Origin of the sequence: Variovorax sp. Root318D1 (assembly GCF_001424835.1) — a bacterium.
GTDB lineage: Bacteria > Pseudomonadota > Gammaproteobacteria > Burkholderiales > Burkholderiaceae_C > Variovorax.
Genome location: NZ_LMCQ01000006.1, coordinates 111838 through 166752, shown reverse-complemented (window position 1 = coordinate 166752; position 54915 = coordinate 111838). Strand labels below are relative to the sequence as shown.

The window sequence follows — 54915 nt, the reverse complement described above, 5'->3', positions numbered from 1 at the left end:
TCGACGAGGAAGTGCAGTTTTTGCAGCAGCTGGTGCGCGTGCCCACCGACACGCCACCCGGCAACAACGCGCCGCATGCCGAGCGCACGGCCGAGCTGCTGAAGGACTTCGGCCTCGACGCCGAGAAGCACGCGGTGCCCGCGCAAGAGGTGAACGAGTACGGCCTCGAATCGATCACCAACCTGATCGTGCGCCGCCAATACGGCAGCGGAGGCCGCACCGTGGCGCTCAATGCCCACGGCGACGTGGTGCCCCCGGGCGAAGGCTGGACGCACGACCCCTATGGCGGCGAGATTGAAGGGGGGAGCCTCTACGGCCGCGCCGCCGCCGTGAGCAAGAGCGACTTCGCAAGCTTCACCTTCGCGCTGCGCGCGCTCGAGGCCGCGGCCAAGCCCACCAAAGGCAGCGTCGAGCTGCACTTCACCTACGACGAGGAATTTGGCGGCATCCTCGGCCCGGGCTGGCTGCTCAAGCAGGGCCTCACCAAGCCCGACCTGATGATCGCGGCCGGTTTCAGCTACGAGGTGGTCACGGCCCACAACGGCTGCCTGCAGATGGAAGTCACGGTGCACGGCAAGATGGCGCACGCGGCCATTCCCACCACGGGCGTCGATGCCTTGCAGGGGGCCGTGAAGATTCTCAATGCGCTCTATGCGCAGAACACGCTCTACCAGCAGGTGACGTCGAAGGTCGAGGGCATCACGCACCCGTACCTCAACGTGGGCCGCATCGAAGGCGGCACCAACACCAATGTGGTGCCCGGCAAGGTCGTGTTCAAGCTTGACCGCCGCATGATCCCCGAAGAGAACCCGTCCGAGGTCGAGGCGACGATCCGCAAGGTGATCGCCGATGCGGCTGCCGAAAGCGCCGGCATCACGGTGGAGATCAAACGCCTGCTGCTCGCCAATTCGATGAAGCCGCTGGCCGGCAACAAGCCGCTGGTCGATGCCATCCAGATGCATGGCCAGGCGGTGTTCGGCGAACCGATCAAGGCCATGGGCACACCGCTCTACACCGACGTGCGCCTGTACGGCGAGGCCGGCATTCCCGGCGTGATCTACGGCGCTGGCCCGCGCACCGTGCTCGAGTCGCATGCCAAGCGCAGCGACGAGCGCGTGGTGCTCGAGGACCTGCGCCGCGCCACCAAGGTGATCGCGCGCACGCTGAGCGACCTGCTGGCTTGAGCTGATGAGCGGATGTCCCCGTTGGGGGCGTCCGACTCGGCAAGTCAATCGGCACCTACAGCAGCGCGGCGACTTGGGCATGCAGCATGGCTGCATGACCGAACGCACATTTTTCACACCCTCCACGTCCCCACACGCCGCCTCCCCGCTGACCGCCGACTCCCGCGCGGTCAAGCACCGCTTCACCGATGTCGACGGAATGCGGATCTTCTACCGCGAAGCTGGCCCTGTTGACGCGCCGGTGCTGCTGCTGCCGCACGGATACCCATGCTCGTCGTTCCAGTACCGCCGGCTCATGCCGGCACTGGCGGACCGATGGCGCCTCATGGCGCCGGACTATCCCGGCTTTGGTCTGAGCGACACACCGCCCGCTGATACTTTCGGCTTCGACTTCGATGCCTATGCAGGCTTTCTGGAAGCCTTCTGCGACCAACTTGGACTTGATCGGTACGCGCTCTATCTGCACGACTACGGATCGCAGATCGGCTTGCGACTGGCGATCCGCCGCCCTGAGCGCGTGACCGCGGTGATCATCCAGAACGGCGACATCTACGAGGACACGCTCGGCCCCAAGTACCGGGTCATTCAGGAATACTGGCGCGATCCATCGGCCAAGCACCGCGCGGTGCTCGAAGAGGCGGTGAGCGAAGACGGCTTTCGCGCCGAGTTCGTCGGCGAGGTTTCCGCCACACAGGCCACCCAGATTCCGCCCGACCTGTGGAAGATGCACTGGCCCATGATGGACACACCGCCGCGCCGCGAGCTCTCGCTCAAGCTGATGGAGGGGCTGAAGCAGAACCTCGAATGGTTTCCGCGCTACCAGGCCTATTTGCGCGAGCACCAGCCGCCGGCGCTCATCGTCTGGGGACCGAACGACGGCTACATGCCCGAGGCCTCCGCGCGGGCTTACCTGCGCGACCTTCCGAAGGCCGAACTGGTGCTGACGGACGGCGGCCACTGGCTGCTCGAGACGCATCTCGAGCAGGTGGTTCCTGTCATCGGGCGGTTCCTGTCCGAAACCCATTCGCGCTGACGGCAATCTCTTGCGTCACGTGGAGAAATTTCTCCACGTCGGCGATCGAGTGGCAGTGCAGCGGTGACACGCGCACCGTGCCTTCGAGCCCGAACGAGTCGAGCATGCGCTTCGAGTAGATGCTGCTGGCCACGCGCTCGTACACCGTCACGCCGCGCTGGCCATACTCGACCACCGCCTGCGTGCAGTCGAGCTGCTCGAAGCCGATGCCGATGATCAGATCGCGCTTCGTCAGGTCCGGATGATCGAGGAAGACCTTCACGCCTTTGATATTGCGCAGGCCCGTGGCCTTGCCGCTCCCGTCCAGCAGCGCCGCGAGCAGGGCCCGTTCGTGCAGCTCGATGTGCGCAATGCCCGCCACGAACAGCGCGCGGCGCTCGGTGGCGTCCGAAAAATGTCCGCCGAGCCAGCACACGTAGTCCACGATCTCGGTGAACACGGCAAACTGCCAGGGCGCGGAGCTGCCCAGGTCCCAGAAGTCGGGCTTCTTGCCCGCGAGCTTGTGGTGCGGCAGCAGCGCCGCGCGGTCCGAAACCCAGGAGAGCCCCGAGCCACGGCAGCCAAAGAACTTGTAAGGCGCCATGTTGATGCCGTCCACGGGCGTCTTCTCAAGGTCGATCAGGCCGTGCGGCGCGTGCTGCACGGCATCGACCACGATGTAGAGATCGGGTTTGATCGCGCGCGCGCGCCGGACGATCTGTTCCATGTCGAGCTTGGCACCCGAGATGTTCGATGCATAGATCACGTTGAGCAGGCAGGTGTTTTCGTCCACCAGCCCCACGATCTCGTCGACATCGACGCCACCCGTCTCTTGGTTGCTTTTTGCGACCCGCAGCTCGCGGCCGGTCTTGCCTGCATAAAGGCTCATGGCGTCGAACGACGAGGGATGCTCGAGCACGGTGGTGACCATGTTCGTGCCCGGCACGTTTTCAGCCACCGCGCGCACCATGTCGAACATCGCGCCCGATGCGGTCAGCGATGCATAGACGCTGCCGCCCCGCGCGTTGAGGATGGTGCGCACGTCGGCCGCGGCCCTGGCCTGGATCTGCTGCAGCTCGACGGCAGTGGCGTGAATGCGCTCCGCGTTGTCGGGGATGGCATCGACCTGCATGAAGCGCTCGGCCGCCGCCTTCAGCCGGAACGAGCCGCCCGCGTTGTCGAAGTAGAGGCGTTCGCGACCGTGGTGATCGTGGTCGACATGGAGAAAGCGCTGTTTCACCTCGCGCATCAGCGCGTCGGAAAACGCCAGCCCGTTGGCGTGGTTTGTGTTTGCCGGCATCTTCACACGCCCTTGTTGTTCGGGTTCTTGTAGGCCTCGCGCACGGCGTCGGACATCGGGAAGTTGAGGTTCACGTTGCGCGGAGGAATGGGTGTCATGAACCACTTGGCATAGAGCTTGTCGATGGCGCCCGACTTCATCATCTCGGTCACGGCCTGGTCGACGATGGCCTTGAACTGGGGGTCGTCCTTGCGCATCATGATGCCGTAAGGCTCCTGGCGCAGCACGTCTTTCAGCAGCTTGTAGTCGGAGGCATTCGGCTGGTTGGCAATGAGGCCGGCCAGCTGCACGTCGTCGAGCACATAGGCCACGGCGCGGTCGCTCGCGAGTAGCAGGAAGGCGTCGGCCGTGTCCTTGCCCGCGATTTCCTGCACCTCGATGTTCTCGGTCTTGCGGAAGCCGCGCAGCAGCTGCATCGAAGTGCTGCCGGCCACCGTGGCCACGGTCTTGCCCTGCAGGTCGGCGATCGAGTTGATGCCCGAGTTCTTCTTTACCGCGGCCGTGATGTTGGTGACGAAATGGCTCGGCGCAAAGTCGACCTGCTGCTGGCGCTGCACCGTGTTGGTGGTGGTGGCGCAGTCGAGATCGACCGTGCCGTTCTGAACCAGCGGGATGCGGTTGGTCGAATTGAGCAGCGTGTAGCGCACCTCGATCTTCTGAAGGCCGAGCTTGCCCTTGATGGCATCGACCACCTTCAAGCAGATCTCGTTGGTGAAGCCGATGGGCGCGCTCTCGGCGCCGGTCTTGTAAGAGAACGGAATCTGCGTGTCGCGGCTGCCGATCTGCACCGTGCCTGTTTCCTTGATCTTTCGCAGCGTGGGGCTCTCTTGCGCGGCGGCGGCGCCGCAGAGCAGCGCAATGCAGGCGCCGAGCGCGAGGGACTGTTTGAGGTTCATGGAATGTTCCTTTGAAGATGAGGCAGGAAGTACACGGGGCAGGACCGGAGCGAATCTTCTGCGCACCCTCAAATTTCTAAAAGCGATTTTTTGTGATCGAATAACATGAATAAAAGGATTCAATACAAGGGTAACGCACCGTGATGACCTTCAAGCAGCTCGAAGCCCTCTACTGGATTGCCAAGCTCGGCGGCTTCGCGCAGGCGGCCAACCAGCTTCACACCTCGCAGTCGGCCGTGTCCAAGCGCGTGCACGAACTCGAGCTGCTGTTCGACACCGCGCTTTTCGACCGCAGCCAGCGCACCGCGCGCCTGACCGAAAAAGGCGAGGAGATGTTCGTGCTCGCGGCCAGGCTGCTCGAGCAGCGCGACGCCGCGGTCGAGCAGTTCAGCAAGCCGGGCGTGGTGGAGCGCCGGCTGCGCATCGGCGTGACCGAGCTCACGGCGATGACATGGCTGCCGCGGCTCGTTGGCCTGATCCAGCGGCACTACCCGAAGGTCATTCTCGAACCCGATGTCGACGACAGCCTGCAGCTGCGCGACAAACTCTTGGCCGACGAACTCGACCTCGTCATCGTGCCCGACACCTTTGCCGATGCGCGCATGCAGAGCAAGGCCATCGGCGACGTGAAGAGCGCATGGATGTGCAAGCCCGGCGTGGTCCAGGCCACCGGCAGCGTGCGGCTGCATGAACTCGCGCGGCACCGCATGCTGGTGCAGGGCAAGAGCTCCGGCACCGGCCGTGCCTACGACGCCTGGATGAAGGACCAGGGCGTGCAGCCTTCCGACACCATTGTGGTGAGCAACCTCGTGGCCCTGACCGGGCTCACCGTGTCGGGCCTGGGCGTGAGCTACCTTCCGCGCCAGTGCCTGGAGCCGCTGGTCTCGGCCGGCATGCTGGCGGTGATCGACGTGACGCCCGCCCTGCCGGTGGTGCGCTACGTGGCCATGCACAAGGGCGAGCACCGCAGCGCACTCACCTCGTCCATCGTCATGCTGGCGCAGGAATGCTGCGATTTCACGCGCATGTTCCAGGCCCAGTCCGACGAAGAATCCGACGGGTGAGAGCACAGCTGGTGCACACTTGCACACTCTCCCGTCTCTCAACTCCCCGGCTCTTTCGCACATGAAACCCCGCAAGCAAACCTCGTCCACACCCCACATCCGGGTCGCGCCCAGCGGGGTGCACGGGCTCGGTGCGTTTGCAACGCGCGACCTGCCGGCGGAGGCGTTCCTCGGCCTCTACGAAGGCCGGCGCTACACGCCGCAGGAGATCGCCGCCAAGTCGTGGGACGACCAGCTCACCTACCTGTTCACGCTCTCCAACCACGAGACGATCGACGGCGCCAAGGGCGGCAACGGCACGCGCCACCTGAACCACGCCTGCGACCCCAACTGCGAGGCGGTCGAGGAATACGACGACGCGGGCGAGCTGATGCTGAAGTTCCAGACCCTGGTGCCGGTCGATGCGGGCGACGAGTTGTTCATCGACTACTCGCTGACTGCGGACGACGGTTCGCCGGCTGAAAACTACCCTTGCCATTGCGGCTCGCCCAATTGCCGCGGGACCATGCTGGCGCCGGCCTAGAGCTGCAGGTTCACCGCCACCCTGGGGTCGTCCGGCGACGTTTGCGCCACCACGAAAAGCAAAAAAGCGGCGCCCCTTTGGGGACGCCGCTTTTTTTCGGGCCGCTCCAGCTGCCCGCTGTTACAGCGGATCGAACCCCGGCGCCTGCGCCATCTCGGAAGCCTTGTAGATCTTGTGCTGCGCCGTGGGGCCGAGCGCGTCGGAGACCACCAGCAGGCGCCAGAGCGGCTCGCGCGCCGAGCACGCCCGTTCTTCGTCGGTGAGCTGGAAGGCCGGCAGGCCCGTGGCGGTCCCCTTCACCACGACCCTGAGAAGTGTCGCGCCCTTCGCGTTCGACACCTCGATGTCATAGCCGAGGCCTTGGCTGCTCACGTCCTCGGCGTTGTAGCCGTAGCCCTTGAAGTGGCGCATCACGTAGGCCGCGGCGGCGGCCTGCACGTCTTCGCGCGAGACTTGCCCGGAGCCCGGCTGTCCCTCGGCCGCGGTGTCGGGAACGCTGCCTCGGGCCCTGGAAGCCTTGATTTCGGCTTCATCGGGAATCCAGCCGCGCGGACCGCGGACCAGCACCGCGAGCTTTTGGGCCGGCTCCCAGATTGCCACATGCCATTCGCTCTCGTCGCGCACCCGCGTCGACACCTTCGCGCCCTTGTTGCTCTCGAGTTCGGCGATGGGCACGCGGTTCGTCTGCACAACGGCGCGGAAGCCCTGGCCTGCATCGAAGGTCCGCTTGAGCAGCGCCAGGCGGTCCTTGGCGCGCTGGATCTGGTAGGGCGTGCGTTCGCTGCCGTCCGGCCGATGGTGCGTGTCCAGCGACTCGAGGCAGAACCAGCGTCCTTGCGCACCCACGCTCACGTATTCCGCCCAGATGGTGGCAATGACGTTGTCGCCGGTGGCCAGCCAGGCTTGGTCGAACGGCTTTTCGCGCGCATCGAACACGCCCATCTTGGCGACGATTTCGACCGGCGTGAGCCTCGGTCCTGACAGGCGCATCTCGTCGATGACGGCGAGTACGGGGGGATCGACTTCCTTGTCCATGCAATGGGGTTTTGGCGAATTGGGGGGTGGGAGTATGCCGTATCGGCCGCCGCACTTTTGAGATGGCCGGCCGTTCGCACACCTGTTACGGCGACCCTACATTGTTTCGCTTGCCGAAAGGGTACTCATCGGCCAAGGCAGAATCCGGCGAAGGCCTCCTGCACATGAATCCCCCGACCCCGCACCCCATCCTCCAACTCGACGACGTGGGCTTTGCCTATCCGGGCCAGCCGGCGCTGGCATCCGGCTGGTGCGCCTCGGTGGGCGAAGGCGTCACGCTGCTGTATGGCGACACAGGGACCGGAAAGTCGACCCTGCTGCGCGTGATCGCGGGCACGCAGCCCGCTTCCGGACGGCTGACACTGGCTGGCGCGCGCCTCGACGCGGAGCCCGAGGCCTACAAGCGCCACGTGTTCTTCTGCGATCCGGCCACGGATGCCTTCGACCAAGTGACCGCGCGTGCCTGCACGGCCGCCCTGGGCGAAGGCGATGCGGGCTTCGATGCGCCGCTGTGGCAGACGCTTGTCGAGGGCTTCTCGTTGCTGCCGCACATCGACAAGCCGATGTACATGCTCTCGACCGGATCGAAGCGCAAGGTGTGGCTCGCGGCCGCACTGGCTTCCGGCCGGCCGCTGGTGCTGCTCGACGAACCCGAGGGCGCGCTCGATGCGCGGTCGATCGGCTGCCTGTGGAAAGCCATCGAATCGCTCGCGGCACGCCCGGGCCATGCGATCGTCATTGCGAGCAGCGCGCGCCTCGAACACGTTCCGCAGATTCAGCTCGTTGGCTGCATCGAGCTGCCGCTTCGTCGTTGAACGCGGCGCCCTCCCCGGCTTACTTGCCCCAGATCCGTTTGTAGGCGTCGCGATAGCCGTTGCCGGGATCGAAGCTGTTGGTCGGCCCGCCATCGTTCGCGATGTTCTCCGCCGTGACCAGGTGCACCGGCGTCGAGTAGCCGCTCGGGGCCTGACTGTTGAGCGCACGGTTGATCTCGTCGACCATCTGCCAGCCATGCAGGCTCAGCGGCTCAGGCACCGTGCCGGCCTGGAAGCGCTTGCTGCGGATGCGCTGGTAGGCCGATTCCGAACCATCGCCGCCCGAGAGGTTCTGCAGGTTCTTCGCCATGCCGCCGGCGGATTGCAAGGTCGGCCCCATGAAGTCGAAGTAGAGATCGTTGATGCCCAGCGAATAGGTCCACTTCCCGCCGTGCCGCTGGATCAGCGAGGTGGTCAGCTGCGGCATGCGGGTCGACGTATCGGCCAGTGGCGTGTCCTCGACGCCCAGCAAGGTGCAGCCGCCGCACTTCTTGATGACCTCGGCCATGGCGTTCGACTTGGCAATGGCCACCGCGTAGGCAGAGTCGGTGAAGACCACCACGCCGGCCTTGCCGTCGGACTTGGCGACCGCGTAGAGCGCCGCGATTTCCGCCACGTCCTGCGCATTGGTCGTCACGTTGAAGAACAGGCCGTCGACGGCGCCGGATTCCTTCGCGGCATGCCAGCCGACCACGGGGATCTTGGCCTCGGCCGCCTTCTTGACGCTGGTGGCCTGCTCCTTGGCGTCGAAGCCACCGAGCAGGATGCCGGCCGGCTTGAGCGCCATCGCCTGGTTGAAGGCCGCCGTGCGGCCTTGCACTGTCCCCTGCCCATCGAGCACCCGCACCTTCCAGCCGATGACCTTGGTGGCCTCTTCCACGCCCTTGGAGACGCCGAGCACGCCGCCGTTGCGCATGTCGGAAGCGACGAACACGATGGTCTTGTCGGCCGCGGCCTTCGGGCCGGTGGTTGGGCCGTCCCACTTGGTCTTCGGCGCGGTCGCGGCAGCGACCTTGGTCTTTGCGAGCTCCAGAAAATCGTCGGCCATGGCGTGGCCGGACAGGGCGGCCAGGCTCGCGGCCAAGGCGGCGGCGAACACCGTGCGGCGTGCACGGTGCAGGGATGCATGGAGGAAGTTTGTTGTCATGTTTGTCTCTCGTTGCTCTGGTTGGTGGTGGGAAAGGAAGACCTCAGGACTCCGCGGGCAGCTTCGCAGCGCCGGTGGGATGGGACGCGATCTGCTGCTCGGCGATGCGGCGCTTGATCGACTGGCCGCGCTTGCGTTGCGCATAGCCCGCGATACCGATGGACACCAGCAGCGTGATGCCGTTGAACAGCGGCTCGACAAAGAACGCGCCGCCGAACTGCTGGATGCCCGAGATGCCCACGGCAAGGATCGCCACGCCGACCAACGTGCCCCACACGTTCACGCGCCCAGGCCGGATGGTGGTGGAGCCGAGGAAGGCGCCGACCAGCGCCGGCAGCAGGAACTCGAGCCCCACGCCGGCCTGGCCGATCTGCAGCCGCGAGGCCAGCACCACCCCCGCAAAGGCCGACAGCGTGCCCGAGGCAACGAAAGCGCCCATCACGCACTTCTGCAGCGGAATGCCGTTGAGCACGGCGGCCTTCGGGTTGGAGCCGATCACGTAAAAGGCGCGGCCAATCGGCGTGTGCTCGCTCACCAGCCACAGCACCACGGCCAGCGCCATCACATAGAAGGCGGTGACCGGCAGGCCGAAGAGATCGGCGCCCGCGATGTTCAAGAAGCCGTCGGGCAGGTTGCCGATCACCTGGCGCCCGCCGCTGTGCCACATCGCGACGGCGTACAGCACGGTGCCGGTGCCCAGCGTGGCGATGAAGGAGTCGATCTGCGCCTGCTCCACCAGCACGCCGTTGAGCACGCCAAAGAGCGCGCCGCACAGCAGCACCACGGCCACCGCTGCCGGCCACGACAGGCCGAACTGCGTCTGCAGGCTGATCGCGAGGATGTGCCACAGCACGATGCCGTAGCCGACCGTGAGATCGATCTTGCCGGTCATCATCGGAATGGTGGCGGCGAGCGCGAGCAATGCGATCACCGACTTGTCGCTGAGGATCGAGCGCAGGTTGAACAGCGTCGGGAAACTCTGCGGCAGCAGAATCGAGAACAACACGATCAGCCCGATGGTCAGCACCGGCAAGCCGTAGACCGGCATCTGCCGCCCGATGCGGCCGAGCAGGCTCAGCGTATGGGCGGTGTCGAAGGACGGATCGGGTTCGAGCGCGGTGGCCCGGATGGAAGTGGTCATGACGCGATTGCCTCTGGTGTTGTAGTGGATGTCTTCTTGGCTTGTGTGGCGGCGTCGTCGCCGCCTGCGGCTGCGACCAGCAGTCGCGCGACGCTGAGCCCGGCGCCGTCGAGCTCGCAGGCCACCGTGCCGCCGCGAAACACCATGGCGCGCGTGCACACGTTGGCCACTTCCTCGAAGTCGGTGGAAATCACCAGCACGCAGACGCCGGCATCGGCCTGCTCGCGCAGGATCTCGTAGATCTGCCGCTTGGCGCCGACGTCGACGCCCGCGGTGGGCTCCTCCAGGATGAGGAGCGGCAGCTTCAGGTTCATCCAGCGCGCCAGCACCACCTTCTGCTGGTTGCCTCCGCTCAAGTTCTGGATCTCGGCATGGGGCGCCGGAGGATTGATGTCGAACTGGCGGATCAGCCGCTGTGCGTCGGCAGACTCCGCGTGCGGCGCGAGCCGCGCCATCAAGGTACCGAGCGCGAGCGCGGGGTTGGGAAACAGGTTCTCCTGCACACTGAGGCTGGCACCGAGGTTTTCGTCGATACGGTCGGCCGCCACCAGCCCGATGCCGAGGCGGATGGCCTCCGCGGGATTGCGCGGCGCAACGGATCGGTCGCCGATCAGGATGCGGCCACGCTCCAGTTCCATGAGGCCGAACAGCATGCGCCCGATCGCCTCGTGTCCGGCGCCGCGCAGGCCGATCAGGCCCAGCACCTCACCGCGGCGGGCCTGCAGGGTCACGGGGCCGGCGTTGGCCGCATACACCGCGTCGAGCGTGAGCAGGGTCTCGCTGCCATCGCCGCGGGCCTTGGGCAGAGATGCATCGAACTTGCTGCCGACGATGAGTTCGACCAGCTCCGCCGCGCTCGCTTCTTGCGTGACGCGGGTGCCGACCAGCTTGCCGTCGCGCATGACCGCCGCGCGATCCGAGATGTCCATGATCTCGTCGAGCCGGTGCGAAACATAGATCATCGCCACGCCGCGCTCACGCAGCTGCCGCAGCAGCGCAAACATGCGCTGCACGTCGGCCATCGGCAGGCTGGCGGTGGGCTCGTCGAGCACCAGCACGCGCGCGTCGGCATCGAGCGCGCGGCCGATCGCGAGCAGCGACTTCTCGGCGCGCGTCAACGTGAAGACGCGGCGCCGCGGATCGATGTCGCAGCCGACGTGGCCGAGCACGCGGCGCGCGTTGCGCTCGACCTGCTTCCAGTCGATGAGCCCGAACCGGCGCGGAAATCCCATGCCGAGCGCCACGTTCTCGGCCACTGTCATCCATTCGACCAGCCCGAGGTCCTGGTGGATGAACGCCATGCCTTGCTGGTCGCGGGGCACCGCGCGCCACTCGGCCTCGGGGCGGTCCTGCAGGAACACGCTGCCGCTGTCCTGGCTGTAGACGCCCGCCAGGATCTTGATAAGGGTCGACTTGCCGGCGCCGTTCTCGCCCAGCAGCGCGAGGATCTCGCCGGCATGCAGGTCGAGCGAGACATCGTCGACAGCCTGCGTGCCGCCAAAGCGCTTGCTCAGCGCCTCGACGCGCAGCACGGGGCGCGCGGTGGCCGGTCCGTTCACAGCATCACCACGCATGACACGTCCGGCTCGCGCTGAGTGGCGATGAAGCGTTCGAAGGCCAGTGTCTCCATGTTGAAGTAGCCGAGCTTGTCGTTGTCCTGGCTGACGAAGGCGAGCGAGCGGGTCGGGTGGAAGCTCAGCGCGATCGGGCGCGCCTCCATCGGGATGCGGGCCAGTTCCTGGAGGCTTGCCGCGTCGACCACCGAGAGGCTGCGCTCGCCATAGTTGGTGACCACCAGCCGCCCATCGCGGTACAGGTACAGGCGCGTCGGGTCCTCGCGCGACGGGGCTTCGCGCACCACCTTCATGCTCGCGGTGTCGATGGCCGCGAGCGTGTTGCTCCAGCGGTTGGTGACGTAGAGCGTCTGCTCGTCGGCCGAGAGAGCGTAGCCCTCGGGCTTCTCGCCGGGCGAGCACGACACCGGCGCCGCCGTGGCGTCGTGCGGCCGCACCTTGGTCACGGTGTGCGAGAGCAGGTTCATTACGTAGGCCGTCTGTCCATCGCGCGTCAGCGCGAACAGGTGGCTCTTGATGCCGCCGGCGGGCACGGCGCGGCGCGGTGCGGTGTCGGTCTCGGGGCGGTCGAGCACCACCAGCTGCGCGCGGTCCTCGCTCAATGCATAGAGCCGGCCCTGTTCGTCCATCTGCATGCCGTGCAGCCGGTTGAAAGGCGCGATGTCGATGGTGCGCGCGAGCTTGCGCGCGGCAAGGTCGATCTGGAAGATGCGCGTGCCGCCGTGGCCCAGGTGGCCCGAAGTCTCGACACCGTAGTGGCCCACGTAGGCGAAACGCTTCGCTGCGTCCACTACGAACTCATGCGGAAACTCTTCGAGCTGGATGCTGTGCAGCCGCTCGCCGCTCGCTACGTCGTAGTAGCTGAAGCAGTGGCTGCACTTTTCCACCAGGAGCAAAATTTCTTGTGTCATGGACGCTGGATTCCTTCCGTACGAAGCGTGATGCGGTAGAGCGAGGTGCTCGCTGCGATGTAGAGCTGGTTGCGCCGGGCGCCGCCGAAGCTGAGGTTGCCCACCTTCTCGGGCACATGGATCTTGCCGAGCAGGCTGCCGTCGGGGTGATAGACCTGCACGCTGTCCAGGCTGCTGGTGTAGAGCCAGCCCTGCGCATCAAGGCGAAAGCCGTCGGGCAGGCCGGGGTTCACCTCGGCAAAGACGCGCGGGTTCGAGAGCCCCTCGGCATTCACGTCGAACACCATCAGGTGGTGGCGTCCGTCGCCGTCGCTGCGCATCGCAGCCGAGGTGTCGCTCACGTAGAGCAGTGATTCGTCGGGCGAGAACGCGAGGCCGTTGGGCTCCTCGACCGCATCGGTCATGGCGTCGAGCCGGCCGCTGGCCGGGTCGAAGCGGAACACGAAGTTGGCGGCCTGTTCGCGCTCGGCGCGGTGGCCCTCGCGGTCGCTCGCAATGCCGTAGGGCGGGTCGGTAAACCAGATCGTGCCGTCGCGCTTGACGACGATGTCGTTGGGAGAATTGAAGCGCTTGCCGAGGTAACGGTCGACCACGATCTCGTCCGGCGTGTCGGCGTGCACCCCATTGGCCGAAGCCCGCGTGCGCACGATGGCGCGCAACCCATGCGAGCAATGCAGAAGATCGCCATTCAGGTCGCGCGTGTGGCCGTTGGTGAACTCGACCCCGCTACGCCAGACCGCCATGCCGCCCTGCGCGCTCCAGCGCAGCATGCGGTTGTTGGGGATGTCGCTCCAGAGCACGGCGTCGTCCTCGTGCATCCAGACCGGGCCTTCGCTCCACTCGGCGCCGGTGCACAGCTGCTCGAGCCGGGCGCCCTCGACGACGGGAGAGAGGCGAGCGTCGAAGATTTCAATAGGGGTGTCCATGCGTTTCATCTTTCGCATCAGCCGTTGGAACGGCCTTCCTTGATCCAGCCACCACTTCGAAGCAACGATTCAAGCGGCGAAACGGTGGAGGCAAGGGCCTCGCGCGCGGTGCGCCTGCCCGTCAATACATCGGGCAGGGCCTGTCCAATGATGCTCTTGCTCATCTCGTCCCATTCAGGGATCAAGGGCCGCCAATCCGGATTGGCTGCACGCAGCACGAAAGGCAAGATGCCTTGTTCGGGATTCCTGATCTTGAAATCGACGTTGGCCAGTGTCGACCATCGGCCCGTGTTGCCGCCGAGCGTCGCGACGCGAAGATCGTTGGCCTTGCTGGTCATCCATTGGATGAATGCGCAGGCCGCTTCGGGGTGGCGCGCGTTCTTCGGAATGGCCAGGCCGAAGCCGCCGGTCTGCCCCGACAGACGCTTCCCGCTGGGATGCATCGCGTAGGCGACCTTGTCCACCACCTTCGATCGCTTCGGATCCTTGGCCGGACCCATCACGGCCAGCGTATCGAGATAGAACGCGCATTCGCCGTTGAGGAACGCGGCCTGCATTTCGTCGAACCCCGCATTGCGGGCCACGGCCGGACCGGTCTCGACCAGGCGGCGAAGCGTCTCGGCGGCCTTGACGCCTGGCTCTTCGTGCAGCACGGGCTTGAAGCCGGAATCGAACACCTGCCCACCGAATGGCGAAAGATGCAGCAGCCAGGCATGCGTGATCTGATGGCCTGCCTGCGAGCGCGAGCTGACGCCGCCGATCTTTTCCTTGTCTCGAATCACCTCGCAGGCGTACAGCAATTCGTCGTAGGTGGACGGCACTTGCAGCTTCTGCCGCTCCAGGATGTCGCGGCGAAAGCCCAGCACGCTGGTTTCCGCGCCGTAGGGCACGCCGTACAGCCGCGCGTCCGGGCCGGACGGATGGGTCTTCGGACCACCCGCCCTGCCGATGGCTTGGACATAGGCGGGAATCAGGTCCTTGAAGTCGTAGTCCGTCATGGCCAGCAATGGATCGGCCAGCATCTCGTCCAGCGGCCGAAGCAGGCCCTCCTTGAGGTACTCCGCCTTCCACACCACAAGATAGGTGATGACGTCGTGGTCGCCCTGGGGCTTGCGCATGCCCGCGAGCTGGCGGCTTTTCATGTCGAGGTAGGGCGTTCGATCGCGCTCGATCTTGATGCCCGTCTCGCGCGTGAAGTCGTCGAAGAGCTTTTCGGCCGCGTCGTAGTGCGGATGCGGGCCGGGATAGCTCACGCGGATGGTTTGTCCGCGCAGCTTGCCCCAGGCCGACTGGCTTGCGCCCTGCGCATGGGCGCCGAGCCCCCAGCAAGTGGCGCCATACGCGCCCGCCGCCTGGATCAACGCGCGCCGGCCGATCGACGAGCGATGCTTCAGCATGCTCGTCATCCCTTGACCGCTCCGGCGGTGAGCCCGGTGATGATCTGGCGCGCAGCAACGAAGGTGAAGATCAGCGGCGGAATCGCGATGAGGCTGCCCATGGCCATCACCTTGCCCCAATCGACGCCCATGTCGGTGATGAACAGCGAGGCCGCCACGGGGAGCGTGCGGGTGTGGCGGTCGGTCAGCACCAGGGCCAGGATGAACTCGTTCCATGCGATGCGAAAGGTAAAGATCGAAGCCGCGGCAAGGCCAGGTGCCATGAGCGGCAGCAGCACTTTCATGAACACCTTGATGGGGCCGCAGCCGTCGATGGCGGCAGCTTCTTCCAGTTCGATCGGAACCTGCAGCACGAAGCCGTAAAGCAGCCAGATGGTGAACGGCAGGTTGACCGCCACGTAGAGAAGCACCAGTCCCCACAGGCTGTTGATCAAGTGCCACTGGCTCCAGATCATGAAGACCGGAATGGCCAGCACGGCCAGCGGCACGGTGCGCAGCAAGAGCGTGGTGTAGGCAATGGTGTTGCGCCCCGCAAAGCGGAAGCGGGCGAGGCCGTAGGCGGCCATGCAGCCCAGCACCAGGGTGACGGCCGTGGAGACGATGCCGACGAACAGGCTGTTCATCAGGTAGCTGCTGAACTTGTCTTCCTGCAGCACGGCGCGGTAGTTCTCCAGCGTGGGCGTGAAGATGAAATTCAGCGGCTCGGCAAAAATCTGCACCTGCTGGCGAAGGCTGGTGGTAAAGATTACGGCAATGGGCGCGATGCACAGCGCCGCGAGCGCAATCAGCATCGCGTAGTGCAGCACCGTGACGAGAGGGGAGCGTTTCATGGATGCCGCCTTACCTGTCGTTCTTGAGCGGATTCGACAGCCGCAACGCGCCCCAGGACAGGGCCACCACCACCAGAAGCAACAGCACCGAGATGGCGGCCGCAGCACCCAGCTGCTGGCCGACGAAGGCCGTCTTGTAGATGTGCAGCGCGAGAATCTCGGTCGAGTCGCCCGGGCCGCCGAAGGTCAGCACATAGATCACCTCGAGCACGCGGAACGCATCGATCAGCCGCATCATCAGCGTGATGGCGATCACGTGCATCACCATCGGCAGCTTGACTAGGAAGGTCATCTGCCACCACTTGGCGCCATCGATGCGCGAGGCCTCGATCACAGCGCCGTCCACGTTGGCCAAGGCTGCCACCATCATGATGAAGACGAAGGGCGTCCACTGCCAGATGTCGGCGACGACGATGGCTGCGAAGGCCAGGGTGGGGTCGGACAGCCAGCCGCGCGCCGCGATGCCGAACAAGCCCAGGACCGCATTGACCAGGCCGAACTGCGCGTCGAACAGGTAGCGCCAGGCCAGGCCCACCGCAATGGGCGCGATCATCATCGGCAGGATGAACAGCGTGCGAAAGAACGCCGTGCCGCGCACCGGGCGCTCCAGCGCGAGCGCCAGGGCAATGCCCAGCACCATCTCCGCGGTGACGCTCACCGCTGCGAACTGCAGGGTGGTCCACAGCGACGACCAGACGCGCGGATTGGAAAAAGCCGAGACAAAGCTGTCGAGCCCGACCCAGCGGGCGTCGCTCCACGGTGTGCCCATGCTCCAGTCGAAGAAGCCGAGCTGAAAGGCCGACACGACGGGATAAAGGCAGGCGGCCGCCATGATGAGAACGGCCGGGCCAAGATAGAAGGCCGGAACCCAGGGGGATGTTCGCATCGCGATCAGACCTTGTAGCTCGCTTCGCGCATGATCTGCGTGACCGGCCCCACCAGATCATTGAGCGCGGCCTCGGCGGTCTTCTTGCCGGTGAGTGCCTCGGAGATACCGACGCCCAGCGCCTGCACGTTGATCTTGTCCCACACCGGAATGATCGGCCGCCAATCGGGGTTGCTGTACTTCAACGCCTCCCTGAAGGTGATGAACTCCGGGTACTGGCGAATCAGTTCGGCATCGACCATGGTCGAGTTGCGCACCGGCGTGCCGCCGGCCCGGGTGCAGGCTTTGTCCTGCGTTTTCGAAGTGAGCCACTGCATCAACAGGAAACCGGCATCGGCGTTCTTCGCGTTCTTCGGAATTGCCAGGCCCAGGCCGCCCGACTGCGATGCGCGCCGGGTGCCCATGGGGTGCAGCGCCCAGCTCACCTTGCCGGCGACCCTCGATTTGGAAGGGTCGTTGACCAGCCCGGCGAGCGAGGTGGAATCGAGATACATGGCGGCCTGTCCTTGCAGGAAAGCGGTATTGCTTTCGCCCTGTCCATAGGCCGGGATGCCGGCCGGCCCGGTGGCCACCACCTCCTGCAGGAACTTGAGCGCCTTGACGCCCGCCTCGTCGTTGAAGCGCACCTTCCAGTTGTTGTCGAAGATGCTGCCGCCGAGCGGGTTCAGGTGCAGCAGCCAGGCATGCACGCACTGGTGGCCGGCCTGTCCGCGAGAGGCCAATGCGCCGATGCCTTCCTTGTCCTTCAGGACGCGCAGCAGCTTGGCAAACTCGTCGTAGTTGCCGGGCGGCTGCAGGTTGTGCTTGGCGAAGATGTCGCGGCGGTAGGCCAGCACCGAGGTCTCGGCGCCATAGGGCAGGCCGTAAAGCTGCGCACCGGGACCTGCCAGGTAGCCCTTGGGACCACCGACCATGCCCAGGTTTTCCAGGTAGATCGGGACGATGTCCTTCAGGTCGTAGTCGGGATCGGCCAGCGCAGGGTTCTTGAAGAATCGCTCCAGGGGATGGATGAGATTCTTGGCGACGTACTCGCCTTTCCACATCACCACGTAGCTCACCAGGTCGTAGTCGCCCTGCGGCTTGGCCATCTCGAGCAGATGCTTTTCCTTCATGCGCCCCATGGCCAGCTTGTCCACGTCGACCTTGATGCCCGTCTCCTTGGTGAATTCGGGCAGGATCTTCAGCATCGCGTCGTAATGCGGATGCGCTGGAATGCCGAAGGTCACGGTCTGGCCCGCGTACTTGGCATAGCGACTCTGCGCAAGTGCCCCACTGAGGGGAAAGCCGGCGCCGAACACGGTGGCGGCACTGCTCATCACGAAATCTCTTCTCTTCATGGCGGTTTCCTTTTTTCGTTGTTGTTGGACGCGGCATCAAGGGCGCAAGGAGCGTCCGCTGTCGCTGTCGAAGATGTGCAGGTCCGCGCTGTCGAACGCCAGGTGGACGTTGCTGTGCAGCTGGCCATGGGCATCGCCCGGCAGCATCGCGGCCACGCGCTGGCCCGAGGGCGTGGCCATGCGGCCAACGATCTGGCTTTCGGTGCCGAGGTACTCCACCACATCCACCTTGACGGTGAGCTGCGCCGCTTGCGGGCTTGCGCGAAGGGCCTGCGGACGCAGGCCCAGCGTCAGCTCTTGCTCGGGGCCGGGTGGATGGGCCGCCAGCCACGCGGGCGGTTGCCAGGCAAAGCCTTCGCCGCGCAGCAGGCGCTGGCCGTCTTCCAGGGCATAGCGGGCCTTGAAGAAGTTCATGGTCGGCGTGCCGATGAAGCCCGCCACGAACAGGCTCGCCGGCCGCGTGAACACTTCCGACGGCGTGCCCACCTGCTGGATGCGGCCCTTATCGAAGATCACGATGCGCGAGGCCAGCGTCATGGCCTCGACCTGGTCGTGCGTCACATAGACCGTGGTCTTGCCCAGGCGCTCGTGCAGCAGCGCCAGTTCGGCGCGCATGTGGCCGCGCAGCTTGGCATCGAGATTGGAGAGCGGTTCATCGAACAGGAAGACCTTGGGCTCGCGCACGATGGCCCGGCCGATCGCCACGCGCTGGCGCTGCCCGCCCGACAGCTCCTTGGGTTTGCGCGCAAGCAGATGCCCGATGTTCAGCACCTTGGCGGCCGCGGCCACTTTGCTGTCGATCTCCGCCTTGGGCCGGCCCGCCAGGCGCAACGCGAAAGACATGTTGGTGCCGACGTCCATGTGCGGATACAGCGCGTAGTTCTGAAACACCATCGCGATGTCTCGCGCCATCGGTGCCACCCGCGTGACGTCGCGCCCGCCGATGGTGATGTGCCCTTCGCTGACCTCTTCGAGCCCCGCGATCATGCGCAGCGTCGTGCTCTTGCCGCAGCCCGATTCGCCCAGCAGCACGACGAATTCGCCATCGCCGATGGCGAGGTCCATCTGCTGCACGACGGTCACGTCGCCGAAGCGCTTGACCACATTGTTCAATTCCAGACCTGACATCTTGTTGCCTTGAAGTTTTCGTTTTTTGGGAAAGGGTCAGGGTGGGCCGAAGCGTGCTCGCCAGGCTGCCGGCGTGTAGCGTCGCACGCCCCAGCCGACCGCGGGCTGACGGTTGCCGGGGTGCGCGCCGCTCGGTCCCCAGATGGCCTGATAGGTGTCGATGCAACGGCCGCGGCGCTGGAACACGGCGAATACCACCGCGAAGGCGCACCACCAAAGGGCCAGCACGACCGCCATCCAGCGTGGTGCGTCGGCGATGGCAAGCCCGAGAACGATGGTCATCACCGACAAGGCGATGGCCAGCCAGCCCAGCGACTTGTGCGCGCGCTCGAAGCCGATGCGCCAGCGGGTCATGTCGTAGTGGTCGCCACGCAGCCGCACATCGGTCGGGCCACCCTTGCCGCCACGCAGCATGCCGCCTGCCACCTGTGCCCACCCTGCGATACACAGGCCCCAGCCGAGCCATGCATGCACCTGCGCCGCGGCGCCGTGCCTGGTGCCAAGGCCCCATGCGAGCCAGAGGCCAAGGGTCATCGCCAGTACCCCGGCGTACTGCATCGCGCGGTGCGCATGCCACCACGCCTTGTTGTCGAGCTGCTCGGGCCAGTTTTGCCCGGGCACGATCTTGAAGAAGCGCGCCGCCAATGCGCCAAGCGGCAACAGGACGCCCCAGCCGAGCACCATCAGCCGCGCGTGCCAGGCCGTCCAGTCTGCAATGTGGTGTTCGATGGCGCCGGAGAGCGGCGCCAGCAGCCAGTTCCACGGCTCTGCCAGCGCTGCATGGGCCGCGGCGGCGGCCATGAGCGATCTTTCCATCTGCTTGTCTCCGACTGTTATTCGGGAATCGTTGGCGGCAATCGTAGGCAGGCGATTGATCCCCGTAAATTGAAAGCTCTTGATCGATCAATAACCGGAGGTGATCAAACAAGAGCATCGCCAGAGGCCATGCGAGCGCGCATGAGAGCCCCCTCCACGCAGTGGAGCCAAAGCAGAGTCGAAGCGGATCGATACCGGCGCACGGACGCACGGACGCACCAGAAGCTGGTGCGCCCGGGCGGCGCCGTGCAAGCTCAGGCCACGAGCACCTGCAGGTTGCTGGCGCCCGGCAGCACGCGCAGCGTGGCGGCCAGCCGCACCGAATAGTCGCGGCTGAACACCGTGCTGATCTCGATGTATTCGCAGCGCGCTTCGCCCGTTGTCAGGGTCAGCACGGCGTAGCCGCGCTTGCTGGTCTCGGCGTAGCGCAGGTCGTCGACCGTGCGCTTGAATGCATCGGCCAGCAAATCGCTGGCGATCAACGGCAGCGCCCGCTCGAAGCCGGGAGACGACACTGACGAGGTGCCGAACTCCACTCCCACCCGCTGGCCGGAGGGATCGGTGAGGTTCCCGGCCCAGGCGTTGTGCGTGTCGCCAGCCAGCGAGATCAGGTTCTTGCCCTGGTTGCGCGCCATGGCGAGCACGGCGTCGCGCGCGGCCGGGTAGCCATCCCACGCATCCAGGTTGTAGGGCACCTTCTGCTGTGCAATCAGGGCGCGCTGGCTTTCGCTGCGCGCGGACTCCGGCAGCGCCAGCGCCGCCAGGTACTCGGTCAGCGCCTCGAGGCTGAAGTTGGTCGCGATGCTCACGGGAATGTGCATGCGCATCATGAGCACCTGCTGCCCGAGTACCTGCCAGGTGCACGGCGATGCGGCCATGCGTCCGGACAGCCAATCGACCTGCGGCTGGCCCAGCAGCTGACGCGTGGGCGCGGAGGCCTCGCCTGCCAGATATTGGCTGAGCGTCACCTGCTTATCGCGGCCGACCAGGCGGGTGTCGAGCATGTGCATCGACGCCAGCGTGCCGAAGTCGAACGAGCGATAGATCCGCAGCGGATTGGCCGGGTCGGGCAGCCGCGTCGGCAGCCACTCGTGGAACGCCTGTACGGCAGCCGCACGCCGCGCGGCAAAGCTGCCTTCGGTCCCCTCGTCGTGGTTCTCTGCCCCGCCCAACCACGCGTTGTCGGCCACGTCGTGGTCGTCCCACACGACGATCATGGGCAGGCGCGCATGCAGGGCACGCAGGTCGTTGTCGGTGCGGTACTGCGCATGGCGCAGGCGGTAGTCCGCGAGCGTCAGGAGCTCGTGGTCGGGGTCCGACACCCGGTCGATGGCAATGGCGAGTTGCGACGCATAGCCTACCCGTCCGAATTCGTAGATGTAGTCGCCCAGGTGCAGCACCAAGTCGATGTCCCCGCGCTTGGCAATCTCGGCATAGACGTTGAAATAGCCGCTCGGGAAGTTGGAGCACGACACCACTGCCAGCTTGGCCTGCGACACGCCGCCCACCGGCAGCGTCTTCGTGCGGCCCACGGGCGAGCGGTCGCTGCCCATGGCAAAGCGATAGAAATACGTGCTGGCAGGTTGCAGGCCGAAGGCGTCCACCTTGACCGTGTAGTCACGCTCGGGCCCCGTGCTCGTGGTGCCGCGCGCGACGATGATGCCGAAACCTTCGTCGCTTGCCACTTCCCACTCGACATTGATGGTGCCCGGCGCGGACGCTGTCACGCGCGTCCAGAGCATCACGCGATCGGACAACGGGTCGCCGCTGGCGATGCCATGCTTGAACACCGAGGCGGAGCCGTCTGGCGGCCTGCCGCCCCCCATGCCGCCACCGAAGCCCCCTCCGTGCCCCCCGCCGCCACCCCCGCCGCAAGCGGTCAGGCCGATGCCGCCGCCCGAGAACATCGCGAACAGCACTGCGCTCTGCAAGAGCGATCGTCGCGTGGTGCCTGTCAGGCCTTGCTGGGGATCATTGCCGCCGTCGTGGGCGATAGGGCTTGCCTGGTCATTCTTCTTGTCGTCAGTGCGCATGGCTGTCTCCTGGTCCGCCGACGGTGAGACGCACCGCACGCCTCAATCCCCTTTCGACGTCGGCGCCATTGAATGTGAAGACTTTTGTTTTTTGCGTAGGCTTGCGCCGACGGCCGCGTCAGCCGCAAGCGCACGGCGCGCTTGCCGCAATTCTTTCGAACGGTGCAGAGGCCGGCGGGCTTTTTCGCACCATCAGCGCACTGCGTTGGGCGCAATGGGAGTGGCAGGCGCGGACTGGCGATCCGCGCGCGCAATGCGTTGCTGCGCCCACTCGGCAACGAACAGCGCCACCGCAATGAAGACCGCTCCGACAAGGCCAAGAAAATGGCTGTCGAACCACGCGAGCGCCGCGCCGCCCGCGAGCCCCGAGATCGATACGCCCACATAGACCGCCGCCGAGTTCAGCCCCAGCAGCAGCGGCGCCGCGCTCGGCGTGATGCTGATCAGCCGATGCTGCTGCGGCACAAGCAGGCCCCAGCCGCACACGCCCCAGACGATCAGCGCAGGCACGGCCGTCGCAAGCGAAGCCGAGCTCCAGGGCAGCAGCGCAAAGTCGAGCGCCAACAGCGCGATGGCCACGTTGATGATGCGGCGGTTGCCGAAGCGGTCGGTCAGTCGGCCGGCGGCCAGGTTGCCCGCCGTTGCCGCCACGCCCCAGAGCAGCAGCAGACCGGCCAGCACGCGCGCGTCGCCGCCCGTTGCGCGCTCGAAGCTCGAACCGATGTAGGTGTAGACCAAAAAGAGGCCCGCATACACCAGCCACGTGGTCAGGAGCGTGAGCAGCACGCGCGCATCGCCCAGCGGTGCCAGGCGCCGCGCGAGGCTGACGGCCGGCGGGTTGGGAATGTTGGGCAGGCGCCAGGCCACGCCGACTGCCGCGATCGTGCCGACGATGGCAACGAACCACATCGTCGCGCGCCAGTCCAGCCAACCTCCAATGAAGGTGCCCAGCGGTGCCCCCAATGCCGTCGCGCTGGACAGCCCCGCAATGACGATGGCGAGCGCGCGTCCGCGCTGCTCGGGCGGCACCAGCGAGGCACCGGTCGCGGTGGCCGTCGGGCTGAACATGGCCGCGCCAAGCCCAGCCAGCAGCCGGCTGGCCAGCACCAGCTCGATGTTCGGCGCCACCGCGGTGATCACATTGCCGACCACGAACACCGCGAGACCCGCGAGCAGCAGCCGCTTGCGCGGCCAGTGCGCCGCCGTCGCTGCAATGACCGGCGACAGCAGCGCATAGCTCAGGGCATAGAGCGTGACCATCTGCCCAGCCAATGCGATGGACACATCAAGCGAGGAAGACACCTGGCCCAGCACGCCGGCCACGACGAAGCTGTCGGTGCCGATCGCAAACATGCCGGAGGCCAGAACGAGTAGGCGTTTGTCCATGAGGAACTCCTGAGGAAGCCTGGCCTGGGACCGGGCGAGACGAAAACGAAAATAGTTGCGTGACGAAACTTGAATGTAGCTGGTTAAGTTGCGTCACGCAACTTATGAAGTTAGAATAGCCCCATGTACCGAAAGACCTTTGACGGCATGAACTGCTCGATTGCGCGCGCGCTCGACGAGGTCGGCGAGTGGTGGAGCCTGCTCATCGTGCGCGAGTGCACACTGGGCACCACGCGTTTCGACGACTTCCAGCGCCGCCTGGGCATTGCGCGCAATGTGCTCACGGCCCGCTTGAACAGCCTCGTCGAACACGGCGTGCTCGAGAAGGTGCTGACTGAAGGCAGCGAGCGGCGCAGCGAATACCGGCTGACCGAAAAGGGCGAGGCGCTCTACCCGGCGCTCGTTGCGTTGATGCAGTGGGGCGACCAGTGGTGTGGGCACGATGCGCCGCTGCAGCTCGTCGAGCACGCAAGCGGCCAGCCGGTCGAGCCGGTGGGCCTGCGCGTGGGAAAGCGCAGCCTCGGGCTCCACGACGTGCGCCTTGAAGCCGGCCCGGGCGCGACCGCAAAGACGAAGGACGTCATCGAGGTGCGCAACCGGGCCATCCTCGGCGTGGATTGAGGCGCAGCCGGCGCACCGATGCCTCTGCGACGCCTACGGCAATCGGCGCCTCGTCAGTCGCATGCTTGAAAGCGCTTGCACTCCGGAGTGACGCGGATCGACGTCAGCGTGTTCTCGCCATCGACGTGCTTCGCGGTGAACCGCACCCATGAGCCCTCGGCGATACCTTCCAGAAGTGTGCGGTCCCTCACCCTGAAAGCCTGGACCGTAAACGGAAGCTTCGCCCGCGGGATCAACTTCAGCCGAACGTAAAGCTTGCCGTCCGGCTCCTCCTTGAAGGAGGTAAGACGCGCGTAGGTGGTCACCGGCTTCGCGGCCTCGACGGCGGAGTCGACAGCCTTCGGTTCAGCCGAGTGAGCAGGCGCCGCCATCGCCGTGGCAAGGCTCGACGCGATCACGAGAACGAAGCGCAGCATAGGGATCGATGAAGTGAAGCTGTCCGATTCTGCCAACTACCCCACTCCGCCGAGATCTGGCCCCTGCAGCGACATCGACTCATCCATAAGGGCCAATACTCTTGACACTCCCGTTCTATGTCGACTGGCCAGCTACACCGAAGAGTTGCTTGAGACTACATTTCCAAAACCAAAAACGGGCCGGCTTTTTTTTGGCAGATTCATTTGCCGGCAATCGGAGGAATGAATGCCGCTCTTGTTCCTGATGAGACTGAAGCACACGCCGCTTCCAGTCCGGGTCGTCCAGCCGGAGGAGATCCGCAATGTCTCCGTGCTCGTGGCCACGGGTTTGATAGAGGCCGAAATCGCAGCCCTCAAGCCGACCGACCCGTACGCTGCGTCCCGCATCGCGACGGTGATCCGCATCACCGAGGAGGGGCTGGCAGAGATCGCAAAGATGGGTGACGTTCCCAAGCTCGTGAAGACCTCGATGCTGTTCGCGCGCGGGCTACGGCTGATGTGAGCTTCGGCGCCCAGCTCTGCATTGCGGGGCAAGCGACTGCTGCAAAACGCGCTTCGTCAACTTCGGCCTGACGAACAGAACGAACAAGTGGCGCGTGCCTGATCTCCTTGGGGAACGCCATCCACGCATAATCTCGCCCTTTTTCCTTGGAGATCCATTGGAATTCGAGATTGCGCAATCCACACCCACCGCAGCCAGCGTGGCCATGCTCGTGCAGGCGCACTACAACCTGGGAGAAGTGGTCGAGAGCGAATTCCTGCGGCGCAGCTTCAACCAGGTTTACAGGCTGGGCTTTGCCAGCGGACAACGGGTGGTCGCGCGCCTCTGTGCCGAGCGTCCGCGCGGCGGCCCCAATGCGTTGTTCGAGGCCGCTGCGCTGGAACATTGGGCACGCCGCGGATGCCGGGTCGCTCGCTGCGTGCCGTCGGCAAACGGTGAGATCGCCATACAGGTCCCGTTGCCCGAAGGCCTTCGGGCGCTGATGCTTTTCGAACATCTGGATGGTGAGGCCACAGGCGATTCGGCCGACGACATCGAGGCCCTGGCACGTGGCCTGGCCACGCTGCACACGGCTGGCGAAAGTTACCAAGGACTGGACAGCATCTATCGCCTGGATCTGGACTACCTGCTGGTGAAGCCGCTGCAGGGCCTGCTGCGCGCCCCCACCATGACCTCCGAGCTGCGTGCGCAGTTCGAGCAACTGGGCCAGCACCTGCATGATGACATCATTGCACTGGGCGAACTCAGCCGCGTGCTGTGCCACGGCGATGCGCACGGCAGCAACAACTTCGTCGTGCCCGGTGCAACGGGACAGCGCGAGGCGGTGTTCTTCGACTTCGACGAGGTGGGCCCCGGCTACCTTGCCTACGAGTTGGCGGTTTACCCCTGGAGCCTGTATCCACGCGCACCCGACGTTCCGGCAAGCGACAAGGTGAAGGCGCAGTGGCGCCACTTCATTTCGGCCTATCGCGAAGCGCGGCCCGTCGCCGACGCCGACCTTGCCGCCATCGCGCGCTTCATGGCGGCGCGGCAGTTCTGGCTGCTGGGAGAGTACGCGGGGCGTGTGCCCGTATGGGGCTCCCAGGCCATTTCGACCGACTACCTGCGGCGGCAGGTCAGCATGCTTCGCGCTTGGGAGACGCTGGAGCTGCCGCTGTAGATCTGCTTCGAGCCACAGTCGCACGCGCCCTTCACGGGTTGAATGAAGGAACGTGAAACGTAGTGTGTGGATTCCTTGCGCCGATACAGAGGCATACGTGATGTGCGTCCAAGGGGCTGCAAGCGCCTGAAGATCCGGACATCGATCCAGCGCATCAAGGAAACACTGTGCCATCCATCTTCAGACCGCTCGGCCTCGCCGCCGCAGGCGCCCTCCTCTGCGCCGCAGGATGGGCGCAGGCTGTCACCGACATCGGCCGTCCGGCGGCCGTGATTCCGGTCGCATCGGAACCGCCGCCGAAACTCGTCGTGTATCCACCGCTGGCCGAACCCTTGGCGCGCGGCGTCGTCATCGTGCAATACCGGACCGAGAACCTGCGCATCATCCCCGTGTTCGGCAAGGCCGCCGTCGATGTGTCGCCGCGTGTCGGCCACCTGCACGTGACCGTTGACGACCGGCCCGGCACCTGGGCCCACACGAGCGGCGATCCGATCATCGTCGTCGGATTGAAGCCTGGCGTGCACAAGATGCTGATCGAGCTTGCCGACCCCGGCCACAAGATCCTGGGCAGCGAGACAGTGTCTGTGAATGTTCCGGAGCCGAAGGCTTCGTCGGAATCCCACGCGCATTGACCAACGATCGGGCGGCCGGCCGCCGGACTACTCGATCGTCACCTTCCCGTCTTTCACGAGCTTGGCGAACTTGGTGGTTTCTTCGCGGATGCGGGCCGCCATGTCGGCCGAGCTGTCGCCAATTGGATCGGCGCCAATCGCGCGCATCCGCTCGCCGAACTCTGGCGACTTGATGATCTTGACCATCTCGGCGTTCAGCTTCGCAACGACTTCCTTCGGCGTGCCCGCAGGCGCCAGCACGCCGAACCACGTTCCGATGTCGAAGCCCTTGAGCCCGGCCTCTTCGAGCGTCGGCACATCGGGCAGCACGGCGGAGCGCTTGGCAGTGGTCACAGCCAGTGCGCGCAGCTTTCCGCCCTTGATGTGCTGCAGCACCGGCGTGATGGTGTCGAAGGACATGGCCACCTGCCCGCCGAGCAAGTCGGTGGTGAGCGGGCCGCTGCCCTTGTAGGGCACATGCAGCAGGTTGACCCCGGTGCTGGCCTGGAACTGGGTGCCGATGAGATGCTGCGCCGTGCCGTTGCCGTTGGAGCCGTAGGCCAGCTCCTTGGGCGACGACTTGGCAAGGGCAACGAGCTCGGCCACCGACTTGGCCGGCGTCAGCGAAGCGTTGACCACCAGCACGTTGGGCACCATCGCCACCGTGGTGATGGGCGCCAGGTCTTTCTGGAAGTCGTACGGGAGCTTCTTGTAGACGCTGGTTGCGATGGTGTGGTGCACCGCGCCCATCAGCAGCGTGTGGCCGTCCGGCTTGGCCTTGGCAACGTAGTCGGCGCCGAGCGTCGCGCCGGCGCCCGGCTTGCTTTCCACGATCACCGGCTGGCCCAGGCTCTTGGACAACGCATCGGCCAGCGCGCGGGCCAGCACGTCGGTGGTGCCGCCCGAAGGAAACGGCACGACCAGGCTGATCGGCTTGGACGGCCACGGCTCCTGCGCTGCGGCCCAGGGCGCAATGCAAAGGCCGAGCGCCGCAATGGCGGTTGCAGCAAGGGCGCGGCGCCCGATGGCGAATCGTGGGATCGTCATGATGTCTTGTCTCCAGATTGACGGTCTGCGCCGTTCTTCTTGCGGGTTTGTATGTGAATCTCTATGCGGCCTGGCGCTGCCGCTCGGCGGACGCAAGCTGTGCGCACACGGCCTGTGTGACCTGCACGGTGGTGGCGTTGCCGCCCAGGTCCCGCGTGTGAAGCGCCGGGTTGGCCGTCACGGCCTCCACGGCCTTCATGACGCGCCGGGCGGCCTCGGCCTCGCCCAGGTGCTCCAGCAGCATCACGACCGACCAGAAGGTGCCCACCGGGTTGGCGAGGCCTTTGCCCATGATGTCGAAGGCGGAGCCGTGGATCGGCTCGAACATCGAGGGGTAGCGGCGTTCGGGATCGATGTTGCCGGTCGGCGCGATGCCCAGGCTGCCCGCGAGTGCGGCCGCCAGGTCGCTGAGGATGTCCGCATGCAGGTTGGTGGCCACGATGGTGTCGAGCGACGCCGGGCGATTGATCATCCGCGCAGTCGACGCGTCGACCAATTCCTTGTCCCAGGTCACGTCCGGAAACTCCTGGGAGATCTGCAGCGCGATCTCGTCCCACATCACCATGGCATGGCGCTGCGCGTTGCTCTTGGTGATGACGGTCAGGAGCTTGCGGGGGCGCGACTGCGCCAGCCGGAAGGCGAAGCGCATGATGCGCTCCACGCCGGCGCGCGTCATCATCGACACGTCGGTGGCGGCTTCGATCGGATGGCCCTGGTGCACGCGGCCGCCGACACCAGCGTACTCGCCTTCGGAGTTCTCGCGCACGATCACCCAGTTGAGGTCGTCCGGTCCGCAGCGTTTCAGCGGACCGTCGATGCCGGGCAGGATGCGCGTCGGGCGCACGTTGGCGTACTGGTCGAAGCCCTGGCAGATCTTCAGGCGCAAGCCCCAGAGCGTGATGTGGTCGGGAATGTGCGGATCGCCCGCCGAGCCGAACAGGATCGCGTCCTTGTCGCGCAGCGCGTCGAGGCCGTCGTTGGGCATCATCACGCCGTGCTTGCGGAAGTAGTCGCCGCCCCAGTCGAAGTTCTCGAACTCGAACTTGAAGCCGCTGCCGGCCGCGGCCAGCGCTTCCAGCACCTGCTGGCCAGCGGGCACCACTTCCTTGCCGATGCCGTCTCCGGGAATGGTTGCGATCTTGTAGGTCTTCATTTGCGGCTGCGTCCTGTGATTGGGTAGCGCCGATTCTGTCGGTTGCAACCCATGGCATCGCACGGGTAAAGTGAATCCATCCTTAACCGCAAGTCAACAATCAGAACGACCATGAGCCATGGCATCCAGCCTTCCGAACTGGGCTTCTTCGTGCAGATTGCCACCGGCGGGAGCCTCAGCGCCGCGGCGCGCAACCTGGGTGTGTCCACGCCGGCGGTGAGCAAGCGCCTGTCCCAGATGGAGCAGCGGCTTCGCATGCCGCTGGTCAACCGCACCACGCGGCGCATGAGCCTCACGCCAGAGGGCGAGGTGTTCCTGGAGCATGCGCGGCGCATCCTCGGGGACCTCGACGACCTCGACCAGCTTCTGGCCAAAGGCCGGGGTTCTCCGAAAGGCCTGCTGCGCGTGAATGCGACCCTGGGCTTCGGCCGCATGCACGTGGCGCCGGTGATTTCGCGCTACTGCCGCCTGTTTCCCGACGTGGAGGTGCAGCTGCAGTTGTCGGCCGATCCGCCGCCGCTCACCGACGATGCCTTCGACGTCTGCGTGCGCTTTGGCGAGCCGCCGGACGCCAGGGTGATTGCAAAGCGCCTGGCGCCGAACCGGCGGCTGCTGTGCGCGTCGCCCAAGTACCTGGCTCAGCGCGGCATGCCAGCGGTGCCGAGCGACCTGGCGCGCCACGACTGCATCGGCATCCGCCAGGGCAACGACGCTTACGGTGTCTGGCGGCTGTCAAGCGGAAAGGGCCGCAAGGAACACACCGAGGCCGTCAAGGTGCGCGGCGCGCTCACCACCAACGACGGAGAAATCGCGGTGCGCTGGGCACTCGATGGACACGGCATCGTGATGCGCGCCGAATGGGACATCGAGCGCTATCTGGCGAGCGGCCGCCTGGTGCAGGTGCTTCCGCAGTACCGAACGCCCAGCGCCGACATCCATGCCGTCTATGCGCAGCGGCATCAGCTCTCATCGCGCATCAGGGTGTTCGTCGATTGCCTGGCGGAAGCCTTCGGGCGGCTCGGTGCCGGCACTGGAGCGAGCTGAGGTCGAATGGATTCATGTTGACCACGGCGTGCCTCCTCGACGAGTATTGAAGGGGGCGTCGACTGATGATGATGCCTTGCCAGCGCGCCTGCGACGCCGGCAATTCCGCAAACACGGAGACAAACAATGAAGAACAAACTGGCAGCCTCGGCGCAAGCCCTGCGCTGGCGAATCGCGATCATGGCGGCGGCACTGCTTGCCGCTCTTGCCGGTTGTGCGCAAATGTCCGCTTCGGGCGCTGCGCCCGCGGTGGTCGAGCAGCTGATCGTGCGCGAGCGCCAGCCCGCATTCGGCGGCAGCGCGTTCGGCAATGCCGGCCCTTACGAGCGCGTGGTTGCGCAAGCCCAGGTGGCGCTCGATCCGGCGCATCCGGCCAACCGCGGCATCGTCGACGCGGGGGCGGCCGCATCCGCCGACGGCAAGGTCCGCTACAAGGCCGACGTCGTCATCCTGCGGCCGCGCGACGGCGCCAGGTCGTCGGGAACGTGGGTGGTCGAAGTCGCGAACCGCGGCCGCAAGCTGATGCTCGAGATCGTCAACGGCGGCAGCCTCCAAACCGACCGCGCCGATGAAGCTGGCACGGGGTGGCTGATGCGCCAGGGCCACACCCTGCTGTGGGTCGGCTGGCAGGGAGACATTCCGGCGGACGCCACCGGCAAGACCGTCGGCATGGTGCTGCCGACAGCCATGCAAGGCGGGCAACCGATCACCGGCGCCGCGTTCGAAGAGATCGTGTTCGATGCGCCCGGTCCGCGCGGCACCTTGCCCTTGAGCTACCCGGCCGCCTCGCTCGATCCGGCCATGGGCGAGCTGAGCGTGCGTGCGCGGCCGGAGGCTGCGCCCACTGTGATCGGACCCGCGCAGTGGCGCTACAAGGATGCCAAATCGATCGAGTTCGAACGCCCCGCCGGCTTCGATGCCGGCGCGATCTACCAGTTCAGGTACACGGCGCGCGACCCGCGTCCGATGGGCCTGGGCATGGCGTCGCTGCGCGATGTCGTGTCGCACCTGAAGACCGGCCTGCCCGACGCGAGCGGCCAACCGAGCCCCGTGGCCGACCTGAAACCCAGGGCCACGGTGGCAATCGGCATCTCGCAGTCGGGACGCTTCCTGCGCGACTGGGTGTGGCAGGGCTTCAATGCCGGCCCGGGCGGCCAGCGCGTGTTCGACGGCATGGTCGCGACCATCGCCGGCTCGCGCAAGACCTACACCAATGTGCGCTGGGCGCAGCCCGGCCGCTACTCCCGCCAGCACGAGGACCACTTCTTCTACGGCGACCAGTTTCCGTTCAGCTACGCGACCACGACCGATCCGCTGAGCGGCCGGCAGGGCGGCCTGCTTGCGCGCTGCGCTGCCGACCGGACATGTCCGAAGGTCTTCCATCTCGACAGCGCCCTGGAGTATTGGCAAGGCCGCGCCGCACTGGTCGTCACCGATGGCGCCGGGCGCGACATCGCGCTCCCCGACGAGGTGCGCGTGTACCTGATGTCGTCGACGCAGCACGTCACCGCACGCAACGCGACCTCCCCCATCTGCGAGACGCCCATCAACCCGGCGCAGCAGCAGCCGGTGTACCGCGCACTGCTCACGCGCATGATCGAGTGGTCACGCGACGGCAAGGCTCCACCGGCCAGCCGCTACCCGACCGTGCGCGACGGCACGTTGGTGCAAGCGACTGCCGCGGCGATGCGCTTTCCTGATCTGTCGCCGCTCGGCGTGACGCTGCCGGCGCCCAACCTTCTCACGGTGAACGATGACAGCGCGGTGCCTGCAAGACCCGACGCCACACGCGCATACACGGTGCTCGTTCCCAAGACCGACGCCGACGGCAACGACGTGGCCGGCATCCGCCTGCCCGACGTCGCCGTGCCGCTCGCCACCTACACCGGCTGGAACCGGCGAAAGGCCGGTTTTGCGCCGGGCCAGTTGTGCGGGCTCGACGGCAGCTACCTGCCGTTCTCGGCGACCGCCACCGAAGCCGCCTCCAAGCGCGACCCGCGGCTCCCGATCGCCGAACGGTACCCCAGCCGCGAGGTCTACCTGGCAAAAGTCAAAAGCGCTGTGCAGCGCTTGCAAGCGGACGGCCTGATGCTCGACGAGGATGCCGCACGCTGGATGGACAACGCAGCCAAGGATGGACGGATCGCCGTACTGCCCTAGCCTTTTTTCTTGGAGGTCCTATGACTTGGAGGTCCTATGAATTACCAAGGTAGCTGCCACTGCGGCCGGATCGCCTTCGAGGTCGAAGGCGACATCCAAGGTGCGATGGCATGCAATTGCTCGATGTGCCAGCGCAGAGGATCCCTGCTGTGGTTCGTGCCGCACGATCGCCTCCGGCTCAAGACGCCGCCCGAGGACATGAGCACCTACATGTTCAACAAGCATGTGATCTCGCATCGCTTCTGCGCCGTCTGCGGCATTCACACCTTCGGCGAGGGCACCGATCCGAAGGGCAACAAGACGGCGGCCATCAACATCCGATGCCTTGAGGGCATTGATCTGGATGCGGTGCCGGTACAACATTTCGACGGGCGCTCGAAGTAAGTAGGTGCTACGCGGCGCGACGGTTGTTGCCTGCGTTGCAACTGCGCAATCCTGCGCATCTACAGACCCAACCTAGGAGAACCAGGATGACCAGCAAGAACACGATCTGTCTTTGGTACGACGGCACCGCGTTGGACGCCGCGAAGTTCTACGCCGATACATTCCCGGACAGCGCGGTGGGCGCTGTCCATCGCGCGCCTGGCGACTACCCCGCCGGCAAAGAAGGCGACATCCTGACGGTCGAATTCACGGTCATGGGCATCCCATGTCTCGGCCTGAACGGGGGCCCGGTGTTCAAGCACAACGAGGCCTTTTCATTCCAGGTTGCGACCGACAGTCAGGCCGAGACGGACCGCCTGTGGGACACCATCATCGGCAACGGCCGCCAGGAAAGCGCATGCGGCTGGTGCAAGGACAAGTGGGGTCTGTCCTGGCAGATCACGCCACGGGCGCTGATAGAGGCGATCGCGGACCCCGATCCAGCAGCGGCCAAGCGCGCGTTCGAAGCCATGATGGAAATGACAAAGATCGACATCGCAAAGATCGAGGCGGCTCGGCGCGGCTGAAACCCAGGCTCGCAACAAAAAGCGCTGTACATGCGCTGAAAATATCGTATGATACGCATCATGCGAACCGCAAAGCACAACGTCAGGACAGCCGCCAAGGAGGCCTCGCACGAGCGCATCGTCTCCGCGGCCGCCCGGGCGATCCGTCGCAGCGGCTACGACGGCACGGGTGTCGCCGACATCATGAAGGAGGCCGGCCTGACCCACGGCGCCTTCTACGCCCACTTTCCGTCCCGCGAGGCCATGCTGGCAGAAGCAGCGGCCCGGGCTTGCGCCGAAACAGCCGCCGCGACCGCGGGCGTGGTCGCCAGCGTGCCGCCTGCGCAGGCCTTGAACTCCATGCTGCGCACCTATCTGTCGCCCGAGCACCTGGCGCAGGTGGAGCTGGGCTGCCCCCTGGCCGCACTGGGCTCGGAAACCCCGCGCCAGGCGCCGGAAGTGCGCCGCGTGACCACTCGGCACATCAAGGAAATGATCGATTTCGTCGCCCGCCAGTCGCCGGACTGGGGTCAGCCTGCTGCCCACGAACGCGCACTCGTGACCGTCGCCGCCATGGTGGGCACGCTGATGTTGGCGCGCGCGGTCGACGATCCCGCGCTGTCGAGCAGCCTGTGCGAGGCGACGCTGAAGCACCTGCCCCCGCGTTGAATCCAGGTCGCGAAGCAACGCCTTTTTTTTCGCCCATATATATGATGATCATCATGCGACACAAGAAAACTGGCGACATCAACCCGCCTACGCCGATCCGTCCGCAAACCCGCGTAAGCCAGAAACGAGGAAAGATATGAAAGCACTCACCTTCAAACGCTACGGCAAGTCGCCCGAGATCGGCGTCACCGACGTTCCCCGTCCCACGCTGAAGCCCGACGAGATGCTGGTGCAGGTCCACGCTGCGGGCGTGAACCCGATCGACAACATGATCCCGACCGGGCTCTTCAAGGCCGTCCTGAAGTTCGAGCTTCCGGCCACGCTGGGCAGCGACCTGGCCGGTGTGGTGACCGAGGTCGGCAGCCGCGTGACCCGCTTCAAGCCAGGCGATGCCATCTTCGCCAGCATCTTCGACCTGGGCACGGGCTCGATCGCCGAGTTCGCGGTGGTGCCCGAGAGCGCTGCCGCGCTGAAGCCGGCCAACCTGGACTTCGTGCAGGCGGCATCGATACCGATGGTCGGGCTCACCTCGTGGCAAGCGCTGAAGGAACGCGCCGGTCTTCGGGCCGGCCAGAAGGTGTTCATCCCTGCGGGCTCCGGCGGCATTGGCACCTTTGCGATCCAGTTGGCCAAGCACCTGGGTGCCAAGGTGGGAACGACCACCAGCACGGGCAACGTCGAACTGGTGCGCAGTCTCGGCGCAGACGAGATCGTCGACTACAAGAAGCAGGAATTCGAGAACGTGCTGCGCGGCTACGACGCGGTGCTTGGCACCGTGCGCGGTGATGCGATGGAGAAATCCGTCGGCATTCTCAAGTCGCGGGGCGCGATGGTTTCCTTGGTCGGGCCGCTGGACGCGGCATTCGCTCGCGCCCGTCGGCTGAACTTCGTCCTGACGTTCGTCTTCGCGATGATGAGCCGAAAGATCAAGCGCCTGGCGAAGAAGCGCGAAGTCACCTACTCATTCTTATTCGAGCGTCCCGATGGCAATCAACTCGCCGAGATCGGCGAACTCCTCAAGGCCGAGCGCATCCGGCCGGTGATCGACAAGGTGTTTCCGTTCGAGCAAGCCAAGGAAGCCCTCGAGTACCTCGCCCAGGGACGTTCCAGGGGCAAGGTCGTCGTCAAGGTGCGATAGCGGCAAGTGGTATTGGTCCCCCTTTTTCTTTTTATTTGGAGATTCTCATGAAGATCGAAAATTCCGTCGCCCTCGTCACGGGCGCCAATCGCGGCATCGGCCTGGCATTCGCACGCGATCTGCTCGCTCGCGGTGCCCGCAAGGTCTACGTGGGTGCACGCGACCCCGCCACCATCACGCAAGCTGGTGTCCAGGCCCTGCGGCTCGACGTCAACAAGCCGGAAGACGTGGCCGCCGCCGCGGCGCTGGCGTCCGACGTGACGCTGGTGATCAACAACGCCGGCATTGCACAGCCCGGCGGCTTTCTCGCGGCCGACAGTGAAGAGATCGCACGGCGCATCTTCGAAACCAACTTCTTCGCCGTGCTGCGCGTGAGCAAGGCCTTCGCGCCGATTCTCAAGGCCAACGGCGGCGGCGCGCTGCTCAACGTTCTGTCGGTGGCGTCATGGGTGAACGGCGGCGAACTGGCCGCCTACTCGGCAAGCAAGTCCGCCGCGTGGTCGCTCACCAATGCGCTGCGCACCGAACTGTCGGCGCAGAAGACCCAGGTGCTGGGGCTGCACATGGCCTATGTCGACACCGACCTCACGCGCGGGTTCGATGTGCCCAAGTCGAGCGCCGAGGAGATCGTCGCGCGCGCGCTCGACGGACTCGAAGCTGGCCTCGACGAAGTGCTGGCCGATGAGCTCACCCAGCAGGTCAAGCGCGGGATGACGGCGCCCAGGCCCAGCTATCTGCCGCAGTCGGCCTGAACCGTTCACGCATCCCAGGAGATCATGCAATGCGTCATTCGTCCAAAGCCGCCGCGCTCGCTCTCGTGCTTGCGGCATCCACCATTTCGCCGTCGGCGGGGGCAGCCGATGCACCGTCCGACAGCGCGAAGCCCCGTACGCCGGTGACGGACCAGGTGGCGCGCGTCACCTGGTCCACCGTTCCCACGCAATTCATCTCCGCGGGCGGCATCGATTTCGCATACCGCGAAATGGGAACGCAGAATGGCGGAACGCCCGTGGTGTTTTTGGTCCATCTGGCCGCCGTGCTGGACAACTGGGACCCGCGCGTCATGGACGGCATTGCGGCCAAGCACCACGTGATTGCCTTCGACAACCGCGGCGTCGGGGCGACCAGCGGATCGCCGTCCAGTTCGATGGAGCAGATGGCCGACGACGCAATCACCTTCATCAAGGCGAAGGGCTTCGAGCAAGTCGACCTCTTCGGCTTCTCGATGGGTGGAATGATCGCCCAGGAGATCGTGCTCAAGGAGCCGCAGCTCGTGCGCAAGATGATTCTCGCGGGCACGGGCCCTGCCGGCGGCGAGGGCATCAGCACGGTCGCTCGCATTGCGAACTACGACCTGCTGCGCGGCTTGTTCACCGGTCAGGATCCGAAGCAATTCCTGTTCTTCACCCGCACGCCCGGCGGCATCGAGGCGGGCAAGGCTTTTCTGCAGCGGTTGAAGGAACGTTCGGAGAATCGCGACAAGGAGATCACTCTCAGCGCGTACGCAGCGCAGTTGCGGGCGCTTGGGGCCTGGGGTCGGAAGGAATCCGCCGACCTTTCGGTGGTCAAGCAACCCGTGCTCGTTGCCAACGGCGACGACGATCGGATGGTGCCCACCTCGAACACGCGCGATCTGGCGCGGCGGTTGCCCAACAGCACCCTGGTCATCTATCCCGATGCCGGCCACGGCGGCGTGTTCCAGTTCCACGCCGAGTTCGTGCCCACGGCGCTCGAGTTCCTCGCGCGATAGGGGCCCCCTGGACGCGCTCCCGCCAAAGGCAAGGCACCAGCGGATCGCTTCAACCGGTCAAGCGCGAGGCGTTCCGGGCACCCCCGCCAGCGCCTTGTCCAACGCGGCAATGGCCTCCGCCCGCAGCGCCGAGGCCGAGGCCGACCTGTCGTGCTGGATAAGCAGCACCGCGACCATGCCGATGACCGCCGGAATCGCGATGGCAATGAAGTTCTGGTGCAGCGGAAGACTCATGCCCACCAGCACGCCGATCAGGATGGGTGCCAGGATCGCGCCGCTGCGGCCAACACCCAATGCCCATCCGAGGCCAGTGGCGCGCACGGCCATCGGATAGAACTGCCCGGCGTAGGCGTTGGCCACGATCTGCGTGCCGATGGTCGAGGCACCGGCCAGCCCGATGAGGACGAAGAGCGCCGGCGTCGGCATCTTGTAGCCCAGCAGCGTGAGCGAGACGGCTGCCAGCGCATACATTCCGGCGAGCACGTACTTGATGTGGAAGCGGTCGGCGAGCCACCCGCCGCCGATGGCGCCGACCATGGCACCTACGTTCAGCACCAGCACGAAGGTCAAGGCCGAGCCCAGGCTGTAGCCCGCGCTCGCCATGAGCTTGGTGAGCCACGAACTCAGCGCGAAGACCATGAACAGGCACATGAAGAACGCGATCCAGAACATCACCGTGCTGAAGCCGCGGCCGTCGTAGAAGAGATGCTTGATCGGCGCGCTGTCGGCCCGGTCCTTCGCAGGCACCACGAAGCCGTCGGTGGCCGATGGTTGATAGTTCGGGTCGAGGCGCGAGACGATTTTCTTGAGTTCTTCGGTGCGGCCCTTGGCCAGCAGGAAGGGCATCGACTCAGGCATCGACTTGAGGATGAGTGGAATCAGCAGCACCGGCAGGCCGGCCGCGAAGAAGACCGATTGCCAGCCGTAGCTCTCGATGAGCCCCTTGCCGAGGATCGCCGCGATGATGCCTCCGACGGCATAGCCGCTGAACATCAGCGTCACGAGGGTGGACCGGATCTTCTTTGGCGAATACTCGGTCATCTGCGCCACCACGTTCGGCATCACGCCTCCGATGCCGAGCCCGGCCAGGAAGCGCATCGCGCTGAATGCAATGGGACCCTCGGCCAGCCCCGCCGCGGCGGTGAAGACGCTGAACAAGCCCACGCAGATGGCAATCGCCCAGCGGCGGCCGATGCGGTCGGCAATGGTGCCCATGAAGATGGCGCCGAACATCATGCCGAAGAGCGCGGAACTGACCATGAACCCCGCATTGGTCGCGTCGACGCCCATCTTCTTCATGATCGACGGCAGTGCGATGCCGACGACCGCGAGGTCGTAGCCGTCGAACACGATGATGAGTGCGCACCAAAGCAGCACCAGCCCGTGGAAGCGGTTGAAGCGGGCATCGTCAGCCAGCTTGTGAAGGTCGATTTGGCGCATGACGCTTGTCTCCGATTCGAATGGCAAAGATGCCTGATGCACCGCCCCGGTCTCGCAACGGGGAGTTGCAGAGCTGTGCGGCGATGTTGGCGATCATGGTCTTGCCGGCCCGGCGGGTCCAACGCATTTTCCGGATGCCCTTTATGCGGCCTGTGAATGTTGGGGCGGGTCTACCCACAGGTCCCACCCACCCAGCGGCCGATGCTGCTCCCATGCGATCTCCGAATGCGCGCTATCACCGATCTTTGTTGGACCGTACCCCTGCGCTCTCATAGATTGGCCGGCAGGTTGAGCGCCGTTGTGGCGCTGCCCCCGCACCAAGGAGACAGGTATGCAAGGAAAGATCGGCCTCGAGGAACATTTCGCGATTCCTGAAACGCTGCAGGACTCGGCCGGCTTCGTGCCCGGCGCGTATTGGAAGGAGCTCAGCATGCGCCTGCTCGACCTTCATGACGTGCGCCTGCGCCAGATGGACGCGCACGGCATGGAGATGATGATTCTCTCGCTGAACGCGCCCGCCGTGCAGGCGGTGCCGGACCCGAAGAAAGCGTATGAGCTCGCGGTGCGCGCCAACGACTTTCTTGCCGAGCAGGTCGCGAAGCGGCCCGACCGCTTCCAAGCCTTTGCTGCCCTGCCAATGCAGGACCCCGACAAGGCCACAGAGGAACTCGAGCGCTGCATCAACGTGCTCGGCTTTCGCGGCGCACTGGTCAATGGCTTCTCGCAGGTCGGCACGCCCGACAACGTCGTCTACTACGACGCGCCGCAGTACGCGTCGTTCTGGGCTGCGGCGGAGCGGCTCGACGCGCCCTTCTATCTGCATCCGCGCAATCCGCTCGCGAGCTGGGCGCAAATCTACGAAGGCCACCCGTGGCTGCTCGGCCCCACCTGGGCCTTTGCACAGGAAACCGCCGTTCACGCGCTGCGCCTGATGGCGAGCGGCCTCTTCGACCGGCACCCTGGGCTCAAGATCATCCTCGGCCATCTGGGCGAGGGTCTGCCCTACAACATGTGGCGCGTCGACCACCGCAACGCCTGGGTCGAGGCGCCCAAGGGCTATCCGGCCAAGCGCAAGCTATGCGACTACTTCAACGAGAACTTCTATCTCACGACGTCGGGCAACTTCCGCACTCAGACGCTGATCGATGCGATGCTGGAGATCGGATCGGACCGGATCCTGTTCTCGACCGACTGGCCGTTCGAGAACATCGATCACGCCTCCAACTGGTTCAACGATGCGAGCATCAGCGAGGCGGACCGGAAGAAGATCGGCCGCACGAATGCGTTGTCGCTGTTCAAGCTGCCGCAATCCTGAGCCGCGCCCGAAAGCCAAGGTCATCCATGATCGACATCGACGAGTGGACCATCACCAGCGCTGCGCTGAAAGCGCAAGGCGCAACGCCCAACCCGCGCCTGAAGACCGTGATGGACAGCCTCGTGCGGCATCTGCACGACTTTGCGCGCGAGGTGCAGCTCACCGAAGCCGAGTGGTCGCAGGGCATCGGCTTTCTCACGGCCGCCGGAAAGATCACCGACGACAAGCGCCAGGAATTCATCCTGTTGTCCGACGTGCTGGGCCTGTCGACGCTCGTTACCGCGCAGTGCAACCGGCGTCCTTCCGGCTGCACCGAGGCCACGGTGTTCGGGCCCTTCTACGTACCGGATGCGCCGGAGTACAAGCATGGCGACGACATTGCGAACGGCGCGAGTGGCGAACCCTGCTTTGTCAGCGGAACCATCCGCGGCATCGACGGCGAGCGCATTGCCCATGCAAGCATCGACGTGTGGCAGTCCGACGATGAGGGCTGGTACGACGTGCAGCGCCCCGAGCTGGACCATGCGCAGGGCCGGGGACACCTCACGAGCCTTGAGGACGGGCGCTACCACTTCAAGTCGATCGTGGCCGTGCCCTATGCCATTCCCCACGACGGTCCGGTCGGCCAGTTGCTGGAGCAGCTCGGTCGCCACCCGTGGCGTCCCGCGCATTTGCATTTCATGATCAAGGCGACGGGCTACGAGACGCTCATCACCCATGTGTTCCGCGCGGGCGGCAGCTATCTGGAATCGGACGCCGTGTTCGGCGTGCGCTCCTCGCTCATCGCCGACTGGAAGCGCCACGAGCCCGGCATGGCCCCAGACGGAACGCGCATGGACATACCGTTCTACACGCTCGACTACGACTTCGTCTTGAACAGCGTACCGAGGGACTAGACGCATGGACCGCTTCGTCTACACCGCGAGCGCCTCGCGCATCGTCTTCGGCGCGGACAGCATCGACCAGCTTCCGGCAGAAATCGAGCGCCTGGGCGCCCGGCGCGCGCTGGTGCTGTGCACACCCAACCAGCGCGGCCAGGCCGAGGCCATTGCCGACCGGCTTCCTGGCCGCGTCGCATTCATCTTCGACGAAGCGGCCATGCACGTACCGATCGAGGTCGCGCGCAAGGCCCGCGCGCTGGCATCGGAGCTGAAGGCGGACTGCGCCCTGGCCGTCGGAGGCGGCTCGACCATCGGCCTGGGCAAAGCCATTGCGCTGGAGTCGGGCCTGCCCATCATCGCGGTGCCGACCACCTATGCGGGCAGCGAAGTGACGCCCATCTATGGCATCACGGAAAAAGGCCTGAAGAAGACCGGGCGCGATCCACGCGTGCTTCCTGGTGTGGTGGTCTACGACCCCAAGCTCACGCTGTCGCTGCCCCTCGATCTGACGGTCACGAGCGCGATCAATGCGATGGCCCATGCGGCGGAAGGCTTGTACGCCCACGACGGAAATCCCGTGATCGCGTTGATGGCCGAAGAGGGAATCCGCGCGTGCGCTGCATCGCTGCAACCGCTTCGAGACAACCCGCACGATCTGCCGGCACGCAGCCTGGCGCTCTACGGTGCCTGGCTGTGCGGCACGGTGCTGGGCGCCGTGTCGATGGGGCTGCACCACAAGTTGTGCCACACCTTGGGCGGCAGCTTCGACCTCCCGCACGCGCAAGTGCATACCGTGGTTCTGCCGCATGCGCTCAGGTACAACGCCGCGTCTGCGCCCGAAGCCATGGCCCGCATTGCGAGAGCGCTCGGCGCCGCGGATGCGCCGATGGGCTTATTTGAATTGGCGCAGGCCCATGGCGCGCACGTGTCGTTGAAAGCGATCGGCATGCCCGCCGACGGGCTTCACAAAGCGGCCGAGCTCGCAGCGTCGAATCAGTATCCGAATCCACGCCCGCTCGAGAAGGCGGCACTGCACGCCCTGCTCGAACGCGCCTTCGAAGGCGCCCCGCCAACGGCTTGAATATCAGCTCCGCGCCTGCGGCGCGGAATCGCGGCTCGATCGCTCGTGAAAGAGGCCGAAGATCAGCTCGCGCAGCCAGCGGTTGCCGCTGTCCTGATGAAAGCGCTCGTGCCACTGCTGGCGAATCTCGAAGGGCCTGACCTCGAAAGGCGCGTCGACGCTGCGCAGGTCGGCGCGCGTCGCCACCATCGCCTTGGCAAGGCGTGCCGGCGCGGTCAGCAGCAGGCCCGAGGTAGCGACGATCGAAGTCAACCCCAACGAATGGGCGGCCGTGAGCACGACCCGCCGCCGATCGAGCGCGCCCGCACGGTCCAGGGTTTGCTGGAGCTGAGAATCGGTCGTCCCCTGAGGCCGGTACGCGATGTGTTCGGCCGCGAGGTAGTCGTCGAGCTCGATACGCTCGCGCGCGCCCAAGGGTGACGCCTTTGCCATCAGCACCACGAAGGTCTCGTCGAACAGCCGCTGCTGGTAGAACGAAGGCCCCATCGATTCCCAGCTGCCTAACGCGATGTCGATCTGCCCATGCAGCATCCGCTGCCGGGCGTCGGCCATGGAAACGTCCACGGTTTCGAAACGAACTCCGGGAGCAACGCTGCGCGCAACCGACAGCAGCTCGGGCATCATGACCAGCTGCCCGATGTCGTTGACCGCAATCCGGAAGATGCGGCTCGATGTTTCCGGCTCGAAGGTCCGGCCCTGGTCGACGGCCTGCACCAGGCAGGCAATGCCTTCCTCGATGGGCGCGATGAGACGCTCGGCGACAGGCGTGGGCACCATCCCGTCCGCCGTGCGCACGAACAGCGCATCGTTGAAGCGCTCGCGCATGCGCTTGAGCGCGTTGCTCACCGCCGATTGCGTCATGCCGAGGCGGTCGCCTGCGAGCGTGACGCTGCGCGTGGCATAGATCGCCTGGAACACCAGGAAAAGGTTCAGGTCGATGGAGTTGATGTTCATTGCGCCGTCTCCTTTTCCGAGCCGCTATTCGTTGTCCAGCACGGCCAGGTTGTCGTAGACCATCCGCAGCATGTCCCGGAGGGACTCGGCCTGCGCGGCGGTTAGCCCGGACAACGAAACGCGCTCGTACACCTGGGCCAAGGGAATGATCCGCAGCGTGAGATCGCGGCCGGCTTCGGTGAGGCTCAGCGCGAGTGCGCGGGCATCCTCGTCCGACCGGTCGCGCACCAGGATGCCGCGCTGCAGCAGGCCGTCGACCACGCGGGAGAGCGTGGAAGGGTCCGTCGAGGTGTGCAGCGCCAGGTCGGAAAGCCGCTGGTGCGCCTTGTGGTGCAGCGCGACGCACACCCGCCATTCGGTCAGCGAGAGCTTGAACTGCTTGAGTTCCTTGCTGAACGATTGCCCCATTCGCATGCCTGCGCGTGCAAGCAGGTAGGGAATGGCACGCTCCAGATCGTGGTCCGGCAATTTGTCTGCAGTTGCATTCAATTTGGCGGGTGCATCGGCCCGGGTTCTGCGCAGTTGCCGAGGTTCCGGCGCGGGGGATTTTCTTGTGGCCATGCCGAATGCTACAGGCAGATTCAGCCGCGGATATAGCGTAAACCCCAAGCAGTTATTAGTTGCGTTTGCAAGTGTTATGGATTTCAATCGAGGCCTTCGCTATCGCATGCCCCTTAAATTATCCGGAGACCACCATGACTGAAGCCGCGAACCCGTTTGCTCAACTCAACCGCGTCGACTTTCCCGCTCCAGGTCGGAAGTCTTCCGTGAAAGACGCGCCTTCGATCGAAACAATAGCTGCATCTGCAAGCAATTTGGTGCCCATGCTGCGCGAGCGGGCGCAGCGCACCGAGCAGGACCGCCGCGTTTCAGAGGCAACCACGCAAGCCTTCCATGACGCCGGCTTCTTCAAGCTGATGCAGCCCGCACGCTACGGCGGCTACGAGTACGGGTTCACCGCGTTCATCGACGTGGTTAGCGAACTGGCACGCGGCTGCACGTCGTCGTCATGGGGCTGCTCGCTGGGCGCGATTCACCAGTGGCTGGTCGCCATCTTTCCTGAGGAGGCGCAAGACGACGTCTGGCGCAAGGACCCGAGCGCGATCGTCTGCGGCTCGTATGCGCCGGCGACCATGGCCGAGAAGGTCGATGGCGGCTACATGGTGCAAGGCAAGTGGCTCTTCGCGTCCAACGTCGACAACTCCCAATGGGCATTGCTGGGCGTCCAGTTTCCGCCCGAAGAAAAAGGCGCCCCGCCATCGGCCGGCTTCCTGCTCGCGCCGCGGTCGGACTGGGCCATCGAGGACAACTGGCACGTGGCCGGCCAGGCGGGCACGGGCTCCAAAGCCATCGTCATCGACAAGCCGGTGTTCATTCCGGGGCACCGCAAGCTGACCTTCGCGGAAGCTTCGTCCAACAACCCGCCGGGCGCCAAGGTCAACGCGAATCCGATCTACCGCATCCCTTTTCTTTCGGCGGTGCCAGTTTGCCTTGTGTCGCCGATCATCGGCACCGCACAAGGCGCGGTCGACGAGCTGATCGAGCTGGCCGGAACGCGCGTCACGCGGGGCGCTGTGGCCGGAGGCGGCAGCCGGCTGAGCGAATTCTTCCCGGTGCAGTCGCGCCTGGCCGAAGCCTCGGCCAGCGTCGATGCGGCGCGGCTCCTGCTCTATCGGGACACGGCACAGGTGGAGCAAATGGCGGTCGACGGCCATGTCATCAGCATCGAACAGCGCATCCGCAACCGCCGCGACCATGCCTTTGCTGCACGCCTCTCGCGCGATGCGGTCGAGGCGGTGTTCGCCAGCGTGGGAGGCGCGGGCCTCTCGCTGAACCAGCCGATCCAGCGCATGTGGCGCGACACCAATGCGATCTCGCGCCACATCAGCCTCAACTGGGACGCGGTGTCTTCGATGGTTGGGCAATACCTGCTCGGCCTTGAGCCCAAGGGCCAGTACTGATCGGGGCGCCGGCCATGTACTCCTGGGCTCTTATTACGGGCGATGCGGCCGAGACGGTCGATGCCCGCCAGCTGCGTCAGGCGCTTGGCGCCTTTCCCACGGGCGTGTGCCTCGTGACCACCACCACGCCGGACGGCAAGCGTGAGGGCATGACGATCAACTCGTTCGCTTCGGTGTCGCTCGATCCGCCATTGATCCTCTGGAGCATCCGCGACGACACGCGCAGCGCCGACGCGTTCCTTGCAACCCGGCCGTTCAACCTCAGCGTGCTGACCGCCGGACAGCGCGACCTCGCCTGGCACTTCGCCAAACCCGCGGCGGACAAGTTCGAACGTTTTGCCGAAGCCTTCGAGGTCGGCTCCAATGGATGTGCGCGGCTCGTCGAAAGCGTGGCGACCTTCGAATGCTCGACCTACTCACGCCATCAGGAGGGCGACCACACCATCATCCTCGGCCGCGTGGACCGCTTCTCGCGCACGGACACGCCGCCCCTGCTCTTTCATTCAGGGCAGATGGGATCGCTGTGGGAGCTTGCCGAAACGCTGGCGCGGCCGCGCTGACGCCGCCTTTCGCTCAATGCCTGTGCCGGCCGACGTACTCGACCAGCGCCTTCAGCTTCGAGGGCTGGTCATGCCGGCTCGGGTAGTAGAGATGGAAGCCCGGAAAGGTCGGCGAGAAAGCCGTCAGCACGCGCTTCAACCGCTTGGCCCGGATGTGGGGACGGGCCAGCTGCTCGAAGGTGTAGGCCAGCCCGACGCCGTCGAGCGCGGCGTCCAGGCCGAACATCGTGTCACTGAGGGTGAGGTTGCCCGCGATGTCGTACTCCGTGAGCTGGCCGTCCACCTCGAACTCCCACTTGTAGATCGCGCCCGTGGCTGCAAAGCGAAAGCGAATGCAGTTGTGGCGCACGAGATCATCCGGGTGCCGAGGCGCCGGCACACGCTGCAGGTACTCAGGCGAAGCCACCACCGCAACGGCGACCGGCCCGCCGATGGGCACGGCCACCATGTCGCGGTGAATGCTCTCGCCAAAGCGGATGCCGGCATCGAATCCCTTCTCGACGATATCGACGAAACCTTCGTCATTGGTCAGCTCGAGGTGGACATGCGGATTGGCACGCAAAAACCCATCCAACAGAGGGCGCAGCACCAGCGCGGTTGAAACCCGCGCGGCATTCAGCCGCAGGGTGCCAGAGGGCCGACCCTGGAGAACGTTCAGCTCGTCGCCCGCATCGATGACCTGCCCTAGGGCCGGGCCGACACGCGCCAGATAGGCCTCGCCCGCTTCCGTGAGGCTCACGCTTCGCGTGGTCCGGTTCAACAGGCGCACGCCCAGCCGCGCCTCCAGTTGCCGGATGGCCTGGCTCAATGCGGAGGGCGACACCGCCAGGTCCGCGGCGGCCGCGGTAAACCCGCGATGCTCCGCAACCTTCCAGAACGCCATCAATCCGTCGAGTTGGTTCAGCTTCATACCTTGAAGCTTAACTTCACACGGTATGCAGCATTGGCCCATTTTTCTTTCAGATGCATGTTCGTACAGTCTGCGCACCCACAGCCCACGAAAGACCAAAGACATGGCAAGAGCACGCACAACGCGAGCCGCGGCCGAGCGCACCACAGCCGTTCGGCATTCCCTCGCGGCGACCCTCGCTGCAGTGGTTGCGACCTGCGCGGGCATCGCATCGCCGACCGACGCCGCGGCCAGTCAGGCGCTAGCGCAGAAGTACACATGCGTCGCGTGCCATCAACCCGCGACGAAAGGGGTCGGTCCCTCGTGGCAGGACATCGGGGCGAAATACGGCGACGGCAAAGGAACGGCCGCGCAACTTGCGGCCAGCATCAAGGCCGGCAGCTCGGGCAAGTGGGGTTCCATGCCGATGCCGCCGCAAGCGCAAGTTCCCGATGCGGATCTGCAGGCGCTCGCGCAGTGGCTGGCCGATGGCGCCAGGTAGCCGCCGCATCCCTTCTGATTTTTCTTTCTTTCATTCCTCCCACCTTCGGAGATCCGCACATGAGCGCGCTCAACGTCAACGGCCGAAACCACACGGTCGACGCCGACCCCGGCACCCCCATCCTCTGGGCCCTGCGCGACACGCTAGGCATGACCGGCACCAAGTTCGGCTGCGGCGCCGCGCTGTGCGGCGCCTGCACCGTGCACCTGGACGGCCAGGCCATCCGCTCGTGCATCACGCCCATCTCCGCGGCCGAGGGCAAGAAGATCGTCACCATCGAAGCCGCGACCGATGGCAGCGACCCGGTCGGTGCCGCAGTGCACGCCGCATGGGTCAAGCATGACGTGGCCCAGTGCGGCTACTGCCAGAGCGGCCAGATCATGAGCGCCNGATGGCAGCGACCCGGTCGGTGCCGCAGTGCACGCCGCATGGGTCAAGCATGACGTGGCCCAGTGCGGCTACTGCCAGAGCGGCCAGATCATGAGCGCCACGGCATTTCTCAAGTCGCAGCCCAAGGGCAAGCAACCCACCGCCGCCGAGATCGATGGCGCCATGGCCGGCAACATCTGCCGCTGCGGTACCTATGCACGCATTCGCGCCGCGGTGGCCGATGCCGCCCGAGCCCTCGCCTGAAAGAGCACCCACCATGTTGCCCACCCACATCGACCCCAGCGAACTGCCGCGCACGCTGCAGCGCCTTTTGGCCTCAAGCCAACCCGACGAAGCCGCAGCCGCCGCGCTGCCGCGCCGCAGCTTCCTGAAGCTGGCCGGCGTCGGCGGCCTGGCGATCGGCGCGTTTCCGCACCTGGCCATGGCACAAGCCGATGGCGCGGCAAAGCCGGCCGGCGCACTCAAGCCCACGCAGCAGCCGCTCGCCTTCGTGCAGATCGCTGCCAACGGCGAAGTCACCGTGACGCACAACCGGCTGGAATTCGGCCAAGGGGTGCAGACGGGCCTGCCGATGATCCTGGCCGAAGAGCTCGATGCCGACTGGAGCCTGGTGCGCAGCAAGAGCGGCACCAACGACGCGGCCTACCACGACCCCGTCTTCGGCATGCACCTTACGGGCGGCTCCAACTCGATCAAGAACAGCTTCACGCAATACCGCGAGCTTGGCGCGCGCGCGCGGGCCATGCTGCTGTCTGCGGCTGCGGCGCGATGGAAGGTCGACGTGGCCACGCTGCGCACGCAGGCCGGCACGGTGCTGGGCCCGGGCGGACGCAAGCTGGGCTATGGCGAACTGGCCGAAGCGGCGATGGCACTGCCTGTGCCCGAGAAGGTCGTGCTGAAAGACCCGAAGGATTTCAAGATCATCGGCCGCCCGACCACGCGGCTCGATGCGCGCGCAAAAAGCAGCGGGCGCCAAGACTTCGGCATCGACGTCAAGCATCCGGGCCAGCTCACGGCCGTGGTCGCGCACCCACCGGTGTTCGGCGCGCACCTGAAGTCGGTCGACGACGCCGCCGCGCGTGCCGTGAAGGGCGTGAAAGCCGTGCTGCGCGTGCCGCTGGACCGCGGCGCCGAAGGCGTGGCCGTGGTGGCCGACGGCTACTGGCCCGCCAAGCTCGGGCGCGATGCGCTGAAGCTGCAATGGGACACGGCCGCCGTCGAGAAGGTCGACAGCGACAAGCAGCTGGCGCAGTACCGCGAACTGGCCTCGAAGCCGGGTCCGCGCAAGTTCGACGCCGACATGGCGCCGCTGGCCAAGGCACCTCATCAGCTCGAAGCCGAGTTCCTGTTCCCCTACCTCGCCCATGCACAGATGGAGCCGCTGAACTGCACGGTCAAGCTGTCCGGCGACCGCGCCGAACTGTGGGTTGGCACACAGTCCGCGGGGCTGGATGCGGCAGCGGCAGCGCGCGTGCTGGGCCTCAAGCCCGAGCAAGTGAGCGTGCATGTGCAGATGGCGGGCGGCGGTTTCGGCCGGCGCTTCGTGGGTTCGAGCGACTACGTGGTCGAGGCCTGCGAGATCGCCAAGGCCGCGCGCGCCGCCGGCCTGAACGTGCCGGTGCGCCTGCTGTGGAGCCGCGAGGACGACGTCAAGGGCGGCTACTACCGCCCCATGCACCTGCACCGCGCGCACATCGGCTTCGACGAGCGCGGCAAGGTGCTGGCGTGGGACCACGTCATCGTGGGCCAGTCCATCCTCACGGGTACGGTGTTCGAGTCGTTCCAGGTCAAGGATGGCATCGACGCGACGGCCGCCGAAGGCATGCGCGAGCCGTACCCGATTCCGATGCGCCTGACGGTGCACCATCCGAAGGTCAATGTGCCGGTGCTGTGGTGGCGCAGCGTGGGTTCCACGCACACTGCTTTCGTGATGGAGACCTTGCTCGACGAGATCGCGCGCAGCACCAAACAGGACCCGGTGGCCTACCGCATGCAGCTCTTCGGCGACAAGCATCCGCGCCACAGCGCCGCGCTGCAATTGGCGGTCGACAAGAGTGGCTATGGCAAGAAGCAGCTGGCTCAGGGCCGTGCCTGGGGCGTGGCCGTGCACGAGTCCTTCGAATCCGTGGTGGCCTACGTGGTCGAAGCCTCGGTCAAGGACGGCCAGCCTGTGCTGCACCGGGCGACCGCCGGCGTGCACTGCAACCTGGCGGTCAACCCGCGCAGCGTGGAAGCGCAGGTGCAGGGTGCCGCGGTCATGGGGCTGTCGATGTGCCTTCCTGGCGGCGCCATCACGCTGAAGGACGGCGTCGTTCAGCAGAGCAACTTCGGTGACTTCAGCGTGGCGCGCATCACCGACATGCCCGAGTTCGCCGTGCACGTCGTGCCCAGTGCGGACCCGCCGAAGGGCATCGGCGAGCCGGGCCTGCCGCCACTGGCGCCGGCCTTTGCAAACGCCGTTGCGCAGCTCACCGCCAAGCCGGTGAGGCAGCTGCCTTTCAATCTGCAGGCCTGATGTCGCGTTCCATTGGCAATGGAATTTTTTCATTGAGCTTGGGACTGGCTGCTGCCGAGGCCGGCCACCAGGCCGTCGTCGACGGATAGCAAACTGCCCTTCGGTCGACCGCCTGCGCATCTTGGGTGTCTTGCTCGTCGCATGGCGGTGCCACCAGCCGCGCTGCACGCGCGCTGGGCTTGCCACCGGCGCGGTCCGCAGACCCGGCAGAATGCGATCGACGGCCGCACTCGGCCAGTACCGGACGCTCGCTGGTGGCGCTCAAGTCGTCAGATAGCAGACGTAGCGGGACCTGGTGTCGTGGACGAGTGCGTTAAAAAAACAGATGAGGAGAGAGATGTTCCTTAGAACATTGATGGCGGCTTGTGGTGCGCTGTTGACAATTGCGTGCACCAGTTCCAACGGCGGGAGAAAAAGCTGCGAGTTGAGTGCACCACCAAGCAGCGCTCAGGTCCAAGAAACTCATGGTGTGACCCTCCTGATATATCCAAGCACGGTTTCACCCCAGTACTCTGGATGTAGGAGTGTTTGGTTTTCCACCGGCCAGCTATTCGCTCGCGTTCGAGTGGAGGATGGTGAAGTGAGATCCGTCAATATCCAAGAGCCTGACAAAGCTCCAGTTGTGTGCGAGTTCGAGACATCGGGGCAGCTGAAGCTCGGAGACGCTGGCAGATGCCTTCCCCAGAAAAGATGGCTGCTGAACTGAAATGCTTACGATGCGGGGCGGTGTCGTGTCCGTCGGATGACGTGTTGCAATATGCGTCTCGGCGATGGCAACCTCGGCCTTTGGCCCACATCGCCGGAGGCGCGTAGCGGCCACAACCCGACCTTCCCGTAGACCTCCTGATGACTGTCGAAAACACCTCGCGTTGGCGCCGTCGGCATAGATAAGGAAACCGGCGAGGTTCGGCTGGGCATCTTTGACCATCACTTCAGCTGTCACGGCGAAGGGCTCCGCCTAGCGACGGGGCTTTTTGAAGAGGCGTAATGAACCAGGCGGGATTCACGAAGGTACGATCACGCCCTCAATCGAGGGAGAGTACTTTGAGCAGATGGATGAAAATTGTGATCGTGCTTGTTGTCTTGGCAGGCGTGCCTAAGATTTTTGAAACCGTCATGCTGCGAAAGCAGAGGATGGCGGCAATGAAAGACATTGAGGATCAGGTCAGAGCGATCAACCTAGCGCTCCCCCAGAAGGTAGATCGGTTCACGACTTTGACGAAGGTAGATCTGGGCAAGGATCTGTACCGCGTGAGCTACACCATGTCCCCCGACGCACCGATCGAGGCAGCGAACAAGGACGTATACCAAGCCATTGCCGTAAAGCAGGTCTGCAACACCACCTACAAGAAGATGATTGATAACAAGATCTCTGTCGAGTACGTCTACACCTATACCAAACTCAGCGGCGGTGACGCCGAGATGATCATCCGGGTGCCTCCCGGAAGCTGTAGCTGATTCTCCCGAGACGCATACATTTTCGAGCTTGCGCTTCCGGCTAGTAGGACCTTGGTGAACGCAGCAGAATTTGCTCAGAGGCAGTTGTTTCAGGTGGGGATGGGATGAAATTTCGAGTCGAATACGTCTTTCATCAACAGCGACCGGTGTCGCAGTTTGCTCGCCAGATCGAGCCGGGCGAGTTCTCCGTTTCGGATGGTCGCGTCCGGAGGGGGCGCGACCGGACATTTGCCCCGGTTCTCTGATTTCGATGCGGCCCACGTCTGAAATCACGGAACTCGCAGCTACAGTTCAAAACAGAACTCTTGGGCAACCGCGATGCAGGTCTGCCGCGCCTTTCAAGCATGACATCTGCCGCACATCAGCACGCCTACGCCATCTTTAATGCCGCAACCCCGGTCATCCGTATTCACGGAATCGGCGGAAAGCGCTGGAAGCGTAACGTGGCCCAAGGTGCTCGCGTCGGTCCATGGCTCCAAGCTGAGTACGACATTCTCGATACGGGATTGTGGAAAGCCCGTACGCCATGTCTCTACCTCGTGGCCGGAAACGACGGAGTGATCCGATACGTTGGCACCTCCCGCAATCGACTTGCCGACCGTTGGCGCGTCTCACCAGCTTTGGACGCTGAGGCCATGACGCCGCTTTCGGAGCGGCAGCTTTTCCATAGCCAATGTTGGATCAGAATCGAGCAGGAGGTCCAACGCCTGCCCGAGAGCACATACGAAGTTCGCTGCATCGACGGCACTCGGCTTTCCTCAGTGCTCGCGAAGTTGGGACCGCCACTTGTGGCGTTCACAGCGTTGGGCGGCGATGGCGAAGGCATCGTTGCTGGCGTTGAACGGTGGATGTGCAACAACCAGGGGCCGCAGCTTGTGTCCTGGAACGTGGCAATGACCGGTCGCTGAATGAGCCATGCGACGATGGGCAACGACCGCCTGCGGCCAATAGCGGAAGTCCCTCCCGTTTCTCCGTTTTGATGCCAGAACGTTGCTCTAATCCGGACTCGGCATCTGTTCATTCATCTCATCGCCTTCGTGCGCCTAAGCCTAGCTCCGGTCAGAAGCGGACGTCGAAAAGCATCGCTCGCAGCGCCTCCTTAGAAGAGACAATAGTTCGCATGTGCGACAAACGTTTGATTTTCCAAGCTCTGCGCAGGAGCGGGCTGAAGTTGGCGGTCTGTAGCTTGGTCGTGACACTAGCAGCCTGCAACGGGCCCGCGAAAACCGGATCGCCCTTTGCTGTCGCTGAGCGGCGTGCTTGGCGGGCGACGATCGACCGCTGTGTGAAATCGAGCAGCCGCGGAGAAATGTCTAAGGAAGCATGCCAGCTTCGCTGGGACATGCTTTCCGTACCGGGTGTTCGCTGGGCGAAGTCACAGTTGCAGCCGGATGGAACGCTGCGTGAAGGCCGGGTGGAATTTGATCTTGCCTTAGCAAGAAAAGCCCAAACAGTAAGACGAGACTGCCTGAACGGCTGGCTTACTCAAGAGGGGAAGAACGGACCACCAAATTTGGATCCTACGGTGCTTGGGCAAACTCGAGCTATGTGTTTCGGATTCTCCGTAGTTTTCTCCGAAGGCGCCAATGCGCTGATCGACGAGATAAGCGAAGAGGGCAAACCAACATCAGGCCGAGTGGCAAGATGACGGCGTTCGGCCAACTGCAGACTTTCCGGCACCCTTCAGGGTAGTAGCGTGGATGTGCGCGGACGGCGGGTTCGCGGTGACCGTCTCCCCAGACGCGCGGCGCGGACAGAATGCTGCCAGGGCCGCGTCAGATGGCGCAGCCTCAACAAGAAATTCGGAGCACAAGATGCGGAGATTCGTCGTCTGGCTTATTTCGATGGTTGCGGCCACCGCGCTTGCGCAGGAGTTGCCGCCTTGGCGAACGTCGACACCCGAAGAGCAGCGCCTCGACGCCGCCACTTTCGAGGGCTTCGACGAAGGCATTGCCACGGCCTTGGGTGATGTCCAAAGCGTGGTGGTCGTCCTCCAAGGCCGCAGGGTGTACGAGTATTACCGTGATGGCAGCCCCGACACTCTGCGAGACGCGCAATCCGTAACCAAGAGCGCCTTGGCCCTGCTGGTGGGGACGGCCCTGCAACGAGGACAGCTTGCCTCGTTGGAACAGCCGGTGGTCGACCTCATCCCTGAGTGGCGCGCTCTCAATGCGGACCCTCGTTCGCAGGCCATCACGCTTCGACACCTCCTCGCCATGACAACTGGCTTTGAGGTCAATGACAGCACAGGGACTGCCGCACCACTTGCTCCGGCGGTGGCGTGGGCCAGGCCGATTCGGGCAGAGCCAGGCGAACGATTCGCTTACGACGACAGCGGTCCGCTCATGGTTCAAGGCATTCTCGAACGTATTACCGGCCGCCGCACTGCCGACTTGGTGCGGGACCAACTCGTGACGCCTCTTGCCTTACGAGAGCCCAAATACCTTCATGGCAGTGCGTGGATGAGAACTGTGGACATGGCGAAGCTAGGCTATCTTCTGCTACAGGAAGGGAGCTGGGCAGACGAGCAGGTGCTGCCTCCCGGGTTCGTGGCGCAATTGGTTAGGCCGCAAAGTACTGGCGGGCCGCCTGTCGGCTTGCCATACGGACTGTACTGGTGGGCTGCATCGGGCCCTACTTACATCGCCAGCGGCTACGCAGGCCAAGTCATCTGGGTTCACCCGCCGCTGGATCTGGTGGTTGCCGTGAACTCCACGGTGTCACAGGATAGCTGGCAGCGCGGCCAAGCCATGCGACTCACACGAGGGCGCATCTTTCAAGCCGTGCAGAAGCGGCTGGCATTGAATGGCAAGTAGGCAGCATTCGGGCCAGGAACGGACATTCCTTCTCTTCCGCTGATGAATATCATCCGGTCTCTTGGCCCCAATACCGGTTTCAGGGCACGAACACAGCCAGTGACCGGCCGGTTCCGAGCGAGCACAACGCCCCCTAGCGCCCCGTCTTGATGGTCTTGCAGTTCTTCTGATCAGCGATGACGTCCGATAGATAGCTGACCGTACCCTCGCCTGCGACGCGATCAATTCTCAGATCAGCCCGACCGGCTTCCTCTTGCCATTTGAACTCGGTGTCGGAGATCGTGCAGGGCTGCCCGTTGCAAGTTCGTGCGTCCAGGTCGATGCGGTTCGTTCTGTCGTCAAGCTGACCCAAGCGCTTGTGCCAATACTCACATTTCACCTCAAGCTTCTCGGCGCTCACTGTAGACGCGCCGAATGCCAGCACTGCGACCGTTAACAAAACCTGAAGGTTAGTCATTGAGGCCTCCTTGGCCAAAGTGCCCATTGGAGATGAGTCGGAATCGCTCGCTACTGCATTCCGTCTTTCTTCATTTCATCCAGCGCCCAGCCCTTGTGCGAAGTGAAAAAGAATAGTCGCCACTTGCCGCCTTCGAAGCGCCAGCGGCCGAAGCTTGGATCGCTGACGTCTTCACGCTTGTACTTGCCATCGGTCTTGGGCGGTATCAAGCCGACCTGACGCAACACGACGCTAGCGGTCCCGTCGGGCATCATGCGGACGGCTTTCACCTCCCACCGGAGGTCGGTGTTCTTCACGTCGTACTCGAAGGCAGTTTTCACCGCCGCCTTGCCCTTCATGCGGCCGTAGTGGTCGAGCGATTGGGTGAACCAGACGTCCTCGGTCATCGAGGCCAGGCAGGCATTCACGTCGTGCCGGTTCCAGGCTTTCTCGAACTGGACGATGGTGTCGCGCAGGGTGGCTTCAGTGTTGCTGCCCTGGGCTTTCTTCGGTTGCGCGCTTGCGTGACGCCCGAACGGCGTCGTTACGGCGGCCAATCCAATCAGAAGAGCTTGTCGCTTGTTCATGGTCCGGCACCTCCTGACGGAAGCTTGGTCGCCGGCTTGAGCGTTGTCAATACAGGTCGCCCGGCAGTCAGCGAACTCGCGTCAGGTTTGGCGGCGCTCTCGTTCACCTGCGCGAGTTCACCACTTTTGTGCGACTTGGAGGTCGGTTGGAGCCAAGGCTCTCGCCAGAATGCGGCCGAAAGGCGGCGCTAAGGATCGGAAGCGCCGATCTGAGGTCCGCTTCGTGGTTTGAGGAATGTCTCTTCCGGGCCCAAAGCGGCTATGCGTTTCGCTCCACAGCTGTCGTTGATGGAACATAACCGGGGAGGGCAAGTGCGGACTACGAGGGCGCGGCCAAGTCCGCTCGGACGCCCCATACCAAGTCATCTCCGTTCCGGTCGCAGCAGATCAGCGTTCGCCGCGATCGAGCACCCAGGGCATCTTTTCCCACAGTGCGCACTTGTGGAGCTCTGCAAACTGTGCGACAGGCGAGGCTTGGCTCCGTCCGCCCGGCCGCAGCGACATCAACGATCCGTCCGCGATCAGTCGAGGCCACGCCGCCTGGCCGGGAACCTCCGGGTTGAAGTTCTTGGCGAAAGCGGCCCAGTAGC

Annotated in this window: 55 protein-coding genes and 1 pseudogene (2 of these 56 cut by a window edge); 30 read left to right on the top strand and 26 right to left on the bottom strand. The window is 65.0% G+C overall.

Going from position 1 to position 54915, the window contains the following annotated elements; all coding sequences use genetic code 11:
- Both ASC78_RS07600 and ASC78_RS07595 read left to right on the top strand, forming a co-directional pair.
- Positions 1–1184, top strand: partial view of a M20 family metallopeptidase gene (locus tag ASC78_RS07600; RefSeq protein ID WP_055798700.1) — the 3' portion only. Its footprint begins 43 nt before the window's first position; only the last 1184 of its 1227 coding nucleotides appear in the window; its start codon lies off the left edge, out of view; it ends in the stop codon at positions 1182–1184.
- Positions 1185–1278: 94 nt separating this feature from the next.
- Positions 1279–2217, top strand: coding sequence for an alpha/beta fold hydrolase (locus tag ASC78_RS07595; RefSeq protein ID WP_082517471.1), 939 nt, complete (start codon positions 1279–1281; stop codon positions 2215–2217).
- Here ASC78_RS07595 and ASC78_RS07590 read toward each other — a convergent pair.
- Entirely contained in the window at positions 2180–3496 is a 1317-nt protein-coding gene (locus ASC78_RS07590) for an aminotransferase class V-fold PLP-dependent enzyme (RefSeq protein ID WP_055798697.1), read from the bottom strand. The genes ASC78_RS07595 and ASC78_RS07590 overlap by 38 nt on opposite strands.
- A 2-nt stretch (positions 3497–3498) precedes the next feature.
- Entirely contained in the window at positions 3499–4392 is an 894-nt protein-coding gene (locus tag ASC78_RS07585; RefSeq protein WP_055798694.1) for an amino acid ABC transporter substrate-binding protein, read from the bottom strand.
- A gap of 143 nt (positions 4393–4535) precedes the next feature.
- Between ASC78_RS07585 and ASC78_RS07580 the strand changes: the two genes are divergently transcribed.
- Positions 4536–5456, top strand: a complete 921-nt coding sequence (locus ASC78_RS07580) for a LysR family transcriptional regulator (protein WP_055798693.1) — start codon at positions 4536–4538, stop codon at positions 5454–5456.
- A 61-nt stretch (positions 5457–5517) separates the two neighbouring features.
- The gene (locus ASC78_RS07575) at positions 5518–5979 is read left to right on the top strand and encodes an SET domain-containing protein (protein WP_055798690.1); all 462 of its coding nucleotides are present in this window, start codon (positions 5518–5520) and stop codon (positions 5977–5979) included.
- A gap of 120 nt (positions 5980–6099) precedes the next feature.
- Here the strand turns inward: ASC78_RS07575 and ASC78_RS07570 are convergent, their stop codons facing one another.
- Positions 6100–7014 (bottom strand): protein NO VEIN domain-containing protein, encoded by a 915-nt coding sequence (locus tag ASC78_RS07570; protein ID WP_055798687.1) that lies wholly within the window; start codon positions 7012–7014, stop codon positions 6100–6102.
- A gap of 164 nt (positions 7015–7178) precedes the next feature.
- On the opposite strand from ASC78_RS07570, the gene ASC78_RS07565 reads away from it, so the two are divergent.
- Positions 7179–7829 carry an ABC transporter ATP-binding protein gene (locus tag ASC78_RS07565; RefSeq protein WP_055798800.1) on the top strand — a complete coding sequence of 217 codons (651 nt, stop codon included), beginning with the start codon at positions 7179–7181 and terminating at the stop codon, positions 7827–7829.
- A 19-nt stretch (positions 7830–7848) separates the two neighbouring features.
- Here ASC78_RS07565 and ASC78_RS07560 read toward each other — a convergent pair whose 3' ends face one another.
- The 13 genes from ASC78_RS07560 to ASC78_RS07500 all read right to left on the bottom strand — a co-directional run bounded on the left by ASC78_RS07560 (position 7849) and on the right by ASC78_RS07500 (position 23341).
- Positions 7849–8976, bottom strand: a complete 1128-nt coding sequence (locus ASC78_RS07560; protein WP_082517466.1) for an ABC transporter substrate-binding protein — start codon at positions 8974–8976, stop codon at positions 7849–7851.
- A 43-nt stretch (positions 8977–9019) separates the two neighbouring features.
- The gene (locus ASC78_RS07555; protein ID WP_055798684.1) at positions 9020–10117 is read right to left on the bottom strand and encodes an ABC transporter permease; all 1098 of its coding nucleotides are present in this window, start codon (positions 10115–10117) and stop codon (positions 9020–9022) included.
- Positions 10114–11691 (bottom strand): sugar ABC transporter ATP-binding protein, encoded by a 1578-nt coding sequence (locus tag ASC78_RS07550; RefSeq protein WP_055798682.1) that lies wholly within the window; start codon positions 11689–11691, stop codon positions 10114–10116. The genes ASC78_RS07555 and ASC78_RS07550 overlap by 4 nt, the downstream gene beginning before the upstream one ends.
- A complete protein-coding gene (locus ASC78_RS07545) occupies positions 11673–12602 on the bottom strand; it encodes a YncE family protein (protein WP_055798679.1) in 930 nt (309 codons plus the stop codon). Before ASC78_RS07545 ends, ASC78_RS07550 begins: the two co-directional genes overlap by 19 nt.
- Positions 12599–13528, bottom strand: coding sequence for an SMP-30/gluconolactonase/LRE family protein (locus ASC78_RS07540; RefSeq protein WP_235505021.1), 930 nt, complete (start codon positions 13526–13528; stop codon positions 12599–12601). The genes ASC78_RS07545 and ASC78_RS07540 overlap by 4 nt, the downstream gene beginning before the upstream one ends.
- Positions 13529–13545: 17 nt before the next feature.
- On the bottom strand, positions 13546–14934 hold the full coding sequence (locus ASC78_RS07535; RefSeq protein ID WP_055798676.1) for an ABC transporter substrate-binding protein: 1389 nt from the start codon (positions 14932–14934) through the stop codon (positions 13546–13548).
- Positions 14931–15755 (bottom strand): carbohydrate ABC transporter permease, encoded by an 825-nt coding sequence (locus ASC78_RS07530; RefSeq protein ID WP_055798673.1) that lies wholly within the window; start codon positions 15753–15755, stop codon positions 14931–14933. The genes ASC78_RS07535 and ASC78_RS07530 overlap by 4 nt, the downstream gene beginning before the upstream one ends.
- A gap of 10 nt (positions 15756–15765) precedes the next feature.
- Positions 15766–16641 (bottom strand): carbohydrate ABC transporter permease, encoded by an 876-nt coding sequence (locus tag ASC78_RS07525; protein WP_055798670.1) that lies wholly within the window; start codon positions 16639–16641, stop codon positions 15766–15768.
- Positions 16642–16646: 5 nt separating this feature from the next.
- Positions 16647–17978 (bottom strand): ABC transporter substrate-binding protein, encoded by a 1332-nt coding sequence (locus ASC78_RS07520; RefSeq protein WP_055798666.1) that lies wholly within the window; start codon positions 17976–17978, stop codon positions 16647–16649.
- A 36-nt stretch (positions 17979–18014) separates the two neighbouring features.
- A complete protein-coding gene (locus tag ASC78_RS07515; RefSeq protein WP_055798663.1) occupies positions 18015–19106 on the bottom strand; it encodes an ABC transporter ATP-binding protein in 1092 nt (363 codons plus the stop codon).
- Between the two features lie 36 nt (positions 19107–19142).
- A complete protein-coding gene (locus tag ASC78_RS07510) occupies positions 19143–19922 on the bottom strand; it encodes a cytochrome b561 domain-containing protein (protein WP_327198116.1) in 780 nt (259 codons plus the stop codon).
- 254 nt (positions 19923–20176) lie between these two features.
- Complete coding sequence (locus tag ASC78_RS07505) at positions 20177–21955, bottom strand: alkaline phosphatase D family protein (RefSeq protein ID WP_055798660.1); 1779 nt, start codon at positions 21953–21955, stop codon at positions 20177–20179.
- A 192-nt stretch (positions 21956–22147) separates the two neighbouring features.
- On the bottom strand, positions 22148–23341 hold the full coding sequence (locus ASC78_RS07500) for an MFS transporter (RefSeq protein ID WP_055798657.1): 1194 nt from the start codon (positions 23339–23341) through the stop codon (positions 22148–22150).
- A gap of 123 nt (positions 23342–23464) precedes the next feature.
- On the opposite strand from ASC78_RS07500, the gene ASC78_RS07495 reads away from it, so the two are divergent.
- The gene (locus ASC78_RS07495; protein ID WP_055798654.1) at positions 23465–23962 is read left to right on the top strand and encodes a winged helix-turn-helix transcriptional regulator; all 498 of its coding nucleotides are present in this window, start codon (positions 23465–23467) and stop codon (positions 23960–23962) included.
- A gap of 53 nt (positions 23963–24015) precedes the next feature.
- On the opposite strand, the gene ASC78_RS07490 is transcribed toward ASC78_RS07495, so the two are convergent.
- Complete coding sequence (locus ASC78_RS07490) at positions 24016–24378, bottom strand: copper-binding protein (RefSeq protein WP_055798651.1); 363 nt, start codon at positions 24376–24378, stop codon at positions 24016–24018.
- 226 nt (positions 24379–24604) lie between these two features.
- Here ASC78_RS07490 and ASC78_RS07485 point away from each other — a divergent pair, with 226 nt between their 5' ends.
- The 3 genes from ASC78_RS07485 to ASC78_RS07475 all read left to right on the top strand — a co-directional run bounded on the left by ASC78_RS07485 (position 24605) and on the right by ASC78_RS07475 (position 26671).
- Complete coding sequence (locus ASC78_RS07485) at positions 24605–24880, top strand: hypothetical protein (RefSeq protein WP_055798649.1); 276 nt, start codon at positions 24605–24607, stop codon at positions 24878–24880.
- Between the two features lie 157 nt (positions 24881–25037).
- The gene (locus ASC78_RS07480; RefSeq protein WP_235505020.1) at positions 25038–26039 is read left to right on the top strand and encodes a phosphotransferase enzyme family protein; all 1002 of its coding nucleotides are present in this window, start codon (positions 25038–25040) and stop codon (positions 26037–26039) included.
- Positions 26040–26206: 167 nt separating this feature from the next.
- Entirely contained in the window at positions 26207–26671 is a 465-nt protein-coding gene (locus ASC78_RS07475) for a DUF6130 family protein (RefSeq protein ID WP_055798646.1), read from the top strand.
- Between the two features lie 27 nt (positions 26672–26698).
- Here the strand turns inward: ASC78_RS07475 and ASC78_RS07470 are convergent, their stop codons facing one another.
- Entirely contained in the window at positions 26699–27697 is a 999-nt protein-coding gene (locus ASC78_RS07470) for a Bug family tripartite tricarboxylate transporter substrate binding protein (protein WP_055798643.1), read from the bottom strand.
- Between the two features lie 61 nt (positions 27698–27758).
- Positions 27759–28850, bottom strand: a complete 1092-nt coding sequence (locus tag ASC78_RS07465; protein WP_055798641.1) for a tartrate dehydrogenase — start codon at positions 28848–28850, stop codon at positions 27759–27761.
- A gap of 111 nt (positions 28851–28961) precedes the next feature.
- Here ASC78_RS07465 and ASC78_RS07460 point away from each other — a divergent pair, with 111 nt between their 5' ends.
- The 8 genes from ASC78_RS07460 to ASC78_RS07425 all read left to right on the top strand — a co-directional run bounded on the left by ASC78_RS07460 (position 28962) and on the right by ASC78_RS07425 (position 36540).
- Positions 28962–29894: a LysR family transcriptional regulator gene (locus ASC78_RS07460; protein ID WP_055798638.1), complete on the top strand. Its 933-nt coding sequence runs from the start codon at positions 28962–28964 to the stop codon at positions 29892–29894.
- A gap of 126 nt (positions 29895–30020) precedes the next feature.
- The gene (locus ASC78_RS07455) at positions 30021–32054 is read left to right on the top strand and encodes an alpha/beta hydrolase domain-containing protein (protein ID WP_055798635.1); all 2034 of its coding nucleotides are present in this window, start codon (positions 30021–30023) and stop codon (positions 32052–32054) included.
- A 36-nt stretch (positions 32055–32090) separates the two neighbouring features.
- Positions 32091–32438 (top strand): GFA family protein, encoded by a 348-nt coding sequence (locus tag ASC78_RS07450; protein ID WP_055798633.1) that lies wholly within the window; start codon positions 32091–32093, stop codon positions 32436–32438.
- An 86-nt stretch (positions 32439–32524) separates the two neighbouring features.
- On the top strand, positions 32525–33004 hold the full coding sequence (locus tag ASC78_RS07445) for a VOC family protein (protein WP_055798631.1): 480 nt from the start codon (positions 32525–32527) through the stop codon (positions 33002–33004).
- A gap of 48 nt (positions 33005–33052) precedes the next feature.
- Positions 33053–33652, top strand: a complete 600-nt coding sequence (locus ASC78_RS07440) for a TetR/AcrR family transcriptional regulator (RefSeq protein WP_055798628.1) — start codon at positions 33053–33055, stop codon at positions 33650–33652.
- 136 nt (positions 33653–33788) lie between these two features.
- Complete coding sequence (locus tag ASC78_RS07435; protein WP_055798625.1) at positions 33789–34790, top strand: NADP-dependent oxidoreductase; 1002 nt, start codon at positions 33789–33791, stop codon at positions 34788–34790.
- 47 nt (positions 34791–34837) lie between these two features.
- The gene (locus ASC78_RS07430; RefSeq protein WP_055798622.1) at positions 34838–35542 is read left to right on the top strand and encodes an SDR family oxidoreductase; all 705 of its coding nucleotides are present in this window, start codon (positions 34838–34840) and stop codon (positions 35540–35542) included.
- Positions 35543–35571: 29 nt separating this feature from the next.
- On the top strand, positions 35572–36540 hold the full coding sequence (locus ASC78_RS07425) for an alpha/beta fold hydrolase (protein WP_082517465.1): 969 nt from the start codon (positions 35572–35574) through the stop codon (positions 36538–36540).
- A gap of 57 nt (positions 36541–36597) precedes the next feature.
- Here ASC78_RS07425 and ASC78_RS07420 read toward each other — a convergent pair whose 3' ends face one another.
- The gene (locus ASC78_RS07420; RefSeq protein ID WP_055798620.1) at positions 36598–37980 is read right to left on the bottom strand and encodes an MFS transporter; all 1383 of its coding nucleotides are present in this window, start codon (positions 37978–37980) and stop codon (positions 36598–36600) included.
- Between the two features lie 331 nt (positions 37981–38311).
- Here ASC78_RS07420 and ASC78_RS07415 point away from each other — a divergent pair, with 331 nt between their 5' ends.
- Genes ASC78_RS07415 through ASC78_RS07405 form a run of 3 tightly spaced genes read left to right on the top strand, consistent with a single transcriptional unit; the run spans position 38312 to position 41257 of the window.
- A complete protein-coding gene (locus ASC78_RS07415) occupies positions 38312–39295 on the top strand; it encodes an amidohydrolase family protein (RefSeq protein ID WP_055798617.1) in 984 nt (327 codons plus the stop codon).
- A 26-nt stretch (positions 39296–39321) separates the two neighbouring features.
- Positions 39322–40191 carry an intradiol ring-cleavage dioxygenase gene (locus ASC78_RS07410; RefSeq protein ID WP_055798613.1) on the top strand — a complete coding sequence of 290 codons (870 nt, stop codon included), beginning with the start codon at positions 39322–39324 and terminating at the stop codon, positions 40189–40191.
- 4 nt (positions 40192–40195) lie between these two features.
- Entirely contained in the window at positions 40196–41257 is a 1062-nt protein-coding gene (locus ASC78_RS07405; protein ID WP_055798610.1) for a maleylacetate reductase, read from the top strand.
- Positions 41258–41260: 3 nt separating this feature from the next.
- Here ASC78_RS07405 and ASC78_RS07400 read toward each other — a convergent pair whose 3' ends face one another.
- Positions 41261–42211, bottom strand: a complete 951-nt coding sequence (locus ASC78_RS07400; protein ID WP_055798607.1) for a LysR family transcriptional regulator — start codon at positions 42209–42211, stop codon at positions 41261–41263.
- A gap of 24 nt (positions 42212–42235) precedes the next feature.
- Positions 42236–42772: a MarR family winged helix-turn-helix transcriptional regulator gene (locus tag ASC78_RS07395; protein WP_055798604.1), complete on the bottom strand. Its 537-nt coding sequence runs from the start codon at positions 42770–42772 to the stop codon at positions 42236–42238.
- Between the two features lie 134 nt (positions 42773–42906).
- Between ASC78_RS07395 and ASC78_RS07390 the strand changes: the two genes are divergently transcribed.
- Together ASC78_RS07390 and ASC78_RS07385 are read left to right on the top strand one after the other, a co-directional pair.
- Positions 42907–44172, top strand: coding sequence for an acyl-CoA dehydrogenase family protein (locus tag ASC78_RS07390; protein WP_055798601.1), 1266 nt, complete (start codon positions 42907–42909; stop codon positions 44170–44172).
- 14 nt (positions 44173–44186) lie between these two features.
- Positions 44187–44732 carry a flavin reductase family protein gene (locus tag ASC78_RS07385; protein WP_055798598.1) on the top strand — a complete coding sequence of 182 codons (546 nt, stop codon included), beginning with the start codon at positions 44187–44189 and terminating at the stop codon, positions 44730–44732.
- Positions 44733–44745: 13 nt separating this feature from the next.
- Here the strand turns inward: ASC78_RS07385 and ASC78_RS07380 are convergent, their stop codons facing one another.
- On the bottom strand, positions 44746–45642 hold the full coding sequence (locus ASC78_RS07380; RefSeq protein WP_055798596.1) for a LysR family transcriptional regulator: 897 nt from the start codon (positions 45640–45642) through the stop codon (positions 44746–44748).
- A gap of 103 nt (positions 45643–45745) precedes the next feature.
- On the opposite strand from ASC78_RS07380, the gene ASC78_RS07375 reads away from it, so the two are divergent.
- From ASC78_RS07375 to ASC78_RS07345, 8 genes and pseudogenes are all read left to right on the top strand, one after another.
- The gene (locus ASC78_RS07375; RefSeq protein WP_082517469.1) at positions 45746–46123 is read left to right on the top strand and encodes a c-type cytochrome; all 378 of its coding nucleotides are present in this window, start codon (positions 45746–45748) and stop codon (positions 46121–46123) included.
- Positions 46124–46182: 59 nt separating this feature from the next.
- Positions 46183–46512 (top strand): annotated as a pseudogene (locus ASC78_RS27925) ((2Fe-2S)-binding protein); the annotation flags it as partial.
- Position 46513: 1 nt separating this feature from the next.
- Positions 46514–46756: (2Fe-2S)-binding protein (locus ASC78_RS27920; RefSeq protein WP_235505019.1), on the top strand; the 243-nt coding region annotated here is incomplete at its 5' end.
- Between the two features lie 13 nt (positions 46757–46769).
- Positions 46770–49028, top strand: a complete 2259-nt coding sequence (locus ASC78_RS07365; protein WP_055798786.1) for a xanthine dehydrogenase family protein molybdopterin-binding subunit — start codon at positions 46770–46772, stop codon at positions 49026–49028.
- 1056 nt (positions 49029–50084) lie between these two features.
- Positions 50085–50486 carry a hypothetical protein gene (locus tag ASC78_RS07360; protein WP_055798589.1) on the top strand — a complete coding sequence of 134 codons (402 nt, stop codon included), beginning with the start codon at positions 50085–50087 and terminating at the stop codon, positions 50484–50486.
- 305 nt (positions 50487–50791) lie between these two features.
- A complete protein-coding gene (locus tag ASC78_RS07355) occupies positions 50792–51394 on the top strand; it encodes a hypothetical protein (protein ID WP_235505018.1) in 603 nt (200 codons plus the stop codon).
- A gap of 212 nt (positions 51395–51606) precedes the next feature.
- Positions 51607–52134, top strand: a complete 528-nt coding sequence (locus ASC78_RS27405; RefSeq protein ID WP_157634408.1) for a hypothetical protein — start codon at positions 51607–51609, stop codon at positions 52132–52134.
- A gap of 166 nt (positions 52135–52300) precedes the next feature.
- Positions 52301–53302, top strand: a complete 1002-nt coding sequence (locus tag ASC78_RS07345; RefSeq protein WP_055798580.1) for a serine hydrolase domain-containing protein — start codon at positions 52301–52303, stop codon at positions 53300–53302.
- A gap of 133 nt (positions 53303–53435) precedes the next feature.
- On the opposite strand, the gene ASC78_RS07340 is transcribed toward ASC78_RS07345, so the two are convergent.
- The 3 genes from ASC78_RS07340 to ASC78_RS07330 all read right to left on the bottom strand — a co-directional run.
- Positions 53436–53759 (bottom strand): hypothetical protein, encoded by a 324-nt coding sequence (locus tag ASC78_RS07340; RefSeq protein ID WP_082517468.1) that lies wholly within the window; start codon positions 53757–53759, stop codon positions 53436–53438.
- Between the two features lie 50 nt (positions 53760–53809).
- The gene (locus ASC78_RS07335) at positions 53810–54325 is read right to left on the bottom strand and encodes a nuclear transport factor 2 family protein (protein WP_055798574.1); all 516 of its coding nucleotides are present in this window, start codon (positions 54323–54325) and stop codon (positions 53810–53812) included.
- Between the two features lie 387 nt (positions 54326–54712).
- Positions 54713–54915, bottom strand: partial view of a carboxylesterase/lipase family protein gene (locus ASC78_RS07330; protein WP_162246091.1) — the 3' end only. 1423 nt of this gene lie beyond the right edge of the window; only the last 203 of its 1626 coding nucleotides appear in the window; the start codon falls outside the window, past its right edge; the stop codon is at positions 54713–54715.

What these genes read in the sequence shown, in the direction of transcription:
- ASC78_RS07365 (WP_055798786.1), top strand. Translation starts at nt 46,770, where the DNA reads ATGTTGCCCACCCACATCGACCCCAGCGAACTGCCGCGCACGCTGCAG.
- ASC78_RS07565 (WP_055798800.1), top strand. Translation starts at nt 7,179, where the DNA reads ATGAATCCCCCGACCCCGCACCCCATCCTCCAACTCGACGACGTGGGC.
- ASC78_RS07470 (WP_055798643.1), bottom strand. Translation starts at nt 27,697, where the DNA reads ATGACGATCCCACGATTCGCCATCGGGCGCCGCGCCCTTGCTGCAACC.
- ASC78_RS07445 (WP_055798631.1), top strand. Translation starts at nt 32,525, where the DNA reads ATGACCAGCAAGAACACGATCTGTCTTTGGTACGACGGCACCGCGTTG.
- ASC78_RS07360 (WP_055798589.1), top strand. Translation starts at nt 50,085, where the DNA reads ATGAAAATTGTGATCGTGCTTGTTGTCTTGGCAGGCGTGCCTAAGATT.
- ASC78_RS07575 (WP_055798690.1), top strand. Translation starts at nt 5,518, where the DNA reads ATGAAACCCCGCAAGCAAACCTCGTCCACACCCCACATCCGGGTCGCG.
- ASC78_RS07555 (WP_055798684.1), bottom strand. Translation starts at nt 10,117, where the DNA reads ATGACCACTTCCATCCGGGCCACCGCGCTCGAACCCGATCCGTCCTTC.
- ASC78_RS07485 (WP_055798649.1), top strand. Translation starts at nt 24,605, where the DNA reads ATGCCGCTCTTGTTCCTGATGAGACTGAAGCACACGCCGCTTCCAGTC.
- ASC78_RS07450 (WP_055798633.1), top strand. Translation starts at nt 32,091, where the DNA reads ATGAATTACCAAGGTAGCTGCCACTGCGGCCGGATCGCCTTCGAGGTC.
- ASC78_RS07390 (WP_055798601.1), top strand. Translation starts at nt 42,907, where the DNA reads ATGACTGAAGCCGCGAACCCGTTTGCTCAACTCAACCGCGTCGACTTT.
- ASC78_RS07345 (WP_055798580.1), top strand. Translation starts at nt 52,301, where the DNA reads ATGCGGAGATTCGTCGTCTGGCTTATTTCGATGGTTGCGGCCACCGCG.
- ASC78_RS07385 (WP_055798598.1), top strand. Translation starts at nt 44,187, where the DNA reads ATGTACTCCTGGGCTCTTATTACGGGCGATGCGGCCGAGACGGTCGAT.
- ASC78_RS07505 (WP_055798660.1), bottom strand. Translation starts at nt 21,955, where the DNA reads ATGCGCACTGACGACAAGAAGAATGACCAGGCAAGCCCTATCGCCCAC.
- ASC78_RS07465 (WP_055798641.1), bottom strand. Translation starts at nt 28,850, where the DNA reads ATGAAGACCTACAAGATCGCAACCATTCCCGGAGACGGCATCGGCAAG.
- ASC78_RS07585 (WP_055798694.1), bottom strand. Translation starts at nt 4,392, where the DNA reads ATGAACCTCAAACAGTCCCTCGCGCTCGGCGCCTGCATTGCGCTGCTC.
- ASC78_RS07380 (WP_055798596.1), bottom strand. Translation starts at nt 45,642, where the DNA reads ATGAAGCTGAACCAACTCGACGGATTGATGGCGTTCTGGAAGGTTGCG.
- ASC78_RS07435 (WP_055798625.1), top strand. Translation starts at nt 33,789, where the DNA reads ATGAAAGCACTCACCTTCAAACGCTACGGCAAGTCGCCCGAGATCGGC.
- ASC78_RS07535 (WP_055798676.1), bottom strand. Translation starts at nt 14,934, where the DNA reads ATGACGAGCATGCTGAAGCATCGCTCGTCGATCGGCCGGCGCGCGTTG.
- ASC78_RS07540 (WP_235505021.1), bottom strand. Translation starts at nt 13,528, where the DNA reads ATGGACACCCCTATTGAAATCTTCGACGCTCGCCTCTCTCCCGTCGTC.
- ASC78_RS07395 (WP_055798604.1), bottom strand. Translation starts at nt 42,772, where the DNA reads ATGGCCACAAGAAAATCCCCCGCGCCGGAACCTCGGCAACTGCGCAGA.
- ASC78_RS07335 (WP_055798574.1), bottom strand. Translation starts at nt 54,325, where the DNA reads ATGAACAAGCGACAAGCTCTTCTGATTGGATTGGCCGCCGTAACGACG.
- ASC78_RS07525 (WP_055798670.1), bottom strand. Translation starts at nt 16,641, where the DNA reads ATGCGAACATCCCCCTGGGTTCCGGCCTTCTATCTTGGCCCGGCCGTT.
- ASC78_RS07375 (WP_082517469.1), top strand. Translation starts at nt 45,746, where the DNA reads ATGGCAAGAGCACGCACAACGCGAGCCGCGGCCGAGCGCACCACAGCC.
- ASC78_RS07500 (WP_055798657.1), bottom strand. Translation starts at nt 23,341, where the DNA reads ATGGACAAACGCCTACTCGTTCTGGCCTCCGGCATGTTTGCGATCGGC.
- ASC78_RS07400 (WP_055798607.1), bottom strand. Translation starts at nt 42,211, where the DNA reads ATGAACATCAACTCCATCGACCTGAACCTTTTCCTGGTGTTCCAGGCG.
- ASC78_RS07455 (WP_055798635.1), top strand. Translation starts at nt 30,021, where the DNA reads ATGAAGAACAAACTGGCAGCCTCGGCGCAAGCCCTGCGCTGGCGAATC.
- ASC78_RS07495 (WP_055798654.1), top strand. Translation starts at nt 23,465, where the DNA reads ATGTACCGAAAGACCTTTGACGGCATGAACTGCTCGATTGCGCGCGCG.
- ASC78_RS07425 (WP_082517465.1), top strand. Translation starts at nt 35,572, where the DNA reads ATGCGTCATTCGTCCAAAGCCGCCGCGCTCGCTCTCGTGCTTGCGGCA.
- ASC78_RS07570 (WP_055798687.1), bottom strand. Translation starts at nt 7,014, where the DNA reads ATGGACAAGGAAGTCGATCCCCCCGTACTCGCCGTCATCGACGAGATG.
- ASC78_RS27405 (WP_157634408.1), top strand. Translation starts at nt 51,607, where the DNA reads ATGTGCGACAAACGTTTGATTTTCCAAGCTCTGCGCAGGAGCGGGCTG.
- ASC78_RS07460 (WP_055798638.1), top strand. Translation starts at nt 28,962, where the DNA reads ATGAGCCATGGCATCCAGCCTTCCGAACTGGGCTTCTTCGTGCAGATT.
- ASC78_RS07440 (WP_055798628.1), top strand. Translation starts at nt 33,053, where the DNA reads ATGATACGCATCATGCGAACCGCAAAGCACAACGTCAGGACAGCCGCC.
- ASC78_RS07580 (WP_055798693.1), top strand. Translation starts at nt 4,536, where the DNA reads ATGACCTTCAAGCAGCTCGAAGCCCTCTACTGGATTGCCAAGCTCGGC.
- ASC78_RS07530 (WP_055798673.1), bottom strand. Translation starts at nt 15,755, where the DNA reads ATGAAACGCTCCCCTCTCGTCACGGTGCTGCACTACGCGATGCTGATT.
- ASC78_RS07560 (WP_082517466.1), bottom strand. Translation starts at nt 8,976, where the DNA reads ATGACAACAAACTTCCTCCATGCATCCCTGCACCGTGCACGCCGCACG.
- ASC78_RS07550 (WP_055798682.1), bottom strand. Translation starts at nt 11,691, where the DNA reads ATGCGTGGTGATGCTGTGAACGGACCGGCCACCGCGCGCCCCGTGCTG.
- ASC78_RS07590 (WP_055798697.1), bottom strand. Translation starts at nt 3,496, where the DNA reads ATGCCGGCAAACACAAACCACGCCAACGGGCTGGCGTTTTCCGACGCG.
- ASC78_RS07510 (WP_327198116.1), bottom strand. Translation starts at nt 19,922, where the DNA reads ATGGAAAGATCGCTCATGGCCGCCGCCGCGGCCCATGCAGCGCTGGCA.
- ASC78_RS07340 (WP_082517468.1), bottom strand. Translation starts at nt 53,759, where the DNA reads ATGACTAACCTTCAGGTTTTGTTAACGGTCGCAGTGCTGGCATTCGGC.
- ASC78_RS07405 (WP_055798610.1), top strand. Translation starts at nt 40,196, where the DNA reads ATGGACCGCTTCGTCTACACCGCGAGCGCCTCGCGCATCGTCTTCGGC.
- ASC78_RS07430 (WP_055798622.1), top strand. Translation starts at nt 34,838, where the DNA reads ATGAAGATCGAAAATTCCGTCGCCCTCGTCACGGGCGCCAATCGCGGC.
- ASC78_RS07515 (WP_055798663.1), bottom strand. Translation starts at nt 19,106, where the DNA reads ATGTCAGGTCTGGAATTGAACAATGTGGTCAAGCGCTTCGGCGACGTG.
- ASC78_RS07545 (WP_055798679.1), bottom strand. Translation starts at nt 12,602, where the DNA reads ATGACACAAGAAATTTTGCTCCTGGTGGAAAAGTGCAGCCACTGCTTC.
- ASC78_RS07520 (WP_055798666.1), bottom strand. Translation starts at nt 17,978, where the DNA reads ATGAAGAGAAGAGATTTCGTGATGAGCAGTGCCGCCACCGTGTTCGGC.
- ASC78_RS07415 (WP_055798617.1), top strand. Translation starts at nt 38,312, where the DNA reads ATGCAAGGAAAGATCGGCCTCGAGGAACATTTCGCGATTCCTGAAACG.
- ASC78_RS07420 (WP_055798620.1), bottom strand. Translation starts at nt 37,980, where the DNA reads ATGCGCCAAATCGACCTTCACAAGCTGGCTGACGATGCCCGCTTCAAC.
- ASC78_RS07490 (WP_055798651.1), bottom strand. Translation starts at nt 24,378, where the DNA reads ATGCTGCGCTTCGTTCTCGTGATCGCGTCGAGCCTTGCCACGGCGATG.
- ASC78_RS07595 (WP_082517471.1), top strand. Translation starts at nt 1,279, where the DNA reads ATGACCGAACGCACATTTTTCACACCCTCCACGTCCCCACACGCCGCC.
- ASC78_RS07410 (WP_055798613.1), top strand. Translation starts at nt 39,322, where the DNA reads ATGATCGACATCGACGAGTGGACCATCACCAGCGCTGCGCTGAAAGCG.